Origin of the sequence: Roseateles sp. 22389 (assembly GCF_052044995.1) — a bacterium.
Classification (GTDB): domain Bacteria; phylum Pseudomonadota; class Gammaproteobacteria; order Burkholderiales; family Burkholderiaceae_C; genus Roseateles.
In genome coordinates this window covers 220569-264226 of the sequence record NZ_JBQEOF010000007.1, presented here as the reverse complement: position 1 = coordinate 264226, position 43658 = coordinate 220569, and the positions used below count along the sequence as shown (strand labels likewise).

At 69.2% G+C, this 43658-nt stretch carries 37 protein-coding genes (1 of these 37 only partly in view); 13 read left to right on the top strand and 24 right to left on the bottom strand.

Annotated features, from left to right (window positions below; genetic code table 11):
* Positions 1–354: 354 nt before the first annotated feature.
* From ACTJKJ_RS12830 to polA, 10 genes are all read right to left on the bottom strand, one after another.
* Entirely contained in the window at positions 355–1863 is a 1509-nt protein-coding gene (locus ACTJKJ_RS12830; protein ID WP_147241799.1) for a tripartite tricarboxylate transporter permease, read from the bottom strand.
* 10 nt (positions 1864–1873) lie between these two features.
* Entirely contained in the window at positions 1874–2341 is a 468-nt protein-coding gene (locus tag ACTJKJ_RS12825) for a tripartite tricarboxylate transporter TctB family protein (protein ID WP_147241798.1), read from the bottom strand.
* A gap of 203 nt (positions 2342–2544) precedes the next feature.
* Positions 2545–4446, bottom strand: a complete 1902-nt coding sequence (locus ACTJKJ_RS12820) for a GspE/PulE family protein (RefSeq protein WP_440820674.1) — start codon at positions 4444–4446, stop codon at positions 2545–2547.
* Positions 4447–4448: 2 nt separating this feature from the next.
* Entirely contained in the window at positions 4449–5300 is an 852-nt protein-coding gene (locus tag ACTJKJ_RS12815) for a spermidine synthase (RefSeq protein WP_440820673.1), read from the bottom strand.
* A 28-nt stretch (positions 5301–5328) separates the two neighbouring features.
* The gene (locus ACTJKJ_RS12810; protein ID WP_440820672.1) at positions 5329–5856 is read right to left on the bottom strand and encodes a DNA-deoxyinosine glycosylase; all 528 of its coding nucleotides are present in this window, start codon (positions 5854–5856) and stop codon (positions 5329–5331) included.
* Complete coding sequence (locus tag ACTJKJ_RS12805; RefSeq protein WP_440820671.1) at positions 5849–6676, bottom strand: TatD family hydrolase; 828 nt, start codon at positions 6674–6676, stop codon at positions 5849–5851. Before ACTJKJ_RS12805 ends, ACTJKJ_RS12810 begins: the two co-directional genes overlap by 8 nt.
* A gap of 44 nt (positions 6677–6720) precedes the next feature.
* A complete protein-coding gene (purU, locus tag ACTJKJ_RS12800; protein ID WP_440820686.1) occupies positions 6721–7611 on the bottom strand; it encodes a formyltetrahydrofolate deformylase in 891 nt (296 codons plus the stop codon).
* A gap of 106 nt (positions 7612–7717) precedes the next feature.
* The gene (locus tag ACTJKJ_RS12795; RefSeq protein ID WP_440820670.1) at positions 7718–8449 is read right to left on the bottom strand and encodes an ABC transporter ATP-binding protein; all 732 of its coding nucleotides are present in this window, start codon (positions 8447–8449) and stop codon (positions 7718–7720) included.
* Positions 8450–8459: 10 nt separating this feature from the next.
* On the bottom strand, positions 8460–9728 hold the full coding sequence (locus tag ACTJKJ_RS12790) for a lipoprotein-releasing ABC transporter permease subunit (RefSeq protein WP_440820669.1): 1269 nt from the start codon (positions 9726–9728) through the stop codon (positions 8460–8462).
* 253 nt (positions 9729–9981) lie between these two features.
* Entirely contained in the window at positions 9982–12759 is a 2778-nt protein-coding gene (polA, locus tag ACTJKJ_RS12785; protein ID WP_440820668.1) for a DNA polymerase I, read from the bottom strand.
* A 114-nt stretch (positions 12760–12873) separates the two neighbouring features.
* Here polA and ACTJKJ_RS12780 point away from each other — a divergent pair, with 114 nt between their 5' ends.
* The 4 genes from ACTJKJ_RS12780 (at position 12874) to ACTJKJ_RS12765 (ending at position 17436) form a co-directional block, all read left to right on the top strand.
* Positions 12874–13218 carry a hypothetical protein gene (locus ACTJKJ_RS12780; RefSeq protein WP_091725396.1) on the top strand — a complete coding sequence of 115 codons (345 nt, stop codon included), beginning with the start codon at positions 12874–12876 and terminating at the stop codon, positions 13216–13218.
* Positions 13219–13273: 55 nt separating this feature from the next.
* Positions 13274–14257, top strand: coding sequence for a homoserine kinase (locus tag ACTJKJ_RS12775; RefSeq protein ID WP_440820667.1), 984 nt, complete (start codon positions 13274–13276; stop codon positions 14255–14257).
* Complete coding sequence (locus ACTJKJ_RS12770) at positions 14254–15090, top strand: BPSS1780 family membrane protein (protein WP_091725401.1); 837 nt, start codon at positions 14254–14256, stop codon at positions 15088–15090. The genes ACTJKJ_RS12775 and ACTJKJ_RS12770 overlap by 4 nt, the downstream gene beginning before the upstream one ends.
* Before the next feature lie 126 nt (positions 15091–15216).
* Entirely contained in the window at positions 15217–17436 is a 2220-nt protein-coding gene (locus ACTJKJ_RS12765) for a PhoX family protein (protein WP_440820666.1), read from the top strand.
* A 1-nt stretch (position 17437) separates the two neighbouring features.
* Here the strand turns inward: ACTJKJ_RS12765 and ACTJKJ_RS12760 are convergent, their stop codons facing one another.
* From ACTJKJ_RS12760 to ACTJKJ_RS12750, 3 genes are all read right to left on the bottom strand, one after another.
* Positions 17438–18679, bottom strand: a complete 1242-nt coding sequence (locus ACTJKJ_RS12760; RefSeq protein ID WP_440820665.1) for a HipA domain-containing protein — start codon at positions 18677–18679, stop codon at positions 17438–17440.
* 59 nt (positions 18680–18738) lie between these two features.
* On the bottom strand, positions 18739–19059 hold the full coding sequence (locus tag ACTJKJ_RS12755) for a helix-turn-helix domain-containing protein (protein WP_091725410.1): 321 nt from the start codon (positions 19057–19059) through the stop codon (positions 18739–18741).
* Positions 19060–19210: 151 nt separating this feature from the next.
* A complete protein-coding gene (locus ACTJKJ_RS12750) occupies positions 19211–21643 on the bottom strand; it encodes a UvrD-helicase domain-containing protein (protein WP_440820664.1) in 2433 nt (810 codons plus the stop codon).
* A gap of 80 nt (positions 21644–21723) precedes the next feature.
* Here ACTJKJ_RS12750 and ACTJKJ_RS12745 point away from each other — a divergent pair, with 80 nt between their 5' ends.
* Entirely contained in the window at positions 21724–22182 is a 459-nt protein-coding gene (locus ACTJKJ_RS12745; RefSeq protein WP_297388158.1) for a YchJ family protein, read from the top strand.
* A gap of 291 nt (positions 22183–22473) precedes the next feature.
* Positions 22474–23202: a pseudouridine synthase gene (locus ACTJKJ_RS12740; protein WP_297388155.1), complete on the top strand. Its 729-nt coding sequence runs from the start codon at positions 22474–22476 to the stop codon at positions 23200–23202.
* A 33-nt stretch (positions 23203–23235) separates the two neighbouring features.
* Here ACTJKJ_RS12740 and ACTJKJ_RS12735 read toward each other — a convergent pair whose 3' ends face one another.
* Positions 23236–24318 (bottom strand): WD40/YVTN/BNR-like repeat-containing protein, encoded by a 1083-nt coding sequence (locus ACTJKJ_RS12735; RefSeq protein ID WP_343603532.1) that lies wholly within the window; start codon positions 24316–24318, stop codon positions 23236–23238.
* Positions 24319–24405: 87 nt separating this feature from the next.
* Complete coding sequence (locus ACTJKJ_RS12730) at positions 24406–24675, bottom strand: MoaD/ThiS family protein (RefSeq protein ID WP_091725423.1); 270 nt, start codon at positions 24673–24675, stop codon at positions 24406–24408.
* A gap of 133 nt (positions 24676–24808) precedes the next feature.
* Here ACTJKJ_RS12730 and rarD point away from each other — a divergent pair, with 133 nt between their 5' ends.
* Complete coding sequence (gene rarD, locus ACTJKJ_RS12725; protein ID WP_440820663.1) at positions 24809–25714, top strand: EamA family transporter RarD; 906 nt, start codon at positions 24809–24811, stop codon at positions 25712–25714.
* 79 nt (positions 25715–25793) lie between these two features.
* Here rarD and ahpF read toward each other — a convergent pair whose 3' ends face one another.
* The 3 genes from ahpF to lysA all read right to left on the bottom strand — a co-directional run bounded on the left by ahpF (position 25794) and on the right by lysA (position 29582).
* Positions 25794–27347 (bottom strand): alkyl hydroperoxide reductase subunit F, encoded by a 1554-nt coding sequence (gene ahpF / locus ACTJKJ_RS12720; protein WP_183481641.1) that lies wholly within the window; start codon positions 27345–27347, stop codon positions 25794–25796.
* A 206-nt stretch (positions 27348–27553) separates the two neighbouring features.
* Positions 27554–28117: an alkyl hydroperoxide reductase subunit C gene (gene ahpC, locus ACTJKJ_RS12715; RefSeq protein ID WP_091725431.1), complete on the bottom strand. Its 564-nt coding sequence runs from the start codon at positions 28115–28117 to the stop codon at positions 27554–27556.
* 202 nt (positions 28118–28319) lie between these two features.
* Entirely contained in the window at positions 28320–29582 is a 1263-nt protein-coding gene (gene lysA, locus ACTJKJ_RS12710) for a diaminopimelate decarboxylase (protein WP_440820662.1), read from the bottom strand.
* A gap of 122 nt (positions 29583–29704) precedes the next feature.
* Here lysA and ACTJKJ_RS12705 point away from each other — a divergent pair, with 122 nt between their 5' ends.
* The gene (locus ACTJKJ_RS12705) at positions 29705–30643 is read left to right on the top strand and encodes a LysR family transcriptional regulator (RefSeq protein WP_440820661.1); all 939 of its coding nucleotides are present in this window, start codon (positions 29705–29707) and stop codon (positions 30641–30643) included.
* 83 nt (positions 30644–30726) lie between these two features.
* On the opposite strand, the gene dxs is transcribed toward ACTJKJ_RS12705, so the two are convergent.
* The 3 genes from dxs to xseB are packed head-to-tail and all read right to left on the bottom strand — an operon-like array spanning position 30727 to position 33857.
* Entirely contained in the window at positions 30727–32685 is a 1959-nt protein-coding gene (gene dxs, locus ACTJKJ_RS12700; RefSeq protein WP_440820660.1) for a 1-deoxy-D-xylulose-5-phosphate synthase, read from the bottom strand.
* 23 nt (positions 32686–32708) lie between these two features.
* Complete coding sequence (locus tag ACTJKJ_RS12695) at positions 32709–33569, bottom strand: polyprenyl synthetase family protein (RefSeq protein ID WP_440820659.1); 861 nt, start codon at positions 33567–33569, stop codon at positions 32709–32711.
* 27 nt (positions 33570–33596) lie between these two features.
* On the bottom strand, positions 33597–33857 hold the full coding sequence (xseB, locus tag ACTJKJ_RS12690) for an exodeoxyribonuclease VII small subunit (protein ID WP_091725443.1): 261 nt from the start codon (positions 33855–33857) through the stop codon (positions 33597–33599).
* Positions 33858–34247: 390 nt separating this feature from the next.
* On the opposite strand from xseB, the gene ACTJKJ_RS12685 reads away from it, so the two are divergent.
* The 4 genes from ACTJKJ_RS12685 to ACTJKJ_RS12670 all read left to right on the top strand — a co-directional run bounded on the left by ACTJKJ_RS12685 (position 34248) and on the right by ACTJKJ_RS12670 (position 37890).
* Complete coding sequence (locus tag ACTJKJ_RS12685) at positions 34248–35366, top strand: aromatic ring-hydroxylating oxygenase subunit alpha (RefSeq protein ID WP_091725445.1); 1119 nt, start codon at positions 34248–34250, stop codon at positions 35364–35366.
* A gap of 126 nt (positions 35367–35492) precedes the next feature.
* Positions 35493–36389: a DMT family transporter gene (locus ACTJKJ_RS12680; protein ID WP_175538310.1), complete on the top strand. Its 897-nt coding sequence runs from the start codon at positions 35493–35495 to the stop codon at positions 36387–36389.
* Between the two features lie 6 nt (positions 36390–36395).
* On the top strand, positions 36396–37301 hold the full coding sequence (locus ACTJKJ_RS12675) for a sulfurtransferase (protein ID WP_440820658.1): 906 nt from the start codon (positions 36396–36398) through the stop codon (positions 37299–37301).
* Between the two features lie 130 nt (positions 37302–37431).
* A complete protein-coding gene (locus ACTJKJ_RS12670; protein ID WP_183481659.1) occupies positions 37432–37890 on the top strand; it encodes a universal stress protein in 459 nt (152 codons plus the stop codon).
* 58 nt (positions 37891–37948) lie between these two features.
* Here the strand turns inward: ACTJKJ_RS12670 and ACTJKJ_RS12665 are convergent, their stop codons facing one another.
* The gene (locus ACTJKJ_RS12665; protein WP_091725455.1) at positions 37949–38725 is read right to left on the bottom strand and encodes a ZIP family metal transporter; all 777 of its coding nucleotides are present in this window, start codon (positions 38723–38725) and stop codon (positions 37949–37951) included.
* Positions 38726–38814: 89 nt separating this feature from the next.
* On the bottom strand, positions 38815–39741 hold the full coding sequence (locus ACTJKJ_RS12660; protein ID WP_440820657.1) for a dienelactone hydrolase family protein: 927 nt from the start codon (positions 39739–39741) through the stop codon (positions 38815–38817).
* A gap of 168 nt (positions 39742–39909) precedes the next feature.
* Here ACTJKJ_RS12660 and ACTJKJ_RS12655 point away from each other — a divergent pair, with 168 nt between their 5' ends.
* Positions 39910–41424, top strand: coding sequence for a Ppx/GppA phosphatase family protein (locus tag ACTJKJ_RS12655; protein WP_297388126.1), 1515 nt, complete (start codon positions 39910–39912; stop codon positions 41422–41424).
* 224 nt (positions 41425–41648) lie between these two features.
* Here ACTJKJ_RS12655 and ppk1 read toward each other — a convergent pair whose 3' ends face one another.
* Positions 41649–43658, bottom strand: the 3' portion of a protein-coding gene (gene ppk1 / locus ACTJKJ_RS12650) for a polyphosphate kinase 1 (RefSeq protein ID WP_297388123.1). Its footprint extends 51 nt past the window's final position; only the last 2010 of its 2061 coding nucleotides appear in the window; its start codon lies off the right edge, out of view — the gene reads right to left on this strand; the stop codon is at positions 41649–41651.

The following is a 43658-nucleotide window of genomic DNA, read 5'->3' as shown; positions in this document are numbered from 1 at the left end:
ATTATGAACGATTCTTTTTGAATCCGTCAAGCAGTCTGCGAAATTATTTTCAGCGTCGACTGCGAGAATCTCGCCGCCAAATGAAAACCGGGACAAGCCCGGCCATTCATCCGACATCCCCAGCAGTTCCTCCGGGGATTCGCTGCAAGGCAGATGTCTGTGCAGCGAAGACCGCGACTGTAGCACAGCCAAAGAACGTCACAAGGACTACAAAGGAAAGTTGTTGACGACTGGCCGCGTCTCGCACGAATCGCCGCCAAGTCCTTGTCGCACCGTACCGCCCCCTCACCGCTCAATGAAAAAGACCCGCCGAAGCGGGTCTTTCCAGGGAGGCGATGTCGTCGGGAGCGGAACTCAGTCCGCGTCCTGGAACGCTTCCTCGCGCTTGTTCTTGATGGAAGGCAGCATCACGACGACCACCATCAGCGCCGCAGCGATCAGCAGGCCGGCGGACAGCGGCCGGGACAGGAAGGTGCTCCAGTCGCCCCGCGACAGCAGCAGCGCGCGGCGCAGGTTCTCTTCCATCATCGGACCGAGGATGAAGCCCAGCAGCAGCGGCGCGGGTTCGCAGCTCAGCTTGTAGAAGATGTAGCCCACCACCGCGAAGGCCGCCGTCATGAACACGTCGAAGTTGTTGTTGTTCAGCGTGTAGGTGCCGATGCAGCAGAAAACGACGATCGCCGGGAACAGGAAGCGGTAGGGCACCGTCAGCAGCTTGATCCAGATGCCGATCAGCGGCAGGTTCAGGATCACCAGCATCAGGTTGCCGACCCACATCGAGGCGATCAGGCCCCAGAACAGCTCCGGGTTGCTGGTCATGACCTGCGGGCCGGGCTGGATGCCCTTGATGGTCATCGCGCCCACCATCAGCGCCATCACCGCGTTGGGCGGGATGCCCAGCGTCAGCATGGGGATGAAGGAGGTCTGCGCGCCGGCGTTGTTCGCCGACTCCGGACCCGCCACGCCCTGGATGGCGCCCTTGCCGAACTTCTCCGGGTGCTTGGAAAGCTTCTTCTCCAGCGTGTAGGCCGCGAACGAGGACAGCAGCGCGCCGCCACCGGGCAGCACGCCCAGCACCGAGCCCAGCGTGGTGCCGCGCAGCACCGCCGGCCAGGCGTCGTGGAAGTCCTGCTTGGTCGGCCACAGGCCCTTCACGCTCTTGGTGAACACCTCGCGATGCTCGGCCGGCTGGCCCAGGTTCGCGATGATCTCGCCGAAGCCGAAGATGCCCATCGCGATCACGACGAAGTTGATGCCGTCGGTCAGCTCGGGGATGTCGAACGAGAAGCGCGGCGTGCCGGAGATGACGTCGGTGTTGATCTGTCCGAGCAGCAGGCCCAGCAGGATCATCGCGATCGCCTTGACCAGCGACCCCGACGCCAGCACGACCGCGCCGATCAGGCCCAGCACCATCAGCGAGAAGTACTCGGCGGGACCGAACTTGAAGGCCAGCTCGGTCAGCGGCGGCGCGAAGGCCGCGATGACGACCGTGCCCACGCAGCCGGCGAAGAACGACCCCAGGCCGGCAGCCGCCAGCGCGGCGCCCGCCCGGCCCTGGCGGGCCATCTGGTAGCCGTCGATCGCGGTCACCACGGACGAGGATTCGCCGGGCACGTTGATCAGGATCGCGGTGGTGGAGCCGCCGTACTGCGCGCCGTAGTAGATGCCGGCGAGCATGATCAGCGCCGGCGTCGCGTCCAGCGAATAGATCGAGGGCAGCAGCATCGCGATCGTCGCGACCGGGCCCAGGCCGGGCAGCACGCCGATCAGCGTGCCCAGCACCGCGCCGCCGAAGGCATAAAGCAGGTTCTGCAGCGTGAACGCGGTGCCGAACCCCAGCATCAGGTTGTTGATCAGATCCATGTGGGTCTCCTCAGCCGCCCAGGAAGGTGGGCCAGACAGGGATCACCAGGTTCAGACCCCAAACAAAGATGCCCCAGCTGCCGATGGTCAGGACCACGCTGCTGAGCAGCGCGTCGCGCCAGTGGAATTCATCGCTGGCGAAGGAGACGCAGGTGATGAGCAGCGGCAGCGTGACGACCATGCCCAGCCGCGGCAGCGCGAAGCCGAACAGCACGATCGAGCCCACCACGATCAGCAGCGGCTTCCAGGCGAAGGCGCCGACCGGCTGGCCGCCCTCCGACTCGATCGTCAGCGCCTTGAACAGCACGACCGCGCCAAGCAGCGCGAGCAGGATGCCCAATCCGAACGGGAAGTAGGCGGGCCCGGGGCGGGCCGAGGAGCCAAAGCTGTAGTTCACTGCCGAGCCCCACGCGAACGCGACGCCAACGACCACGAACATCAGCCCTGACCAGAAGTCGCGTTGACTCTTGATCTTCATCGAGGGAACCTCTAGCGGCATGAATGGCGGCGATTCTAGGAATCGGGCCCCCTCCAGGCTCTGTGGTTATCACGTAATGGACCACACCGCCCCTCGCCCCGCCCATGCGGGGAGCTTCACACCCCCGTAGGCATGGGGCCCGCGCGCTGTCTGCGGGGACTTACCCGCCCCATGAGCGAGGGGCGTCGGCGCGACGCCACCGCTCAGTTTTCCCAGGTGGGCGTACTGCGCAGGACCTCTTCCATCGTGGTGAGGCCTTCCGCGACCTTCATGGCGCCGGCCAGGCGCAGCGGGCGCAGGCCTTCCTGGAGCGCCTGGCGGCGCAGCGCCGACATGTCGGTATTGGGGTGCAGGTGCTTGCGCACGCTGTCGGACATCAGCAGCAGCTCATACAGGCCGGCGCGGCCGCGGTAGCCGGTGTTGCGGCAATCCAGGCAGCCGACCGGCCGGTACGGCTTGACGCCGCCGTTCAAGCGCCACGGCTTGAGCATCTCGTTGAGCGACTCCCGCGTGACCTCGGGGTCCGGCGCCTTGCAGCTGGGGCACAAGGTCCGCACCAGGCGCTGGGCCAGCACGCCGATCACCGTCGCGTCGATCAGGTAGTTGGGCACACCCAGGTCCACCATCCGGGTGATGGCCGACGCGGAGTCGTTGGTGTGCAGCGTCGAGAACACCAGGTGGCCGGTCAGCGAGGCCTGGATCGCCATCTCGGCCGTCTCCAGGTCACGGATCTCGCCGACCATGATGATGTCCGGGTCCTGGCGCATCAGCGCGCGCAGGCCCTCGGCGAAATTGAAATCGATGGCGGGCTGCACCTGCGACTGGTTGAACGCCGGCTCGATCATCTCGATCGGATCCTCGACGGTGCAGACGTTGACCTCCTCGGTGGCCAGGCGCTTGAGCGTCGAATACAGCGTCGAGGTCTTGCCGCTGCCGGTCGGGCCGGTGACCAGGATGATCCCGTGCGGACGCGCCGTCAGGCGGGTCCAGCGCTCGGCGTCGTGGCCGGAGAACCCGAGCTGGGCCAAATCCTTGACCGCCGTGTCGGGGTCGAAGATCCGCATCACCATCTTTTCGCCGAAGGCGGTGGGCAGGGTCGACAGCCGCATTTCCACTTCCTCGCCGGCGGGATTGCGCGTCTTGATGCGACCGTCGAGCGGGCGGCGCTTCTCCACCACGTCCATGCGGCCGAGCAGCTTGATGCGCGCGGTCATCGCGCTCATCACCGAGGGCGGCAGCTGGTAGACGGTGTGCAGCACGCCGTCGATGCGGAAGCGGATCACGCCCATCTCGCGGCGCGGTTCCAGGTGGATGTCGCTGGCGCGCTGGTCGAAAGCGTACTGCCAGAGCCAGTCCACCACCTGCACCACGCCCTGGTCGTTGGCGTCGAGCTGGCGATTGCTGCGACCCAGTTCGACCAACTGCTCGAAGCTGGCCGGCTGGTTGACCTCCCCGCTCTTCGTCGCCGCGCGCACCGACCGGGCCAGCGTGAAGAACTCGGTCGTGAAGCGCGCGATCTCCTGCGGATTGGCCAGCACCAGCTTCACCCGCTTGCGGGTGTGGGACTCGATCTGCGGCACCCAGCCGGCCTCCAGCGGCTCCGCGGTGGCGATGGTCACGTCGGTCAGGCCGACCAGGATGGGCAGGCAGCGCCGGGCCTCGGCGTAGCTGGCGGACATGACGTCGGCGACGCGGCCCACGTCGACCTTGAGCGGGTCGATGCGGACATACGGCAGCTTCAGGCGGCCGGCCAGCCATTCGGTGAGCGCCTCGATGTCCAGCGGCCGGCCGTTGGCCGCGCGGGTCAGGCCGGCGTTGCCCAGCCGGATCAGCGGATGCTGCGCGCTGTGGCTCGCGCCGAAGCGGGCCTCGGTGCGCTGGACCTGCTCGGCGTCGATGACGCCATCCTCCGCGAGCCAGTGCAGCAGCTGGCGCCACTCGAGGCGCTGGCCGCCGCCCTCGGCGGCCTTGGGCTTGGCGGACCCGGGGGCGTTCGCCGGCGGGCGCGGCGCGGCTGCGGGCGCGGTCGTTGGCGCGGTGGACGGCGCCGGGCTGGCGGACGGCGCGCCCTTGTCCTTGGCGCTGGTCGACGGGGTGTGCTTCATGGTCACTCGCCGGAGTCCGCGGCGGCGGAAGCCGCGTGGAGTTGCTGGATCACGTTCATCGGCAGCGGCCGGACCAGCTTCAGCCATTTGCGCGCGGGCAGCTCGTGCCTGGCCTCGATGTGCTCGGCGCGCTGCTCGAGCACCTCGCGGGTCGGCACCTCGACGCCGCGCGCGGCCACGACGATGGTGTTGCCCTCACGGGTCGGCGTCAGGTGCCAGACCTGGTCGGTGCCGAACACCTTGGCGATCCGCGCCGCGCTGCGCGCGAAGCTGGCGCTGCGGCCGAACAGGTTCACCGTCATGAGCCCGCCGTCGGCCAGCACGCGACGGCAGTCCGCGTAGAAGGCTTCATCGTCCAGCACCGGCGCCGCCGCCTCGTGGTCGTAGAGGTCGACGTTCAGCACCTGCGCCATGCCCCAGTTCGCCGCGTCGGCCACCCACTGGCCGGCGTCCTCGTTGAGCACCCGCAGCCGCTCGTCGTCGTCGGGCAGGTGGAACCAGTGCCGGTTGGCGCTGATGACGGTCGGGTTGATCTCGACCGCGGTGGTCTTCATCTTCAGCTGCTTGCGGCAGAAGCGCGTCAGCGCGCCGGCGCCCAGGCCCAGCTGCACCGCCTGGCCCAGGGTCATCTCGCGGGTGTCGCGCCAGAGCATCCAGGCCATCATGCGCTGGACGTATTCCAGCTCCAGCTTCTCCGGCTTCTTGACCCGCATCGCGCCCTGGACCCAGATCGAGTCCAGATGCAGGAAGCGCACGCCGTCGAATTCGCTCAGCGTCGCCTCGACCCACTCGGTCTTTCTGCCGCCCTTGTTGTTCTTCGGGTCCCGGTGCTTGCTCACGGCTGTCGTTCCCATGCCGGGTCCTCGGGGGCCCGCGCTGTGCTCAGGTGTCGTTCGAAGGCCCGGCGAGTTCCCGCCAGGCGCGAAGCTTGTCATCGTAGGGCATCGTGTAGGCGGGGCTGGAGCTGGGCAGCCCCAGGACGCGGTAACGGGCTGCAAGCGGACCGAGTTGCCGGAGCCCGAAACGCAACGCGGTGCCGCCATTGAAGCCGATCGTGCGCAGCGCGGGCAGCTGCGCGATCAGTCGCCCCATGTCGCTGGCGAAGGGATTGCGGATCGCGCTGTCGAGGCTGCCGGCGCGCTCGGTCTCGGTGATGACGTCCCAGACGGCGATGCGATGCGCGCGCAGCGCGGCCAGGCGTTCCGCATAGCCCATGGCGACGAGGTCGACGCCGAAGACCTCGCCGACCAGGCGCCAGAACTGGTTGCGCGGATGGCCGTAGTACTGCTGCGCGCGCAGCGAGGCCACGCCGGGAAAGCTCCCCAGCAGCAGCCATTCGGCGTCGGGCGCATGCACCGGCGCCAGGCCCTGCCAGCGCGTCGCGTCGAAGGCGGCGCCGGCGTCAGCCATTGGGGGGAAGGAGCGCGGCCAGCCGCGGCAGCGCGGCGCACGCATTGCGCGTGGTGATCGCGGCGGCCTGCCCGGGCGTCCAGCCGCGCAACCCGGCCAGGCACGCGCCGATGCGCGGCAGCTCGCCCGGCTCGTTGCGCGAGCTCGCGCCGGCGGCGCGCTCCTCGGCGGTGCGATACAGCCAGTGCGGCGGGATGTCGGGCGCGTCGGTCTCGACGACGAGCGCTTCTTCCGGCAGCTCGGCCGCCAGGCGGCGGATCTGCAGCGAGCGGTCGAAGGTCACCGTGCCGCCGAAGCCCAGCTTGAAGCCCAGCGCGAGGAAGGCGTCCGCCTGCTGCCGGCTGCCGTTGAAGGCATGGCCGATGCCGCCGGTCTCCAGGCCGATGCGGCGCAGGCCGGCAAGCAGCTGGTCCGCGCTGCGGCGCACATGCAGGATGACCGGCAGCCCGTGGCGCTTCGCGAGCTTCAACTGCTCCAGGTAGAAGAACCGCTGCCTGGCCTCGTCCAGATGCTTGACGAAGAAGTCCAGCCCGATCTCACCGATGCCGACCAGGCGCGGATCGTCGCGGCACTCGGCGAGCATCCGATCGAGCCGCCCGAGGTCGTCCTCGCGCGCCTGCATCACGTAGAGCGGATGGATCCCGAGCGCGTAGCTGAACCCCTGCGCGTGCGCCAGCGCCCTCACCCGCTCGAAGTTGCCGGCGACCACCGCCGGGATGACGATCTGCGACACCCCGGCCGCGCGGGCGCGCGCCACGACGGCGTCACGATCCGCGTCGAACTCCGACGCGTCGAGGTGGCAGTGGGTGTCGGTCCACATGGGTCCGCGAGGCTCCACCGACGGTGGCGCGGTCCGGGGACCGCTCAGCGGAAGACCACCGTGCGGTGGCCGTTGAGCAGCACGCGGTGTTCGGCATGCCACTGGATCGCGCGGGCCAACGTCACGCACTCGGTGTCGCGGCCGATGGCCACCAGTTGGTCCGGCGTCATCGAGTGGTCGATGCGGGCCACGTCCTGCTCGATGATCGGGCCCTCGTCCAGGTCGGAGGTCACGTAGTGCGCGGTGGCGCCGATCAGCTTGACGCCGCGCTCATGGGCCTGGTGGTAGGGGCGCGCGCCCTTGAAGCTGGGCAGGAAGCTGTGGTGGATGTTGATCGCCCGGCCTTCCAGGAAGCGACACATCTCCGGCGACAGGATCTGCATGTAGCGCGCCAGCACGACCAGGTCGATCTGCTGTTCCTCGATCAGCTCGCGGATCTTGCGCTCCTGGGCCTGCTTCTGTTCGTCGGTCGCTTGCAGCAGCGGCAGGTGGTGGAAGGGGATGTCGTGCGAGGCGGCCAGCTGATAGAAATCGCGGTGGTTGGAGACGATGGCCGGGATCTCGATCGCCAGGTGGCCGGTCTGCACGCGGAACAGCAGGTCGTTCAGGCAGTGTCCGAGCTTGGACACCAGCAGCAGCACGCGCGTCTTGCGCTGCGCGTCGACCAGTTCCCAGTCCATCGCCAGCCGGCCGGCCAACGGGGCGAAGGCCTCGCGCAGGGCGGCGGCGGGACGGGGCGTGGCGCACTCGAACTCGATCCGCATGAAGAAGCGGCGGTGGTCGGCGTCGCCGTGCTGGGCCGAGGTCAGGATGTTGGCGCCCTGCTCCAGCAGGACGCCGGTAACGGCGTGGACGATGCCGGCCTGGTCGGGGCAACTGAGCTTCAGGATGAAGCGGGTGGACGGAGCGTCAGGGGAATGCGTCGAGGCGGTCATGATGCCGCGCATCGTAATCCAGCGGCCGCCGCGGCCCGGGGCGGGCGCGGGCTGCATGCCTCGCGATCGGGCAACCCAGCCTCGAGGCCGCGCTGCGTCACCCGGCTCAGGTTGTCGTCGGCTGCAGCGGCTGCAGCGCGCCGCCCACCAGGCGGCGCTGGTGCTCGCAGCGCATCGCCAGGTCCTGGTCGTGCGTGACCATCACGAAGGCGGTGCCGAGCTCGCGGGCCATCTCCAGCATCAGGTCGAAGACCGTCGCGGCGGTGCTGCGGTCCAGGTTGCCGGTGGGCTCGTCGGCCAGCACGCAGGCCGGGCCGGTGACCAGCGCGCGGGCGATGGCCACGCGCTGGCGCTCACCGCCGGACAGTTCGCCGGGCCGGTGCTGCACCCGCGCGCCCAGGCCGACGCGCGACAGCACCCGGGCCGCCTGCTCCCGCGCCTGTTCCTGCGGCACCCGGCGGATGCGCAGCGGCATCGCGACGTTGTCGAGCGCGCTGAATTCCGGCAGCAGGTGGTGGAACTGGTAGATGAATCCCAGGTGCTGGTTGCGCCACTCGCCGCGCGCCTGCTCGCCGAGCGAGCCCAGGTCCCGCCCCATCAGCTCGACCCGGCCGGCGGACGGCTTGTCCAGCCCGCCGAGCAGGTGCAGCAGCGTGCTCTTGCCGGACCCCGACGCGCCCAGCACCGCCAGCGTCTCGCCAGCCTTCACCGTGAGGTCCAGGCCGTGGAAGACCTGCACGTCGAGCGGTCCCTCGACGAAGCGCTTGCCCAGGCCCAGACCCTGCAGCACCACCTGACCGGCGGGGATCCGCGCGGCGGCGGCCGTTGCCGGCTTCATGTCCTTCCCCTCATTCATAACGCAGCGCCTCCGCCGGTTGGACGCGGCTGGCGCGCCAGCTCGGGTACAGCGTCGCGACGAACGCCAGGATCAGCGAGGTCACGGTGATCGGCACGATGTCCGACCACTGCGGATCGCTCGGCATGTGGCTGATCACGTAGATGCTGGCCGGCAGGAAGGTGGTGTGCAGCAGCCGCTCGATGAAGGGGACGATCACGTCCAGGTTGTGCGCGACCACCAGGCCCAGGCCCAGGCCGCCCAGCGTGCCGATCACGCCGGCCAGCGCGCCCTGGATCATGAACACGCCCATGATCGAGCGCGGGCTCGCGCCCAGCGTGCGCAGGATCGCGATGTCGGCCTGCTTGTCGGTCACCGTCATCACCAGCGTGGACACCAGGTTGAAGGCCGCGACCGCCACGATCAGGGTCAGGATGATGCCCATCATCCGCTTCTCGACCTGGACCGCGTCGTACCAGTTCGCGTTGGTGCGGGTCCAGTCGCGCACGTAGATGGCGCGGCCCTCGCGCAGCATCTCCCGCTGCAGCTGGGCGCCGACCTCGCGCGCCTGCTGGACGTCGCGCAGCTTCAGCTGCACGCCGCTGGGCGTGCCGGTGCGGAAGACCTTGGCGGCGTCGGCCACATGGATCAGCGCCAGGCCGCTGTCGTATTCGTAGTGCCCGGCCTCGAAGACACCCACCAGCGTGAACTGGCGCAGCGTCGGCTGCACGCCCAGCGGCGTCACCTGGCCCGAAGGAATCGCCAGCGTGATCTTGTCGCCCCGCTGCACGCCCAATTGACGCGCGAGTTCCACGCCCAGGATCACGTTCCACTGGCCAGGCACCAGGCGCGCCAGCAATCCCTGCTTCGCCAGCTCCGCCGCGATCGGCGTCACCCCCGGCTCGAAGGCCGGGTCGATGCCACGCACGATCGTCCCGCGCATGTCGGAACCGCGCGCAATCAACGCCTGGCCCGCGACGAACGGCGCGGCGGCAACCACCTCGGGATTCTTCTTCGCCGCATCGGCGACCGCGCGCCAGTCCGGCAAGCCCTCGCCGCTGTCGTTCAGCAACTCCACGTGCGCGATCACCGACAACATCCGCGAACGCACCTCCTTCTGGAAGCCGTTCATCACGGAGAGCACGATGATCAACGCAGCAACACCCAGCGCGATGCCAAACATCGACACGCCAGAAATGAAGGAGATGAAGCGGTTGCGGCGCCCCCCTCGCCCAGCTCGCGTGTAGCGCCAGCCGATCTGCAACTCATAGGGCCAATTCATAGGGGGTGGATGCTAACCGCTCCCTTTCGGCTGAGCGCTTAGGGGAGGCTGATGAGCGACGGGTTGCGGAACAGGCCCGAGGCCGTCGGCGCCGCTCGCAGGGCGCCAACTCGCTCCGCTCACCTGCGGTTCGCTTTGCTCGGACAGACGGCGCCCCAGTCAGTTCTGGAAGCTCGCAGCACCAACGGCCTCGGGCCTGTTCCGCAACCCGCGATGCACCGAGTCGCACCCCCTGCGTCGTCTGCGCTCTTCGTCAGTGCGCCTCGTCCCAGTTGGCGCCGACACCCACTTCGGCCAGCAGCGGCACCTTCAGCGCGGCAACGCCAGCCATCAGCGTCGGCACCTCGGACTTCACCCAGTCCAGCTCCTCGTTCGGCACCTCGAAGACCAGCTCGTCATGCACCTGCATCACGATGCGCGTCTTCTTCCCCTGCTCGTCCAGCGCCTGCTGCACTGCGATCATCGCCAGCTTGATCAAGTCAGCCGCCGTGCCCTGCATCGGCGCGTTGATGGCCTGGCGCTCGGCGCCGCTGCGCCGCGGTCCGTTGCCCGAATTGATCTCCGGCAGCCACAGCCGGCGACCGAAGACCGTCTCCACATAGCCCTTCGCCTTGGCGAATTGCTTGGTGTCGTCCATGTACTGGCGCACGCCGGCGAAACGGGTGAAGTAGCGGTCGATGTAATCCTTCGCCGCCTTCTGCTCGATGCCCAGCGACTGCGCCAGACCGAACGCGCCCATGCCGTAGATCAGGCCGAAGTTGATCGTCTTGGCATAACGGCGCTGCTCCGGCGTGACCCCGTCCAGCCCGCCGCCGAAGACCTCCGCGGCCGTCGCCCGGTGCACGTCCTGGCCCTCCTGGAAGGCCTTGAGCAGGCCCGGGTCCTCGCTCATGTGCGCCATGATCCGCAGCTCGATCTGCGAGTAGTCCGCCGACACGATGTGGTGGCCCGGCGGCGCGATGAAGGCCTCGCGCACGCGGCGGCCGTCCGCCGTGCGGATGGGGATGTTCTGCAGGTTGGGCTCGTTGCTGGACAACCGGCCCGTCACCGCCACCGCCTGCGAGTAGGTCGTGTGCACCCGCCCCGTCTTCGCGTTGACCATCAGCGGCAGCTTGTCGGTGTAGGTGCTCTTGAGCTTGGACAGCGCGCGGTACTCGAGGATCTTGGCCGGCAGCGGGAAGTCCGCCGATAGCTTCTCCAGCACCTCCTCGTCGGTGGACGGCGCGCCGGTGGCGGTGCGCTTGACCACCGGCAGGCCCAGGCGGTTGAACAGGATCTCGCCGATCTGCTTGGGCGAGCCGATGTTGAAAGGCTGGCCGGCGATCTCGTAGGCCGCCTGCTCGGCGGCCACCATGCGCTGGCCCAGGTCGGCGCTCTGCGCCTGCAGCTTGGCCGCGTCGATCAGCACGCCGGTGCGCTCGATGCGCGCCAGCAGCGCCGACACCGGCATCTCGACCTGCTCGTAGATGAACTTCAGTCCCGCATCCGCCTCCAGCCGCGGCAGCAGCGTCTGGTGCACGTGCAGGCACATCTCGGAGTCCTCGCAGGAGTACTCCGACGCCTTCGCCACCTCGACCTGCGCGAACGGGATCTGGTGCGCGCCCTTGCCGCACAGGTCCTCGTAGCTCAGCCCCTTGCGGCCCAGCACGCGGTCGGCCAGCGCCTCCAGGCCGTGGCTGCGATGCGCCTCCAGCACATAGCTCTCGAGCATCGTGTCGTAGGCCGTGCCCTGCACCGCGATGCCGTGGTTGGCCAGCACGTGGGTGTCGTACTTGACGTTCTGGGCGACCTTCTTCTTCAGCGGATCCTCGAACCACGGCTTCAGGCGGGCGAGCACCTCGTCCATCGGCAGCTGCTCGGGCGCGTCGGGGCCTTCGTGGCGCAGCGGGATGTAGGCCGCCTCGCCCGGCTTGACGCTGAAGCTGATGCCGACGATGCGCGCCTGCATCGGGTCGAGCGAATCGGTCTCGGTGTCGAAGGCGGCCAGCTCGGCCGCGTTCAGCTGCTCGATCCAGGCGTCCAGGCGCGACAGGTCGACGATGGTCTCGTAGCGCTTGTCCACCGGGATCGCCGGATGGGCATGCTGCGCGAACGCGTCGGGCGCAGTCGCGCCGCCGAGGTCCGCCTCGGGCGCGACGCGCTTGGGCGCCTCACCGCCGAGACGGGCTTCCAGGTCGCGCTTCCAGGTTTTGAAGCCGTTGCGCGCGTAGAACTCCAGCAGGCCCGCCTCGTCGACCGGGTTGAAGGCGAGCGCCTCCAGCGCCGGCCAGCCGGTCACGTGCAGGCACAAGTCGCAATCGACCTTGACGGTCACCAGCTTGCGGCCCATCGGCAGCCAGTCCAGCGCCTTGCGCAGGTTGTCGCCGGCCACGCCCTTGATCTTGTCGGCGTTGGCGATGACGCCGTCCAGCGAGCCATGCTCGCCGATCCACTTGGCCGCGGTCTTGGGGCCAACCTTCTCGACGCCGGGCACGTTGTCGACCGTGTCGCCCATCAACGTCAGGTAGTCGATGATCCGGTCCGGCGGGACGCCGAACTTGGCCACCACGCCGGCCTCGTCCAGCTTCTCGTTGCTCATCGTGTTGATCAGCGAGACATCCGGCGTCACCAGCTGCGCCAGGTCCTTGTCGCCGGTGGAGATCACCACCTGGTGCCCCGCCTGCGCCGCCACCCGCGACAGCGTGCCGATGCAGTCGTCCGCCTCGATGCCGGGCACGGTCAACACCGGCCAGCCCAGCAGCTTCACCACTTCATGGATCGGGTCGATCTGCGCCCGCAGGTCGTCGGGCATCGGGGCGCGCTGGGCCTTGTACTCGGGGTACCACTCGTCGCGGAAGGTCGGGCCGGAGGCGTCGAAGACGCAGGCGGCGTGCTCGGCGCCGTAGTCGTCGCGCAGCTTCTTCAGCATCGCCACCATGCCGTGGATGGCGCCGGTGGGCTGGCCCTCGGGCCCGCGCAGGTCGGGCATGGCGTGATAGGCGCGATAGAGGTAGCTGGAACCGTCGACCAGCAGCATCAGAGGTTTGCTCATCCCGCCATTGTTGCAGGCGCGCGCCATCCGCCGTGTCAGCAGCCTGCGCCTGACGCGGCCCCTCGCCCAGGGGAACAGGGTTTTCGAGGAGGCGGGCATAGAATCGGCGCCACCATGAAAACCACCCGCCTCGCCGCCCTGTTCGCCCTCCTGGCCGCCACCGCGCTCCAGGTCCACGCGGCCGACGCGCCGCCCCCGGCCCCGGCGCCCGCCGAAACGGTGAAGTTCCGCGACGTGCCCGAGGTGAAGGTCGAGCAGCTCGTCAACGAGGACGACAAGGTCCGCATCGAGGAGACCCGGGTGCGGGGCCTGACCCAAAAGGTCGTGGTCAAGAACAAGGACAGCAAGGCGCCCGAGTACGAGATCCTGCTCGGCGACGGCGGTCGCGACATCCCCACCCGCCAGGGCGCCGACCGCGGCAACGCGGGCTCGCGGGTCTGGCGCCTCTTCAATTTCTGACCACCCCGGCGCGACCCGCGCGGGTCGGCCTCCGGTCCGTTCCCTTTCCCCCTTCATGGCCGTATTCACCGACGTCTCGACCGAGCAGGCGCAAGCGCTGCTGGACACCCTGGCCCTGGGCGAGCTGCAGGCGCTCAAGGGCATCACCGCCGGCATCGAGAACACCAACTACTTCGTCACCACGGTCCGCGGTGGCGAGTCGCACGAGTACGTGCTGACGATCTTCGAGCGCCTGAGCTTCGAGCAGCTGCCCTTCTACCTGGAGCTGATGCGGCACCTGGCACGCAAGGGGGTGCCGGTGCCCGCGCCGCAGCCCGACGCGCAGGACCGCATCCTGCACACGATCGCCGGCAAGCCGGCCGCGGTCGTGGACAAGCTGCGCGGCGGCCACCAGCTCGCGCCGGACCAGTTCCACTGCGAGCAGGTCGGCGCCGGCCTGGCCCGGATGCACCTGGCCGGCCAGGATTTCCCGCTGCACCAGGACAACCTGCGCGGCCTGCCCTGGTGGCGCGAGACCGTGCCGCTGGTGCTGCCGCACCTGGCGCCGGACCAGGCCGCGCTGCTCCAGGCCGAGCTCGCCTTCCAGGAACAGCTCGCGCCCAGCGCCGCGGCGCTGCCGCGCGGCCCCATCCATGCCGACCTGTTCCGCGACAACGTCATGTTCGACGGCCTGCCCGGCCGGGAGATGCTCAGCGGCTTCTTCGACTTCTACTTCGCCGGCGTCGACAGCTTCCTGTTCGACCTGTGCGTCTGTCTGAACGACTGGTGCATCGACTTGGACAGCGGCCGCCTGGACGAGCAGCGCGCCACCGCCTTCGTCAAGGCCTACGAGTCGGTGCGCCCGCTGAGCGGCGCCGAGCACCGCCTGCTGCCGGGCCTGCTGCGCGCCGCCGCGCTGCGCTTCTGGATCTCCCGCCTGTGGGACTTCCATTTGCCCCGCGAGGCCAGCCTGCTCAAGCCCCACGATCCCACCCATTTCGAGCGCGTCCTGCGCGAGCGCATCGCCAAACCGTGGCATGCGCTGGAGTCCCTCCCATGATCCTGCACCTCCAATCGGTCCCGCCGCGCAACGGCCTGCTGTGGGTGCGCCATGGACTGAAGGTGCTGCAGCGCAAGCCGATCGCGCTGATCGGCCTGTTCGGCCTGTTCGCGCTGTTCAACATCGCCATCAACTTCGTGCCGCTGATCGGGCAGGTGCTGTCGGCGGGCTCGCTGCCGCTGATGTCGCTGGGCTTCATGCTGGCCGCCCACCAGGTGCTGCAGGCGCAGACGCCCACCGCCTCGGTGTTCCTGCAGCCGCTGCGGCTCACGCCCGAGCGGCGCCGCGCGCAGCTGCTGCTGGGCCTGGCCTGCGCGCTGTCCCTGATGGCCGCCGGCGCGCTGTCGCTGCTGGTGGACGGCGGCGCGCTGCTGACGCTGCTCGAGATGCGCCAGAGCGGCCAGAGCGACGCCGCGATCGAGGCCGCCATGGCCGCCAATCCGATGCTCTTCTTCGGCGGGCTGCTGCGCATGGTCCTGCTGATGGCGGTGCTGGTGCCCTTCACCCTGGCCCCGGCGCTGATCCACTGGGGCGGCCAGGGCGTGATGCAGTCGCTGTTCTCGTCGGTGCTGGGCCTGTGGCGCAACAAGGGCGCGTATGCGCTGTTCGGCGTGGCCTGGATCGGCCTGAGCTTCGCCGGCCTGATCGTGCTGACCCTGTTCGCCGTGCTGCTGGGACAGCCGGGCCTGGCGCAGGTGCTGGCGGTGCCGCTGGTGATGGCGCTGGCGACCGCCCAGTTCTGCTCGATGTATTTCGTGTTCATCGACTGCTTCATGTTCGGCGCGCCCCGCGACCTGCCGGAGTCTCCCGGCACCCCGGGCACGCCCGGCTGATTCCCCCGCCGGGCGCCCTGCGCCCGTGCGTCGCCCTGGACGGCGCCCTCACGACGATTTCACAGCATCGTCACTTGCTCTTCGCAGAATCCGCCCGCCTTTTCATTTGCAGCGGAGCCTTCAAGAATGAGCAAGCAGCACGACCTCGTGGCCAGCCAGTCCGACGTCAACGAGTACGACGAGGATGCCGTCCTCAACCCGTCCGCCAATCCCCATTTCGAGGACATCCTCGCCGCGCGCCTGTCGCGCCGCGTCGCCCTGAAGGGTGGCATCAGCACCACCGCGGCGGCGCTGCTCGGCGGCTCGCTCCTGAGCGCCTGCGGCAGCGACGATGACAGCACCCCGGCTCCTGCGCCCGCCCCGGCACCCGCTCCGGCCGCGCTGAAGATCGGCTTCACCGCGGTCGCCAAGAACAAGAACGACCTGGTGACGGTGCCCGAGGGCTACAACGTCAGCATCCTGCACGCGCTGGGCGATCCGATGCACTTCGGCGACGAGTCCTGGAAGGACGACGGCTCCGAGGCCGCCGACTCCTACAACCGCCGCATCGGTGACGGCCACGACGGCATGTACTGGTTCGGCATGAGCGATGCCGGCGCCTTCGACGCCAAGCGCTCGGACCGCGGCCTGCTGGCGGTGAACCACGAGTACGTCGTCGCGCCCTACGGCCTGCATCCGGCCGGCCGCGCCGCGGGCGCCACGCGCAACGCCACCGAGGTCGAGAAGGAGATCTACGCGCACGGCGTCAGCATCGTCGAGGTCAAGCGCGACGGCGCCAACACGACGATGGTGCGCGGCTCGCGCTACAACCGCCGCGTGACCTCCGCCACGACGATGGACATCACCGGTCCCGCCAAGGGCCACCTGCTGCTGCAGACGCTGTTCAGCCCGACCGGCGTGCAGACCCGCGGCACCAACAACAACTGCGCCAATGGCTACACGCCGTGGGGGACCTACCTGACCTGCGAGGAGAACTACCTCAACGTGATCAGCCGGGCCGCCGGCGATGACGCGCTGCGGGCGGGCGGCGCCAAGGAGGTGTCCAGCCTCAACCGCTACGGCCTGCCGCAGAACCGCAAGAGCCCCTACCTGTGGGACACCGCGGGCACGGCCGACCTGTTTGCGCGCTGGAACTCGTCGGTGACCGGCGCCTCCGCCGCGGCCGACTACCGCAACACGATCAACACCTTCGGCTGGGTGGTGGAGATCGACCCGTTCGCGCCGGACTCGACGCCGGCCAAGCGCACCGCGCTGGGCCGCTTCAACCATGAAGGCGCCTGGCCGGCGGAAGCCGTCGCCGGCAAGCCGATCGTGATCTACATGGGCGACGACTCGCGCAACGAGTACATCTACAAGTTCGTCTCCAAGGCCAACTGGGACGCGGCCGACATCGGCAAGGGCATGGCCGCCGGCGCCAAGTACCTGGACGAAGGCACGCTGTACGTCGCCAAGTTCAACGCCGACGGCACCGGCACCTGGGTGGAACTGAGCTTCGGCAAGAACGGCCTGGACGGGACCAACGCGACCTACGCCTTCGCCGACCAGGGCGACGTGCTGATCAACGCGCGCCTGGCGGGCGACGTCGTCGGCGCCACGAAGATGGACCGGCCGGAATGGGGCGCGGTGCATCCGACCAATGGCGAGGTCTACATGACCCTGACCAACAACAGCAACCGCGTCGCCAACACCGCGGCGCCGACCGGCAACCAGCTCAAGCCGGACGCCGCCAACCCGCGCTACTACGAGGACCTGAAGGGCACCAGCTCGCAGAAGGGCAACCCGAACGGCCACATCATCCGCTGGAAGGAAGACGCGGCCGACGTGACCAAGATGACCTGGGACGTCTACCTGTTCGGCGCGCAGGCCGACGCGGCGGCGGACGTCAACCTGTCCTCGCTCACCGACGTCAACGACTTCTCCAGCCCCGACGGCCTGTACTTCGACAAGCGCGGCATGCTGTGGATCCAGACCGACGACGGCGCCTACACCGACGTGACCAACTGCATGATGCTGGCGGCGCTGCCGGGCAAGGTCGGCGACGGCGGCGTGGCCACGGCCGCGGGCGGCACGCAGACCCGCGCCGGCGCCAAGGCCTCGGCCGACACGCTGCGCCGCTTCCTGGTCGGCCCGAAGGAGTGCGAGATCACCGGCATCGCGATGACGCCGGACCACAAGACGCTGTTCTTCAACGTCCAGCATCCGGGCGAGGAAACGACGCCGGACTGGGCGGCCAAGACCTTCGGCAGCTACTGGCCGGCCAACCAGGCCGACGCCACGGTGAAGAAGCGCCCCCGCTCCGCGACGGTCGTGATCACCCGCAAGGACGGCGGCGAGATCGGCATCTGAGCTAGCGCGCGATGTCCGGCGCGAGGGCGGCCTGGCGGTCGCCCTCCGCTTCCACGACGGCCAAGACGCCGTCGATCGCCGCTCGCGGCAGGTCGCCGGCCAACTCTCCGGCGAGTTCCCGCCTCATCTCTTCAGCGAGGCCCTGCGCATGCACGCGCAGGGCCTCGCTCATTCGCTTGAGCTCCAGCGCGAGCGCGCGGGGCGCGATGTCGGCGTCGCGGGCGAGCGCGGCCCACTCCTCGGCGCCGAAAGCCTCGGCGTCCGGCGCCGCGCCGGTGAGCCCGTGCGCCGGCGCCAGGCGCAGCCCGCCGTGGTCGATGAGGAAGCACACGTTGTCCAGCGAGGCCGGACCGCTGCCGATGAGTTGACGGAACACGACCCAGCGCAGCAGCGAGCGGCTGTCGACCAGCGGCGTCGGGCTGTGCCGCAGCAGCGAAAACAGCGCCGGCAAGGACACCGCCGGCTGGTCCAGCGCCTGCCGGGCGTCGATCGCGTGCAGCCGACGCACCCGGCCGTCGTCCAGCCGCTGGCGGTCGAAGCGCTCGACCAACAGGAGCGGCTCCGGCACCCGGTGCAGCTGCACGGCAGCGACGTCCAGGCCCGCGCGCGCGGCCAGGCGCATGCAGAAGTATTCGTTGAACGGCCGCCCGGGCTCGTCAGGCGACGCCGGCTTGAGCACATGCGTCGACGCCATCTGCGGCCCATCGACGAGGTACCAGCCACCATCCGGCTCGACGTACACGCCAAGCTTGTCGCGACGCCCCGGCAGCGCGCCGCGCACCTGCCCGTCCCAAGCGGCCAGCGGCGGCGCGTCCCGCTGGCGCAGGCGTTCGGACAGCTCCTCGCGCGCGATGAGCCGCTGCGATGGGCCGGCGCTGCGCTCGCGCTGCGTGTCGACCAGCCGGACCGCGCCCGCCAGGTCATGTCCGAGCCGCCGCAGCGCGCCGACCCGGTCGTCCGCCGCCAAGCCGAGCGCCGTGAAGGTGGCGCGCCGGAGCGCCCCGTCCGGCAGCAGGCGGTCGAAGCAGCGCAGCACGGCGTCGTCCTGCGACTCGCTGCCCGGCCCGCCGCGCGCCGGCAGGGGCAGCAACGGCGCCAGCGGATACGCCAGGACCTCGGCGGTCCAGCGCGCCAGGTAGGCGAAGGACAAGCCTTGTGGCGAGCCCGGCTCGTCCGTTCCGACCGGGCGCAGCCACCCGACCTCATGCTCGTCGAGCCAGACCTCCAGCCCAGCCCGCCGCATGCTGACTCCCTCTCCCGCTTGCGGGAGAGGGAAGGGGTGAGGGCCAGCAGCCGTCGCGGTCATGCTCCCTCGTCGAGGTCGGAGAACTTCGAGTCGCGCGCGGTGCGGATCGCGCGCCGCACGACTTCCCGCTGCTGCGAGGGCACGGCGAAGAGGCTCACGCCCAGCGCTCTGGCGGCCTTGAGCACGGTGGATAGGCTCACGCCGCCCTGGCCGGTCTCGATGTTGATCAGCGTCTGGCGCGACATGCCCAGCGCCTCGGCGGCCTCGACCAGCGGCAGGCGCGCCGTGGTCCGAGCGGCGCGCACGGCATTGCCGAGCGCGACCGCGTCTTCAATCATCGGATCGTCCGGGGGATCGATCGGTACGACAGTACGCATGGAGATTCCAGAATCAAGAACACAGTCATCGGATCTCCCTCCCGGCAATCGTGATTCCTGTTTGCTGGAATCTTTGATGCCCCGCGCATTCTGCGCTCATCCGGCTGGCACGGCATTCCGCAGGGCATGCCGTCCGCCGGACGCCCCCGGTTCAATCGATCGGCGTCAGCTTGGCCACGCTGAGCGCCAGCCACTTCGTGCCATGGCGGCCGAAGTTGACCTGCGCCCGCGCGTCGGGCCCGCTGCCCTCGAGCGTCAGCAGCACGCCCTCGCCGAACTTGGTGTGGAACACGCCCTTGCCCACGCGCAGGCCGCCGTGCTCGTCGCCGGTCTTCTCGGCGGCGGACTGCTTCATCGCGCTGGGCACCGGCGCCTGGGGGAAAGCGCCCGGATCGACGCGGCCCGCGCCCACCATGGATTTCAGTCCTGAGCCGCGCTGCCAGGCCTGCTGATAGTCCCGCGCGAAGCCCGAACCGAAGCCCTGGTTGCGGGGCGTCAGCCACTTCAGCGTTTCCTCGGGCAGCTCCTCCATGAAGCGGCTCTTGATGTTGTAGCGGGTCTGGCCGTGCAGCATGCGCGTCTGGCAGAAGCTGATGTACAGCCGCTGCCGCGCGCGGGTGATGGCCACGTACATCAGCCGGCGCTCTTCCTCCAGGCCATCCGCGTCGGACAGCGAGTTCTCATGCGGGAACAGGCCCTCCTCCAGGCCGGTGATGAACACCGCGTCGAACTCCAGGCCCTTGGCCGAGTGGACCGTCATCAGCTGGATCGCGTCCTGCCCGGCCTGGGCCTGGTTGTCGCCCGCCTCCAGCGAGGCATGAGTCAGGAAGGCCGCCAGCGGCGAGATGATCTCGCCGGTCTCCGCGTCGGGCGTGGCCGGCGCCGCCGGCGCCACGGCGGCCGGCAGCCCGTCGGCGATCGCGCCGGGGGAATGCTCGTCCACCGGCAGCGCCACCGCGTCCTTGCCGAAGCCCTCCTGCGTCACGAAGGCCTCGGCGGCGTTGACCAGTTCGCCCAGGTTCTCCAGCCGCTCCTCGCCTTCCTTCTCGGCGCGATAGAACTCGGCCAGGCCGGAATGCTCGATGACGTGCTCGATGATCTCGCGCAGCGTCAGCCCGGTGGTGGCCTCGCGCAGCGCGTCGATCAGCGCGACGAAGTTGCCCAGGCTCGCGCCGCCCCGGCCGCCGACGGCGCCCACGCTCTGCACCAGCGAGCGCCCGCTTGGCCGCGCGGCGTCCTGCAGCTGCTCGATGGTGCGCGCGCCGATGCCGCGCGCCGGGAAGTTGACGACGCGCAGGAAGCTGGTGTCGTCGTTCGGGTTCTCGAGCAAACGCAGGTAGGCCAGCGCGTGCTTGACCTCGGCGCGCTCGAAGAAGCGCAAACCGCCATAGACACGGTACGGGATGCCGGCGTTGAACAGCGCCGACTCGATCACCCGCGACTGCGCGTTGCTGCGGTAGAGCACCGCGATCTCGCTGCGCGGCAGGCCCTGGCGATGCAGCGCCTGCGCTTCCTCGAGCAGCCACTGGGCCTCGGCGAAGTCGCTGCTGGCCTCGTGGACGCGCACCGGCTCGCCGGGGCCGGCCTCGGTGCGCAGGTTCTTGCCCAGGCGCCGGCTGTTGTTGCTGATCAGCGCATTCGCGGCGTCCAGGATGTTGCCGAAGCTGCGGTAGTTCTGCTCCAGCTTGACGACCTGGCGCACGCGGTACTCGCGCTCGAAGTCGGCCATGTTGCCGACCCGCGCGCCGCGGAAGGCGTAGATGCTCTGGTCGTCGTCGCCGACGGCGAACACGCCCTGCCCGCGCCCCGGCGGCGCGAACATCTTCAGCCAGGCGTACTGCAGCTTGTTGGTGTCCTGGAACTCGTCGACCAGGACGTACTGGAAGCGGCGTTGATAGTGCTCGCGCACCTGCGCGTTGTCGCGCATCACCTCGTAGGAGCGCAGCATCAGCTCGGCGAAGTCGACCACGCCTTCGCGCGTGCACTGGTCCTGGTAGGCCTGGTAGATGTCCACCAGCTTGCGGGTCTGCTCGTCGCGCAGGTCGATGTCCTTGGGCCGCAGGCCGTCCTCCTTGGCGCCGGCGATGAACCAGGACACCTGCTTCGGAACGAAGCGCTCCTCGTCCAGGTTCATCGCCTTGATCACGCGCTTGATGGCGGAGACGGTGTCGCCCGCGTCCAGGATCTGGAAGCCCTGCGGCAGGCCGGCCAGCTTCCAGTGCGCGCGCAGGAAGCGGTTGCACAGGCCGTGGAAGGTGCCGATCCACATGCCGCGCACGTTCACCGGCAGCATCGCGGACAGGCGGGTGACCATCTCCTTGGCAGCCTTGTTGGTGAAGGTCACCGCCATCACGCCAGCGGGCGTGGTGTAGCCCTGGCTCATCAGCCAGGCGATGCGCGTGGTCAGCACGCGGGTCTTGCCCGAGCCGGCGCCCGCCAGGATCAGCGCGGGCTCCTGGCCCAGCGTCACCGCGGCGTACTGTTCGGGGTTGAGGTTGTCCAGCAGCCCGCGCGGCACGCGCGGCGTGAACAGATCGTCTTGCGGCGGGGTCGGCCGGCCGTCGCCGAAATCCTGGGAATTCATCCAGCCATTCTAAGTTCCGGGCCGCACCTGCCGGTGACAGCAGGCCGGTGCAGCCCGGAGGCTGGCATGATGCCGCCCCCATGAAGCCCGAAAAGACCAAGACCGCGGCCACCAGCGTGGCCAACAGCGCGGCCACCGGTGGGATCGCCGCGACCCCGTGCCCCTGCGGCAGCGGCCGCGGCTACGACGCCTGCTGCGGTGCGCTGCACCGCGCTTTCGCCGAGACCGGCGCGCTCACCGCGCCCAACGCGCAAGCGCTGATGCGCTCGCGTTACACCGCCTACACGCTCGACCTGATCGAGTACCTGCTGGCGACCTGGCACCCGGACACGCGGCCCGAGACCCTGGAACGCGGCGAGCGCGACCTGAAGTGGCTGGGCCTGGAAGTGCGGCGGCACAGCCACCAGGACGCGGATCACGAGACGGTGGAGTTCGTCGCGCGCAGCAAGGTCGGCGGCCGCGCGCACCGGATGCACGAGATCAGCCGTTTCGTGCGGGTGCACGGCGCCTGGCTCTACCTGGACGGGCAGATCGACTGACGACCCGGACCGCCGGCGCGCGACGCACCACGCCGCCCAGCGCCAGCAGCAACCGGTCCAGGAGGGAACGGTGACCGACGTGAAACTCCTGGGGCATGGTGGACTCCTGCTGGCTGCTGCTGACCGGATGGAAGCGCGCCACCGGGGCCGGCGACGCGGAATGCCTGCTGCGATGATGGGCAGGCGGCGTGACAGGATTTTGGCCAACCCGCCTGTTGCCAGCCGCTCCCCCGAAACGGGGAACAGCGGGCAAAAACGGCTCCATGCGTGCGCGTGCCGTCCCCTTCAGCCATGACATCCCCTGATTCCCCCCTCCCCTCGCCGCCCACCGCGCCGCTGCGGCTCCTCCATCTGGACGACCACCTCGCGGTGATCGACAAACCCGCCGGGCTGCTGGTGCATCGCACCGCGATCGACGCGCACGAGGAGGACGCCGCGCTGCAGCGCCTGCGCGACCAGCTCGGCCGGCCGGTGTGGCCGGCGCACCGGCTCGATCGAGGCACCTCGGGCGTGCTCGTCTTCGCGCTCAGCGCCGCGGTGGCCAGCGCGCTGGGCCAGGCGCTCGCGGAACGCCTCACGAGCAAGCGCTACCTCGCGCTGGTGCGCGGCTGGCCGACCGGCGACGCCGGCGTCGTCGACCACCCGCTCGCGCGCGATCCGGAACTGCCGTCCGCGGGCCAGCCGCACCTGGAGGCGCAGACGGCCTGGTCCTGCGAGCGCCGCCTCGAGTTGCCGGTCGCCACCGACGCCCGCTTCTCCACCACGCGCCTGGCGCTGATGGCCTGCGAGCCGGTCCAGGGCCGGCGCCACCAGATCCGACGCCACCTGAAGCACCTCGCGCATCCGATCGTCGGCGATGCCAACCACGGCAAGGGGCCGCTGAATCGCGCGCTGGCGGCCCACTTCGGCCTGCAGCGGCTGTGGCTGCATGCGCAGCGCCTGACGCTGACGCACCCGGTCAGCGGCGAGACGCTTCAACTGGAAGCCGAGCCCGGCCCAGAGTGGGCGCCGTTCCTCTGAGGGGCGCCCAGGCGTCGGGCGCCGACTCCCCGCTCAGCCGAAGCGCACCGCGTAGATCGGCGGCAGGTGCGCCGACACCAGCTGCCAGCGGTCGCCGGCGTCCTCGGTCGCCCAGAGGTTGCCGGTCGTGCTGCCCATCAGCAGCCGCTGGCCGTCGTCATGCGCGGCCAGCCCGTGGCGGTAGATCAGGTCGTAGCAATGCGATTGCGGCAAGCCTTGCCGCAGCGTCTCGAAAGTCTTTCCGCCATCGCGCGTGCGATTGACCACCAGCGCGCCGTCCACCGGCAACCGCTTCTCGTCCTTCACGCCGGGCACGAACCACGCGGTGTCGGCATCGCCCGCATGGGCGGCGACCGCGAAGCCGAAGCCGGACAGCGGCGGCTTGATCTCCCCCCAATGCGCGCCCCCGTCCACCGAGCGCCACACCCCGTTGTGGTGCTGGCACCAGAGCACGTCCGGGTCCGCCGCGCTGGCGACGATGCGATGCGGATCCTGCGTGTTCTCCTCGCCCTGCTGCTCCGGCGGCATGAAGTCGGCCCGCATGCCCTTGGCGCTGATGCGCCAGGTCGCGCCGCCGTCCTCGCTGCGCCAGGCGCCGCCGCAGGAGATGCCCAGCAGCAGCCGCCTGGGATCGCGCGGATCGACGTTGATCGAATGGATGCCCGGCGCGTCGTAGCCGCCGCCGAACCAGCCCAGCCGCTCGGGCATGTGCCAGAGCGCGTCGATCAGTCGCCAGGTTTCGCCCTGGTCGTCGCTGACGAACAGCGCGCCCGGGATCGTGCCGGCCCAGAGCCGGCCGTCGCCGCCGCGCTCCAGCGCCCAGATCTGCTGCAGCTTCCAGGCCGGCCCCTCAGCGCCCTCCGGCTGCTCGGGAAAGGCCGGCGCGGCTAGTTCCCGCCAGGTGGCGCCGCCGTCGTCCGACGCCTGCAGCTTGCAGCCGAAATGGCCGAGGTTCAGCGCCGCGAACATGCGCCCTCCTCCTACCGGCGGGGGCAACACCATGCTGACGGGATCCCCCATGAAGCTGTGGCGCCCGATCGACCAACCGCCCAAGGCGGGGTCGTGTCGAAGTTCGAACAGGCCCTTGCGCGTGGCGGCCCAGGCGGTGGTGATCATCGGTGTCTCCTTGCGATGGCTGGCGTCACCCGTGACGACGTTCGAGCGGCGCGGTTTTCGACAGCGGCGCGTCCGCGGCTCCTGGGGCTATCCCCCGGACAGGGCCTGCAGCACGTAGACCTTGGACTGCGCGGTCAGCGCGTCCGTCAGCCCGAGGCGGTCCTGGGCGCGGTGGCCATCGATGAAGACGGCCACATGGGTGCGCAGATGGCCCTGGTCGTCCAGGATGTAGCCGCGCAGGCGGGGATTCCGGTCGAAGGCCCGGGCCAGCGCCTCGCCCAGTGTGCGGGCGTCGCAGTCCAGCTTCGGCGTATCGACGTAGCGGTGCAGTTGGGCGGTGAATTCGACGTGGGCCATGGTCGGCGATCCTGCGACGAAGCGGGTCGCAAGAAAAGAGGGGCGACCAGGGACGACGAACGGGCGCTCGTCCCTTCGACAACGCGGGCCGGTGGGCTTGGGCAGAATCGCGGGCCCTCCCGGCCAGCCCGCCATGACCAACGACACCTCGACCCTCACCGACCGCGCCCATGCCCGCACCGGCATGCTCTACGCCGCGCTCGCCTACATCGCCTGGGGCCTGTTCCCGCTGTACTTCAAGCGCCTGAGCGAGGTGAACGCGCTCGAGGTCATCGCGCATCGGACGGTCTGGTCGCTGGTGTTCGTGGCGCTGGTGCTGGCCGGCCTGCGGCGCTGGGCATGGCTGCGACCGGTGCTGCGATCGCCGCGGCTGCTCGCGACCTGCGCGCTGTCGGCGCTGCTGCTGTCGAGCAACTGGCTGGTGTACGTGTGGGCGGTGCAGCACGGCCATGTGGTCGAGGCCAGCCTGGGCTACTTCATCAACCCGCTGGTCAACGTGATGTTGGGATTCGTGTTCCTGCGCGAGCGGCTGCGGCCGGTGCAATGGCTGGCGATCGGCCTGGCCGCGGCCGGCGTGGTCTGGCTGACGGTGACCGCGGGGCGGCTGCCGTGGATTGCGCTGGTGCTCGCGCTGAGCTTCGGTTTCTACAGGCTGATGCGCAAGACGGCGCAGCTGGGCGCGCTGGAGGGGCTGACGCTGGAGACGCTGATCCTGTCGCCCTTCGCCGCCGGGGCGCTGATCTACTGGACGGTGCAGGGCAGCAGCGCCTTTGCCAGCGGCGATGCCGGCCAGGCGGCCTGGCTGCTGCTGGCCGGACCGCTCACCGCCATCCCGCTGCTGCTGTTCGCCGCCGGCGCGCGGCGCATCACGCTGACGACCCTCGGACTGGTGCAATACCTGTCGCCGACGATCCAGTTCCTGCTGGGCGTGTGGCTCTATCACGAGCCGCTCGCGGGCGCGCGGCTGGTGGGCTTCGTGCTGATCTGGTCGGCGCTCGCGGTCTACAGCGCGGAGAGCCTGTGGCGGAGTCGGCGCTAGGCCACGGCCGCTGGCTGGCTCACCCTCAAACGACTGACGCCCCGTCAGGGGCGTCAGCAGAGAGACAGCGGTTCGCTCGTCAGTTGCGGATCAGATGATCGAACGCGCTGAGCGCGGCCTTCGCGCCGTCGCCGGCGGCGATGATGATCTGCTTGTACGGCACCGTCGTCGCATCACCCGCCGCGAACACGCCCGGCACCGAGGTCTGGCCCTTGGCGTCGACGATGATCTCGCCGTGCTTGGACAGCTCCACCGTGCCGCGCAGCCACTCGGTGTTGGGCACCAGGCCGATCTGCACGAACACGCCCTCCAGCTCGATCCGCCGGGCCTCGCCGGTGGCGCGATCGGTGTAGTTCAGGCCGTCGAGCTTGCCGGCCGTGCCGGTGAACTCGGTCGTCTGCGCCTGCGTCAGGATCACCACGTTGGGCAGGCTTTCCAGCTTCTTGACCAGCACCGCATCGGCGCGCAGCGCGTCGCCGAATTCCAGCAGCGTCACGTGGGACACGATGCCAGCCAGGTCGATCGCCGCCTCGACGCCGGAGTTGCCGCCGCCGATCACCGCCACCCGCTTGCCCTTGAACAGCGGACCGTCACAGTGCGGGCAGTAGGCCACGCCCTTGTTCTTGTATTCCTGCTCGCCGGGCACGTTGACATTGCGCCAGCGCGCGCCCGTGGAAATGATGACCGTCCTGCTCTTGAGCGACCCGCCATTGGCCAGTTGCACCTCGACCAGGCCGCCCGGCGTCGTCGCCGGCACCAGCTTGTCGGCGCGCTGCAGGTTCATCACGTCGACGCCGTAATCCTTGACGTGCGACTCCAGCGCCATCGAGAACTTCGGGCCGTCGGTCGACAGCACGGAGATGTAGTTTTCGATCGCCAGCGTGTCGTTGACCTGGCCGCCGAAGCGCTCGGCCGCGATGCCGGTGCGGATGCCCTTGCGGGCGGCGTACACCGCCGCCGCGGCACCGGCCGGGCCGCCGCCGACGATCAGCACGTCGTACGGGTCCTTGGCCGACAGCTTGGCGGCGTCCTTGGCCGCCGCGCCGGTGTCCAGCTTCGCGGCGATCTCCTCGACCGTCATGCGGCCCGAGCCGAATTCCTGGCCGTTCAGGTAGACCGTCGGGACGGCCATGATCTCGCGGGCATTGACCTCGTCCTGGAACAGCGCGCCGTCGACGATCACCGTCTTGATGCGCGGATTCAGTACCGACATCAGCGACAGCGCCTGCACGACGTCCGGGCAGTTGTGGCAGGTCAGGGACATGTAGACCTCGAAGGCGTAGTCGCCGTCCAGGCCCTGGATCTGGTCGATCACGGACTGCTCGACCTTGGGCGGGTGGCCGCCGGTCCACAGCAGCGCCAGCACCAGCGAGGTGAACTCATGGCCCAGCGGGATGCCGGCGAAGCGCAGGCTCTGCTCGGTGCCCGTGCGCTTGAGGCTGAACGAGGGCTTGCGCGCATCGTTGCCGTCCAGGCGCAGCGTGATCTTGTCGGACATCGCGGCGATGTCCTGAAGCAGTTGCTTCAGCTCGGCGGAGCTCGCGGAGTCGCTCAAGGAGGCTTCGATCTCGAACGGCAGCGTCACCCGCTCCAGGTAGGCCTTGAGCTGCGCCTTCAGGTTGTCGTCCAACATCGTTGCTTCCTTTCAAATTGCTTCAAGCGACTTCGAGAACTGGCCCCCCTTGCAGGTTGAAGGGGCGGCCGAACGCCGTCCCGCGGACCGACGGGGTCCACGAGCGACGCTTCTGCAGTGAGGGGGAGAGGACAGTCCTCATCCGGGTCACCGGTCGGGGGAAGGTCCTTCCTCGGAAGGACGCTTCACCCCTGTGGGCGAGATCCTCAGATCTTGCCGACCAGGTCCAGCGACGGGGCGATGGTCTTGTCGCCTTCGTTCCACTTAGCCGGGCAGACCTGGCCCGGGTTCTTGGCAACGTACTGGGCAGCCTTGAGCTTGCGCAGGGTCTCCTTGACGTCGCGGGCGATGGCGTTGTCATGCACTTCCAGGGTCTTGATCACGCCTTCCGGGTTGATCACGAAGGTGCCGCGCAGCGCCAGGCCTTCTTCCGGGATGTGCACGCCGAAGGCGTTGGTCAGCGCGTGGGTCGGGTCGCCGACCAGCGGGAACTTGGCCTTGCCGACGGCCGGCGAGGTCTCGTGCCACACCTTGTGCGAGAAGTGCGTGTCGGTGGTGACGATGTAGACCTCAGCGCCCAGCTTCTGGAACTCGCCATAGTTGTCGGCGGCGTCTTCGACTTCGGTCGGGCAGTTGAAGGTGAAGGCGGCCGGCATGAAGATCAGCACGGACCACTTGCCCTTGAGCGACTCTTCCGTGACCTCGATGAACTTGCCGTTGTGGAACGCTTGGGCCTTGAAGGGTTGGACTTGGGTGTTGATCAGGGACATTGCTTGGTCTCTCGAGTCAGGGTTGATGGGATGGACGGAATGATAGGGGGCCGCTGCTATCGACGGGGTTGAATTCCCCAATGCAGCCTATTGCCAATCCCTATTGAGCCAAACTATCAAAAAAGCTTTGTGCGATAGCAAAAGCGTCATACGGCAGTCACGCGGCAGGGGCCGCGTCTGCCGATCCGATCGACCGAAGGGCTTACAGCGCCTCGAGCGCCAGCAGTTCCTCGACCGTCTGGCGGCGGCGGATCAGGCGGTCGGAGTCGCCGTCCACCAGCACCTCGGCGATCAGCGGCCGGCTGTTGTAGTTGCTGGACATCGACGCGCCGTACGCGCCGGTGTCGTGGATGACCAGCAGGTCGCCGACCTGCGCTTGCGGCAATTCCCGCGCCAGCACCACCCCGCCCTCGGCCTGGGTGAAGACGTCACCCGACTCGCACAGCGGTCCGGCGACGACCGTCGGCCGCACCGGCCGGTCCTGACCGTCGGCGGCAAGCAGGCTCATCGCGTGGTAGCTGCCATACATCGCCGGGCGCATCAGTTCATTGAAGCCGGCATCCACCAGCAGGAAGTGCTGGCGGCCCTGGGTCTTCACGGCGCGCACCTCGGCGAGCAGCACCCCCGATTCGGCGACCAGGTAGCGGCCCGGTTCCAGTTCGAGCGCCAGGCGATGGCCGATGACGTTTTCGGCTTCCTTGCGGGCGGCATCCCACAAGCTGAAGTAATGGGCGGTATCGATCGGCTCGCCACCCGCCTGATAGGGGATGGAAAGCCCCCCTCCGGCGGAGATCGCCTGCAGGTCCTGGCCGGCGGCCCGAACGACCCGCACCAGTTCGACCATGGCGCCGCACACGCGGCCCAGATGCGCGTAGTCCACACCGGAGCCGATGTGCATGTGCAGGCCGATCAGCGTGAGCCCGCGCCGTGCGATGACGGCCAGTGCCTCGCCCAGCTGCTCATGCCAGATGCCGTGCTTGCTGTGCTCGCCGCCGGTGTTGGTCTTGTTGCTGTGGCCATGGCCGAAGCCCGGATTCAGGCGAAGCCACACCGGGTGACCGGGCGAGACTTCGCCAAGCTGCTCCAGCATGTCGATCGAACCGGCATTGACCGGGACGCGATGCGCCACGACGGTCGCCAGCGTCTCGCGGTCGAGCAGGTCGGCGGTGAACACGATGTCCGAGTGGACCGCGTCCGCGCCAGTGCCCACGGTGTAGCCGGCGGCCAGCGCGCGCAGCACCTCGCCGCGCGACACCGAATCCACCTTCACGCCCTGCTCCCGCATCAGCCGCAGGATGTGGGTGTTGGAGCAGGCCTTCTGCGCGAAGCGGACGGTGTCGAAGCCCTTCAGCGCAGCGATGCGCTCACGGATGACCGCCGCGTCGTACACCCAAAGCGGCGTGCCATGGCGGGCAGCGAGCGCGCGCAGCTGTTGTTGGCGGGCGGGGGTGAGGACTTGCGGCATCTCGGCGTTCCTTTGGGGGATGTGTTCAGACTGCCGCAAGCATCGTCGCCTCGGATCATTCAATCAAATGCTTTGTTTTCCTTGTCTGATTCATTCCTGATATGGACTGATATGCTGGGCCGATGCCGTTCCCGATCACGCATCGTCATATCGAAGTCTTCCGCGCCGTCATGACCGCCGGCAGCGTCACCGGCGCGGCGCAACTGCTCTTCACCTCCCAACCCACGGTGAGCCGCGACCTGGCGCGCATGGAGTCGCTGCTGGGTTACGTCCTCTTCGACCGCGCGCCCGGCCGACTGCGGCCCACCGCGCGGGCGATGGCGCTGTTCGACGAGGTCCAGCGCGCCTATCAGGGCCTGGACCAGGTGGTCGCGCGCGCGCAGGCGCTGGGACGGGCCGAGGACGAACGGCTGCAGGTGCTGACGCTCCCGGCGCTGGCGCATGCGATGCTGCCCGCCGCGAGCGCCGACTGGGCGAGTCGCCATCCGCAGGCCGGCTTGACGCTGACGCCGCAGGAGTCCCCGCTGCTCGAGGAATGGATGGCGGCGCAGCGCTTCGACATCGGCCTGAGCGAGGTCTCCGCGACCGTGCCCGGCACGCGCAGCGAGACGCTGGCGGAACTCGACGAGGTCTGCGTGCTGCCGGCGGGCCATCGCCTGCTCGAACGCGCGGTGCTGACGCCGCGGGACTTCGACGGTGAGCGCTTCGTCAGCCTGTCGTCGGAGGATCCCTATCGCCGCCAGTTCGACGCGATCTTCGCGACCGCCGGCGTCCAGCGCCGACTGCAACTGGAGACGCACAGCGCGATCGCCGTCTGCGCGCTGGTCCAGGAGAACCTGGGAATCGCGCTCGTGAATCCGTTGACGGCGCGCGCCTGCGCCGGACCGGGACTGCACATCCGACCGCTCTCGGTCTCGGTGCCCTTCCGCATCCAGGCCCTGTGGGCGCTGCACCGTCCCGGCCACGCGCTGGCGCAGGACTTCATCGACGCGGTGAAGCGCGCCCTCGCGCCCGCCATCGCCGCGCAAGCCACCGACGGCGCCAAACGACAACGGCGCTGACCGCAAGGCCAGCGCCGTTCAGGGGGATGGATTCGAGATAGTCAGCCGGTCCACTCGAAGGACCGGCCCGCCTCAGCGGCGGATCACTGATTGGCGACGGACCGCAGCACCGGCGCGGCTGCCGGCATCGACAGGAAACGCGCGCGGATCGACTGCTCGATGCCCGCCGCGTCCAAGCCGCACTGGGCCATCAGCTTGCCGGGCTCGCCGTGCTCCACGTACTCGTCGGGCAGACCCAGCTGCAGCACCGGCACCGCCAGGCCTTCCGCCTGCAGCGCTTCCAGCACCGCGCTGCCGGCACCGCCCATGACGCAACCGTCCTCGACGGTCACCAGGGCATCGTGCGTGCGGGCCAGTTCCTTGACGAGCTGGACGTCCAGCGGCTTCACGAAGCGCATGTTGGCGACGCTCGCGTCCAGCGCCTCGGCCGCCTTCAGCGCCGGGTGCAGCAGCGTGCCGAAGGCCAGGATCGCCACGCGCGGCGCGGCGCGGCTGGCGGTCTGCGGCAGCGACGACTGACGACGCATCTCGCCCTTGCCCCAGGGCAAGGCGACCATGTCCTTCTTGATCTCGGCGCCGATGCCGGCACCGCGCGGGTAGCGGACCGTCACCGGGCCGTCGTGCAGGTGACCGGTGTACAAGGCCTGGCGGCACTCGTTCTCATCCGACGGCGTGATCACGCTCATGTTCGGAATGCAGCGCGTGAAGGCGATGTCGTAGTTGCCGGCATGCGTCGCGCCGTCGGCGCCGACCAGGCCCGCGCGGTCGAGCGCGAACAGCACCGGCAGGTTCTGCAGCGCCACGTCGTGGACCAGTTGGTCGTAGCCGCGCTGCAGGAAGGTCGAGTAGATCGCCACCACCGGCCGCAGGCCCTCACAGGCCAGGCCACCGGCGAAGGTGATCGCGTGCTGCTCGGCGATGCCGACGTCGTAGTAGCGCGTCGGGAAGCGCTTGTGGAACTCGACCATGCCCGAGCCCTCGCGCATCGCCGGCGTGATGCCGACCAGCGTCGGATCGGCCTCGGCCATGTCGCAGAGCCAGTCGCCGAAGACCTGGGTGAAGGTCTTCTTTGCCGGCGTGGTGGACGGCTTGATGCCTTCGGCCGGGTTGAAGGGCGTGGGGCCGTGGTACTTGACCGGGTCGGCCTCGGCCAGCTTGTAGCCCTGGCCCTTGCGCGTGACCAGGTGCAGGAACTGCGGGCCCTTCTTGTCGCGCAGGTTCTCCAGCGTGGGGATCAGCGCGTCCAGGTCGTGGCCGTCGATCGGGCCGACATAGTTGAAGCCGAATTCCTCGAAGATCGTGCCGGGCACGAACATGCCCTTGGTGTGCTCCTCGAAGCGGCGCGCGAATTCATACAGCGGCGTGTGCTTGAGCACCGACTTCGCGCCCTCGCGCGCGGCGGCGTAGAACTTGCCGCTCATCAGCCGGGTGAAGTACTTGTTGAGCGCGCCCACCGGCGGGCTGATCGACATGTCGTTGTCGTTCAGGATCACCAGCACGTCGCCCAGCAGGCCGCCATGGGCGACGCCGGCGTTGTTCAGCGCCTCGAAGGCCATGCCGGCGGTCATCGCGCCGTCGCCGATGATCGCCACCACGCGGCGCGACTCGCCCTTGAGCTTGGCGCCCATCGCCATGCCGTGCGCGGCCGAGATCGAGGTGCTCGAGTGCGCCGTACCGAAGGTGTCGTACTCGCTCTCGTCGCGGCGCGGGAAACCGGAAATGCCGCCTTGCTGGCGCAGCGTGGCCATCGCGTCACGGCGGCCGGTGAGGATCTTGTGCGGGTAGGTCTGGTGACCCACGTCCCACACCAGCCGGTCGCGCGGCGTGTCGTAGACGTAATGCAGCGCGATCGTCATCTCGACGGTGCCGAGGTTCGACGACAGGTGGCCGCCGGTCTTGGACACGCTGTTCAGGATGTGCGCGCGGACCTCGTCCGCCAGTTGCGGCAACTGGCTGCGCGACAGGCGCCGCAGGTCCGCGGGGCTGTCGATCGCGCCGAGCAGCGTCTGCGAAGCCGTCGCGGTGGTGGTGTTCTCGCTCATGGCCTGGCCTCTCTCTCGCCGGTTCAGTTGTCGCGCTCGACCACCTTGTCAGCCAGCAGGCTGAGCCAGGCGGTGTCGGCCAGGCCGCTGGCGGCGAGGGCCTGATGGGCCTCGTCGCGCAGGCGCAGCGCATAGGCGCGGGCGGGCTCCAGGCCCAGCACGCTGACGTAGGTCGGCTTGTTGTTGTCCTGATCCTTGCCGGCGGTCTTGCCGAGCACGTCGCTGTCCTGGGTGACGTCCAGGATGTCGTCGACGACCTGGAAGGCCAGGCCGATCGCGGCGCCGTAGCGGCTCAGCGCCTCCCATGCGGCGGGGGGCAGGTCGCCGCTCGCCGCGCCCATCAGGACGCTGGCCTGCAGCAGCACGCCGGTCTTGCGGCGGTGCATGTCGCGCAGCGCGGCCTCGTCCAGCGGCTTGCCGATGCTGGCCAGGTCGATCGCCTGGCCGCCGGCCATGCCGTCATAGCCGCTGGCGCGCGCCAGCAGGCGGCAGAGCTTGGCCTGCAGCGCGGGCGCGAGGCCCTCGTCCGGCGTCAGCACGTCGAAGGCCAGCGCCTGCATCGCGTCACCGGCCAGCATGGCCTGCGCCTCGCCGTACTGCACATGCAGCGTCGGCTTGCCGCGGCGCAGCACGTCGTTGTCCATGCAGGGCATGTCGTCGTGCGCCAGCGAATAGGCATGGATCAGTTCCACCGCGCAGGCCGCGCGCAACGCCGCCTCGCGCTGCCCGCCGACGGCTTCCGCCGCGGCCAGCACCAGCAGCGGACGCAGGCGCTTGCCGGCGCCCAGCACCGCGTAGCGCATGGCCTCACCGAGGCCGGCCGGGGCGCCCGCTGGCACCCAGGCCTCCAGCGCCTGCTCGACTTCCTCAAGCGACTGCTTCACCCAACGTTCGAAGACACCGGCATCCAATTACTCTTCTCCCCAAGCCTGCGCGCCGCCACCTTCGATGACCTGTACTTGTTGTTCGACGGCCTGGAGCCGCGCGCGGCAGTAGTTGAGCAATGCGGCCCCCCGCTGGTAACTGGCCAGTAACTGGTCCAGCGGCAGTTGACCGGCCTCCATGGCCTGCACCAGACGTTCCAACTCCTCGACCGCCAGTTCATAACTGGCGGGCTCCTGCTCCTGGGACGTGGGCGGCGCCGACTTGGCGCTGGCGGAAGGCTTGCTCATTTCAAAACGCGAAAAGGCCGATTGTAAGCACCGGCACTCCCCCGCCCGGGGTCCGACTGTCGGGGGATGTGAATCGAGCGCCACAGGCGTCAGCGGGTGTTTCCGGGTGACGGACCGCTGCGTCGGCCTCCGGCCTCCCCCTGAAGGGGCGGTCCGGGTACAATCACCGGTTCCTTTGCCTGCTCCGTTGTCCCCCAAGGGGCCCGGCAGTCATCGGGGCGACTTCCCGGCCGGGGCCCCAACCGCGTTCGCTCGCGGCGCCGCGCGGCCATCGCCCCCGAGCTCCGGCAGCGTCCGGCGTTGTTTCACTCAGTCCCACATGCCGGCCCGTCCAATCTGGGGGGCGGCCGGTCACGGTTGACATTGGTGTCTTGGAGACCCTCTTGGATCATGTCCGACCTGAGCATCCCTCTCAGCCCGCTTGAACGCAGCACGGCCCCCAGCCACCTCCAGCTGCCTGTCACCTCCTACTTCGACGAGGACCTGTTCCGCCGCGAACAGGAACTGATCTTCCAGCACGGTCCCCGCTACCTCGGCCATGCGCTGGCCGTGCCCGAGGTCGGCGACTACTACGCCCTGCCGCAGGAAGGCGAAGGTCGGGCGATCGTGCGCGGCCCGCAGGGCTTGGAGCTGATCTCCAACGTCTGCCGCCACCGCCAGGCGGTGATGCTGCGCGGCCGTGGCAACACGCGCAGCCACATCGTCTGCCCGCTGCACCGCTGGACCTACGACCTCAAGGGCGAGCTCGTCGGCGCGCCCCACTTCAAGCAGGACCCCTGCCTGCACCTGAACCGCTACAAGATCCGCGAGTGGAACGGCCTGCTGTTCGAGGACAACGGCCGGGACATCGCGGCCGACCTGGCCCGGCTTGGCCCGCGCGGCGCACTGGACTTCAGCGGCTACCAGCTCGACAAGGTCCATGTCCACGAATGCGACTACAACTGGAAGACCTTCATCGAGGTCTACCTGGAGGACTACCACGTCGGCCCATTCCACCCGGGGCTGGGCCAGTTCGTCGCCTGCGACGACCTGGCGTGGGAGTTCGGTCGCGACTATTCGGTGCAGACGGTCGGCGTCAACAAGGCGCTGGAAAAGCCGGGCTCCGCGGTCTACGCCAAGTGGCATGAGCAGGTGCTGGGCTTCTCGGGCGGGCAGTCGCCCGACCAGGGCGCGATCTGGCTGACCTACTACCCCAACATCATGGTGGAGTGGTACCCCAACGTGCTGGTGGTCTCGACGCTGTTCCCCAAGGGCGCGCAGAAGACCACCAACATCGTGGAGTTCTATTACCCCGAGGAAATCGTCGCCTTCGAGCGCGACTTCGTCGAAGCCCAGCAGGCGGCCTACATGGAAACCTGCGTCGAGGACGACGAGATCGCGCTGCGCATGGACGCCGGCCGCAAGGCGTTGATGGAGCGGGGTGACAACGAGGTTGGCCCGTACCAGACGCCGATGGAGGACGGCATGAAGCACTTCCACGAGTGGTACCGGGCGCTGATGAAGCGCTGATCGGTCCCCGCCCCGTCCCCACCCGCATCGCCCCCCGGTGCGCACAACGCCCCACTCTTGCGGGGCGTTCGCTTTTGCGGGTCCCCACAACAGGGCGGGCCGGCCTTCGGCGCGAGAATCCCCCGCATGTCTGCACCCCTTCTGATGGTGTTGGCGACCTTGCTGTTCGCCACCATGGGCGTCTGCGTCAAGCTGGCCTCGGCCTACTACGGCGCCGGCGAGATCGTCATGTACCGCGGCCTGGTCGGCACGCTGTTCCTGTTCGCGATGACGCGGGTCAAGGGGCTGTCGCTGAAGACCACCGTGCCGGCGATGCACTTCTGGCGCAGCCTGTCGGGCGTGATCGCGCTGTCGCTGTGGTTCTTCGCGATCAGCAAGCTGCCGCTGGCCACCGCGATGACGCTCAACTACATGTCGTCGGTGTGGATGGCGCTGTTCCTGATCGGCGGGGCGGTGCTGATGGGCGCGGCCAAGGTCGATCCCCGGCTGATCATCACGGTGCTGCTGGGCTTCCTTGGCGTCGGCCTGGTGCTGCAGCCGGCGATGGAGGACCAGCAGGTCTGGCACGGCCTGGCGGGCCTGGCGTCCGGCATGCTGTCGGCGATGGCCTACCTGCAGGTGACGTCGCTGGGCCGCGCCGGCGAGCCCGAGTACCGCATCGTCTTCTACTTCTCGATGGGCGGCGTGGTCGCGGGTGCCCTGACGACCATCGCCTCGCACGGCGGCTGGCATGGCCACACCTGGACCGGCGCGGCGCTGCTGCTGGCCGTCGGCGTGCTGGCCACGGCGGCACAGCTGCTGATGACGCGCGCCTACGGCACCGGCAAGCCGCTGGTGAACGCGTCGCTCCAATACCTGGGCATCGTGTTCTCGGCGTTGTATGGTGTGCTCCTTTTCGGCGACCGGCTGGGCCTGGCCTCCTGGATCGGCATCCTGCTGATCGTGGGCGCGGGCCTGGGGGCGACGCTGCTGCGCGCCCGGAACACCCCCAAGGACGCCCAGCACTCGGTCCAGGAATCCTGAAGCGCCATGACGACCTCCGCGACGACCCCGACCAGCTCCGCGACGATCTCCACCCCCACCCGGCCCGACGGCCTGATCTCCGCCGGGCAACTGCAGGCGCTGATGGCGTCCGGTGCGCCGCCGCTGGTCGTCGATGTCCGCTTCGACCTGGCCGACACCTCGGCCGGCGAGCGCGCCTACGCCGCCGGCCACATTCCTGGCGCCTTCTACCTCCACCTGGACCGCGACCTCAGCGGCGCGAAGCAGGACGCCTTCGGCGTTTTCCGCGGCCGCCATCCGCTGCCGGACCGGGCCGCCTTCGCCGCCCTGTTGGGGGAGCTGGGCCTGCGTTCGGGCCGAACCCTGGTGGCCTACGACGCGGCCGACGGCATGTACGGCGCGCGCGTCTGGTGGATGCTGCGCTGGCTGGGCCATGCGGACGTCGCGGTGCTGGACGGGGGCTTCGCGGCCTGGCAACAGGCGGGGGGCGCGGTGAGCACCGACCTGCCCACCGCCACGGCCGGCGCCTTCACGCCGGGCGCCCCGCTCGAGGAACCGCTCAGCGCGCAGGACCTGCTCGGCCAGCTCGGCAAGGTCCGGCTGATCGATGCCCGCGCCGGTGAGCGCTTTCGCGGCGAGGTCGAGCCGCTCGACACCCAGGCCGGCCACATCCCGGGCGCGACGAACCGCTTCTTCAAGTCCAACCTGAGCGCCGACGGCCGGTTCAAGGCGCCGGCGCTGCTGCGCGAGGAGTTCGCGGCGCTGCTCGGCCCCCAAGGGGCGGACGCGACCGTGCACCAGTGCGGGTCGGGCGTGACGGCCTGCCACAACCTGCTGGCGATGCACCATGCCGGGCTGTCCGGCAGCCGGCTCTATCCCGGTTCCTGGAGCGAGTGGAGTGCCAATCCGCGTTTCCCGCTGGCGAAAGGCTGACGGACGGCCCTTATTGACAACGCGCATGGTGCGAGCACCATGGGAAGCTCAGACTGCGACGGCAAGCCCTGACCCCACTTCGGTGGGGGACGGCCACCCAGCCCACCCGCTCGTTTGAAGGAGGCCCGCCATGTTCCAGCGCATCCTGATCCCCACCGACGGCTCCGACATCACCGCCAAGGCGATCGATACCGCCGTCAAGCTCGCGAAGTTCCACGGCGCCAAGCTGTTCGCCATCAGCGTCAAGGAACCCTTCCCCTACAGCGCCGTGTCGGAGATGCAACCGACGCCGCCGCAGGAGTTCTTCGACGCCCAGGAGCGCATCGCGCAGGAACGCCTCGGACAGGTGCTGGCGCTGGCGCGCGGCCAGGGCCTGGAGATCGAGGCCCACAGCGTGGAGGCGCTGCATCCCTGGGAAGCCATCATCGAGCACGCCAAGCGCGTCGATGCCGACCTGCTGGTGATGGCCACGCACGGGCGGCGCGGGCTGCAGGCGCTGCTGCTCGGCAGCGAGACGCAGAAGGTGCTGACCCACTGCGCCTTCCCGGTGCTGGTGGTGCACGGCGAGGGAGCGTCGCCGTCCCCGTAGGCGCCCGCCCCTGGTCATCACATGACCGCAGCGCCCTCCCGGGCGCTGCCGGCCGGCTTCAGTGGGAGTGCTTCCCGCCCACGACGATCAGCACGAAGACGATGCCCACGCCCAGCCACAGCAGCTGCAGCGCGGTGTCCTTCCAGGGCAGCCGGCGCTGAAGCTGCGGGATCAGATCGGCGACCGAGACATAAACGAAGCTGCTGGACGCCGCCACCAGCAGGTAGGGGAACAGCTGCTGCCACGGCCCGACGATGTAGTAGCCGACCAGCCCGCCGACCACCGCCGCCATGCCGGACACCGCATTGAAGAACAGCGCCTTCTTGCGCGAGAACCCCGCGTTCAGCAGCACGATGTAGTCGCCGACCTCCTGCGGGATCTCATGCGCCACGATCGCCATCGCGGTGACCCAGCCCAGATGGTGATCCGCGAGGAACGCGGCCGCGATGATGATCCCGTCGCAGAAGTTGTGGATCGAATCCCCCACCAGCACCGACAACCCGCCCCGCCCGGCCTGTTCCCGGTCGAAGTGGTGATGGTGGTGGTGCCCGTCCCCCTCATGGTGGTGGGTGTGGCGGTAGAGCTCGGCCTTCTCCAGCAGGAAGAAGAACATCAGCCCGCCCAGCAGCGCCAGGAAGAGGTTGTGGGGGTCGGCACCGCTTTCGAAGGCCTCCGGCAGCACATGCAGCAGCGCGGTCGACAGGAGCACGCCGGTGGACAGGCTCACCAGGTGCTTCACGATGCGGCTCAGCAGGCCGACCGTCAGCATCGCCGCGATCGTCACGGAGGCCAGACCGCCAGCGAAGGTCACCAGCAGGATGTAGGTCAGGGTCATGGATAAAAAAGGCGCACCACGTGGGGTGCGCCGGATGGGGTTCCGAAAATTGTCTCAGAGTCGTCAAGCCCCCCTTGCGCCGGGGACGTTCACACCCCGTGCTGCTTGAACCAGGCCTGGCAGCGCGCCCATCCGTCCTTGGCGGGATCGGGCCGGTAGCTGGGGCGGTAATCGGCGTGGAAGGCGTGGCCGGCGTCGGGGTAGACGACGAACTCGCTGGCCTTGGCCGCCGCGCTGCCTTGTTTGAGCGCCTCCTGCATCGCGGCGACGGTCGAGACCGGGATGCCGTTGTCCTGCGCACCGTACAAGCCCAGCACCGGGGCGTGCAGCTGGGCCGCGACGTCGATCGGGTGCTTCGGCGTCATCGCATTGGTCTGGCCCTGCAGGCGGCCGTACCACGCCACGCCCGCCTTCAGCTCGCGGCTGTGGGCGGCGTACAGCCAGACGATCCGGCCGCCCCAGCAAAAGCCGGTGATCCCCAGCTTGGAGGTGTTGCCGCCCATTCCCTTCGCCCAGGCCACCGCCGCGTCCAGGTCGTTCAGGACCTGCGCGTCAGGCGTGCGCTGGATGATCTCGGTCTGCAGCTTGGCGATGTCCGAATAAACCTTCGCATCGCCTTGACGCGCGAACAGGTCGGGCGCGACCGCCAGGTAGCCCAGCTTGGCGAAGCGGCGCGCGACGTCGGCGATGTGCTCGTGCACGCCGAAGATCTCGCTGACCACCAGCACCACCGGCGCCTGCTTCTTGCCCGCCGGCTGCGCGACATAGGCCGGCATCTTGAAGTCACCGACCGGGATGCTGACCGGACCGGCATCCAGGCCCTGCGCGTCGGTGGTGATCGTCTGCGCCGTCACCGGCAGCACCGCCGCGGCGAAGCCACTGCCCACCGCGGTGCCGACGAAGGCGCGGCGGCTGAAACCCCGGCCCGGCGCCAGCGTGTCGATGTCGTCGCGGATCGCGTCGGCGAGGTCAGGGGACAGGCCGGCGGCATCGGCGCGGGAGTCGGAATTCGTCATCTGCAGCTCCTCGTGGGGAATGCGGGGTGGAATGGATCCGAAGGTTCCGGACGGAACGCCGGATGCTATCCCGGTCGGCCGCCGGGCACCGGACCACGGCGTCGCGACAGCACGATGAAAGCACTTCGTTCCCGGCGGGCGGGCCAAAGACCGCGACAATCGCGCCCCATGACGCAAGCGCAAGTTCCTCCGATCCTGGCCGCCATCGACATGGGCTCCAACAGCTTCCGGCTCGAGCTGGCCCAGCTGCAGCACGGGCACTACCGCCGGCTGGACTACCTGAAGGAAACGGTGCGGCTGGGCGCGGGCCTGGATGCGATGAGCATGCTGACCGAAGAAGCGGCGCAGCGCGGCCTGGACTGCCTGCGGCGCTTCGCCGAACGGCTCGCCGACCTGCCCGGCCGCCAGGTGCGCGCGGTGGCGACGCAGACGCTGCGTGAGGCGCGTAACCGCAACGCCTTCCTGGCGCGGGCGCAGGAGGTGCTGGGCCATCCGATCGAAGTCATCTCGGGCCGCGAGGAAGCGCGCCTGATCTACGCGGGCGTGGCGCGGCTGCAGACCGCGGAGGACCCGCGCCTGGTCATCGACATCGGCGGCCGATCCACCGAGATGATCCTGGGCCGCGGGCCGCAGCCGCTGGCCGCCGAGTCCTTCCAGATCGGCAGCGTCAGCCTCTCGATGCGCTTCTTCCCCGACGGCCGCTTCACCGCCGAGGCCTTCCGCGCCGCGCAGGTCGCCGCAGGCGCCGAGCTCGAGGAAGCCATCACCCAGTTCTCCCGCCAGGCCGCGCAGCCGCGCTGGAAGCAGGCCCTGGGCTCGTCGGGCACCGTCGGCGCGGTGGCCCAGATCCTTGCGGCCAACAACGTCAGCCCCGACGGCTCCATCACCCTCGACGGCCTGCGCTGGTGCATCGAGCAGTGCCTGCTCGCCGGGCGCATCGACGCGCTCAAGCTGCCCGGCCTCAAGGACGACCGGCGCGCCGTCGTCGGCGGCGGACTCTGCATCCTCTACACGCTGCTCACCCACTTCGACATCGAGCGCCTCTACCCCGCCAAGGGCGCGCTGCGCCAGGGCGTCATCTTCGACCTCGCCGAGCGCCTCGACCCCCGCCTGCTCGCCGCCGGGCGCGACATGCGCGAACAGTCCGTCGCCGAACTCCAGCGCCGCTTCGCCGTCGACCGCGATCAGGCCGGCCGCGTCCAGCAGATCGCCCAGCGGCTCCATGCGCAGCTCGCGCCGAAAGCCGAGGAAGAACATCGCCGCGAACTCGGCTGGGCCGCCGCGCTGCATGAGATCGGCATGATGGTCTCCCACCATGACCACCATCGCCACAGCGCCTACCTGCTCTCCCACGTCGACGCGCCAGGCTTCTCCCAAAATCAGCTCCGGCGCCTCGGAGACCTCGCGCTCGGTCAGCGTGGAGGACTCCGCAAGCTCGAGGAACAACTCCAGGAAGAACCCATGATCTGGCAGCTGCTGGCGTTGCGACTCGCCGCCATCAAATGCCACGCGCGCAGCGAGGTCGACGCGACAGCCATCAAGCTGCGGCGCGAAGGGATGAACGTCATCATCGAAATGCGCAAGGGGTGGGCCGAAGCACATCCGCGGGCGCATTACCTGCTGCGGGAAGAACTGGACGCGTGGGGCAAGGTCGGGCGCGTGCAGTTGGCGTTGGAGGCTTGAAGCCAATGCGCTGACTGCCAGCGGGCGAGCGCGACAGGCATGGCCTGGGCCGGCGACTCGTGTCGGGCGGACGCCAACTCGCTCTGCTCACCTTCGGTTCGCGACGCTCGGACAGACGGCGTCCAAGTCAGTCATCCAGCCCGACACGAGTCGCCGGCCCAGGCCATGCCCGTCCAGGAACAGAGGTGGACGTCGGGGGGGGCGTGAACCTCGTGGGAACTTGGTCAGGGGTCCTCGTGGTACAGGCGCATCAGGGCCTGTTGTGCGCTGACATGCTGCGGCGAATCCTCGGTGCCAATGCGCTGCGAGGTGCCGTCGGGGCCCAGTTGCCACGCATCCAGACTGTCGTGCAGGTAGGGGGTCAGGCCCTCGTCGATCACCCGCTGGCGCAGCTTCGGATCAGTGATCGGCCAGGCCACCTCGATGCGACGCAACATGTTGCGCGCCATCCAGTCCGCACTCGACAGGTACAAGGCCTCCTGCTCCTCCTTGCCCCAGCGGAAGTAGAAGATCCGCGAGTGCTCGAGGAAACGGCCCACCACCGAGCGCACCAGGATGTTGTCCGTCTCGCCCGGCAGGCCCGGCGGCAACATGCACGCGCCACGCACGATCAGGTCCACCTTCGCGCCCGCGCGGCCCGCCCGCACGATCCCGTTGATGAGCTCCGCATCCGTCAGCGCATTGATCTTCAGCACCACCCGCGCCGGCTCGCCGCGCCGCGCAGCCTCCTCCACCTGCGACAGCAGCTCGACCATCGTCCGGTGCAGGTTGAACGGCGCGAGCAGCAGCTTCTTCGGCGCCTTGAACTTCGACAGCGACGCCAACTGGCGGAACACCAGATCCATGTCCGCCGTCATCTCGGCATCGGCCGTCAGGTAGCCGAGGTCCGTGTAGAAACGCGCCGTCTTCGGGTTGTAGTTGCCGGTCGACAGGTGGCCGTAACGCCGCAGCTTGCCGCCCTCCCGGCGCGTGATCAGCATCAGCTTGGCATGCGTCTTCAGGCCGACGATGCCGTACACCACCTGCGCGCCGACCGCCTCCAGCCGCTCCGCCCAGTTGATGTTGGCCTCCTCGTCGAAGCGCGCCTTCAGCTCGACGACCGCGAGGACCTCCTTGCCGCGACGCGCCGCCTCGATCAGCAGATCCGCCAGCACCGACTGGCTGCCGGTGCGGTAGATCGTCTGCTTGATGGCCAGGACGTCGGGATCCTCGACCGCCTCGCGCAGCAGCTGCACCACCGGCTCGAAGCTCTCGAACGGGTGATGCAGCATCACGTCGCCCTTGGTCCGCAGCTTGTCCAGGATCGACTTGCCCCGCGGCAGCCGCCCGGTCGGCCAACTCGGTTCATAGGGCCGGAAGCGCAGGTCCTCGGCGTCGGTCTGGTCGATCAGCTCGTTCAGGCGCACCAGGTTGACCGGCCCGTTGACCCGGTACAGCGCCGCCTCCGGCAGGTCGAATTGCTCCAGCAGGAAGCGCGAGAGTTCCTCGGGGCAGGTGTTGACCACCTCCAGCCGCACCGCGCGCCCGAAGTGACGCGTCGTGAGGCCAGAGCGCAGCGCATGCCGCAGGTTGGCGATCTCTTCCTCGTCGACCTCCAGATCCGAATCCCGCGTGACGCGGAACTGCGAGAAGGCCTCGACATGCCGGCCGGGGAACAGCTCCTCGAGGTGGGCGCGGATGACGCTGGTGAGCAGGACGAAGCTCTGCTTGCCGCCGCTGATCGCCGCGGGCACCTTGATCACGCGCGGCAGCACGCGCGGCACCTTGACGATGGCGATGCGGTTGTCGCGTCCGAGCGCGTCCTTGCCCGACAGCCGCGCGATGAAGTGCAGCGACTTGTTGGCCACCTGCGGGAACGGATGCGCCGGGTCCAGGCCCACCGGCACCAGCAGCGGCCGCACTTCCCGCTCGAAGAACTTGCTGACCCACGCTCGGATCTCGTCGGTGCGGTCGGCGTGGTTGAGGATCTGGATGTTGTGCTCGCGCAGGGCGGGCATGACCTGGTCGTTGAAGATCGCGTACTGCTGGTCGATCAGGTCATGGGCCGCGCGCCCGACGCGCTCCACGTCGCGCGGCGTCACCAGGCCGCTGCCGTCCCGCTGCGCATCGAGCATGTCGGCGAAGCGCACCTCGAAGAACTCGTCGAGGTTGCTGGACACGATGCAGATGTAGCGCAGCCGCTCCAGCAGCGGCACGTCGACGCGCTGGGCCTGCGCCAGGACACGCCGGTTGAA

Bases quoted from the DNA above. Each gene is read 5' to 3' on its own strand.
- ACTJKJ_RS12685 (WP_091725445.1), top strand. From the start codon at position 34,248: ATGTCCGACCTGAGCATCCCTCTCAGCCCGCTTGAACGCAGCACGGCC.
- ACTJKJ_RS12820 (WP_440820674.1), bottom strand. From the start codon at position 4,446: ATGAAGCACACCCCGTCGACCAGCGCCAAGGACAAGGGCGCGCCGTCC.
- ACTJKJ_RS12670 (WP_183481659.1), top strand. From the start codon at position 37,432: ATGTTCCAGCGCATCCTGATCCCCACCGACGGCTCCGACATCACCGCC.
- ACTJKJ_RS12755 (WP_091725410.1), bottom strand. From the start codon at position 19,059: ATGCGTACTGTCGTACCGATCGATCCCCCGGACGATCCGATGATTGAA.
- ACTJKJ_RS12660 (WP_440820657.1), bottom strand. From the start codon at position 39,741: ATGACGAATTCCGACTCCCGCGCCGATGCCGCCGGCCTGTCCCCTGAC.
- ACTJKJ_RS12830 (WP_147241799.1), bottom strand. From the start codon at position 1,863: ATGGATCTGATCAACAACCTGATGCTGGGGTTCGGCACCGCGTTCACG.
- ACTJKJ_RS12675 (WP_440820658.1), top strand. From the start codon at position 36,396: ATGACGACCTCCGCGACGACCCCGACCAGCTCCGCGACGATCTCCACC.
- ACTJKJ_RS12760 (WP_440820665.1), bottom strand. From the start codon at position 18,679: ATGCGGCGGGCTGGGCTGGAGGTCTGGCTCGACGAGCATGAGGTCGGG.
- ACTJKJ_RS12735 (WP_343603532.1), bottom strand. From the start codon at position 24,318: ATGATCACCACCGCCTGGGCCGCCACGCGCAAGGGCCTGTTCGAACTT.
- ACTJKJ_RS12750 (WP_440820664.1), bottom strand. From the start codon at position 21,643: ATGAATTCCCAGGATTTCGGCGACGGCCGGCCGACCCCGCCGCAAGAC.
- ACTJKJ_RS12825 (WP_147241798.1), bottom strand. From the start codon at position 2,341: ATGAAGATCAAGAGTCAACGCGACTTCTGGTCAGGGCTGATGTTCGTG.
- purU (WP_440820686.1), bottom strand. From the start codon at position 7,611: ATGACCGCCTCGACGCATTCCCCTGACGCTCCGTCCACCCGCTTCATC.
- ACTJKJ_RS12770 (WP_091725401.1), top strand. From the start codon at position 14,254: ATGATCCTGCACCTCCAATCGGTCCCGCCGCGCAACGGCCTGCTGTGG.
- dxs (WP_440820660.1), bottom strand. From the start codon at position 32,685: ATGAGCGAGAACACCACCACCGCGACGGCTTCGCAGACGCTGCTCGGC.
- ACTJKJ_RS12680 (WP_175538310.1), top strand. From the start codon at position 35,493: ATGTCTGCACCCCTTCTGATGGTGTTGGCGACCTTGCTGTTCGCCACC.
- ACTJKJ_RS12805 (WP_440820671.1), bottom strand. From the start codon at position 6,676: ATGTGGACCGACACCCACTGCCACCTCGACGCGTCGGAGTTCGACGCG.
- ACTJKJ_RS12790 (WP_440820669.1), bottom strand. From the start codon at position 9,728: ATGAATTGGCCCTATGAGTTGCAGATCGGCTGGCGCTACACGCGAGCT.
- ACTJKJ_RS12815 (WP_440820673.1), bottom strand. From the start codon at position 5,300: ATGGGAACGACAGCCGTGAGCAAGCACCGGGACCCGAAGAACAACAAG.
- xseB (WP_091725443.1), bottom strand. From the start codon at position 33,857: ATGAGCAAGCCTTCCGCCAGCGCCAAGTCGGCGCCGCCCACGTCCCAG.
- ACTJKJ_RS12740 (WP_297388155.1), top strand. From the start codon at position 22,474: ATGACATCCCCTGATTCCCCCCTCCCCTCGCCGCCCACCGCGCCGCTG.
- ACTJKJ_RS12745 (WP_297388158.1), top strand. From the start codon at position 21,724: ATGAAGCCCGAAAAGACCAAGACCGCGGCCACCAGCGTGGCCAACAGC.
- polA (WP_440820668.1), bottom strand. From the start codon at position 12,759: ATGAGCAAACCTCTGATGCTGCTGGTCGACGGTTCCAGCTACCTCTAT.
- ACTJKJ_RS12780 (WP_091725396.1), top strand. From the start codon at position 12,874: ATGAAAACCACCCGCCTCGCCGCCCTGTTCGCCCTCCTGGCCGCCACC.
- ahpC (WP_091725431.1), bottom strand. From the start codon at position 28,117: ATGTCCCTGATCAACACCCAAGTCCAACCCTTCAAGGCCCAAGCGTTC.
- ACTJKJ_RS12795 (WP_440820670.1), bottom strand. From the start codon at position 8,449: ATGAAGCCGGCAACGGCCGCCGCCGCGCGGATCCCCGCCGGTCAGGTG.
- ACTJKJ_RS12765 (WP_440820666.1), top strand. From the start codon at position 15,217: ATGAGCAAGCAGCACGACCTCGTGGCCAGCCAGTCCGACGTCAACGAG.
- ACTJKJ_RS12775 (WP_440820667.1), top strand. From the start codon at position 13,274: ATGGCCGTATTCACCGACGTCTCGACCGAGCAGGCGCAAGCGCTGCTG.
- rarD (WP_440820663.1), top strand. From the start codon at position 24,809: ATGACCAACGACACCTCGACCCTCACCGACCGCGCCCATGCCCGCACC.
- ahpF (WP_183481641.1), bottom strand. From the start codon at position 27,347: ATGTTGGACGACAACCTGAAGGCGCAGCTCAAGGCCTACCTGGAGCGG.
- ACTJKJ_RS12810 (WP_440820672.1), bottom strand. From the start codon at position 5,856: ATGGCTGACGCCGGCGCCGCCTTCGACGCGACGCGCTGGCAGGGCCTG.
- ACTJKJ_RS12655 (WP_297388126.1), top strand. From the start codon at position 39,910: ATGACGCAAGCGCAAGTTCCTCCGATCCTGGCCGCCATCGACATGGGC.
- lysA (WP_440820662.1), bottom strand. From the start codon at position 29,582: ATGCCGCAAGTCCTCACCCCCGCCCGCCAACAACAGCTGCGCGCGCTC.
- ACTJKJ_RS12665 (WP_091725455.1), bottom strand. From the start codon at position 38,725: ATGACCCTGACCTACATCCTGCTGGTGACCTTCGCTGGCGGTCTGGCC.
- ACTJKJ_RS12705 (WP_440820661.1), top strand. From the start codon at position 29,705: ATGCCGTTCCCGATCACGCATCGTCATATCGAAGTCTTCCGCGCCGTC.
- ACTJKJ_RS12730 (WP_091725423.1), bottom strand. From the start codon at position 24,675: ATGGCCCACGTCGAATTCACCGCCCAACTGCACCGCTACGTCGATACG.